General features: G+C 64.2%; 47 protein-coding genes and 1 pseudogene (1 of these 48 running past the window's edge). 36 read left to right on the top strand and 12 right to left on the bottom strand.

Features of this window, described 5'->3' with window-relative positions:
* The 4 genes from aliB to ACFW0H_RS25060 form a co-directional block, all read right to left on the bottom strand.
* Nucleotides 1-248, bottom strand: the 5' portion of a protein-coding gene (aliB, locus tag ACFW0H_RS25075) for a cyclohexanecarboxyl-CoA dehydrogenase (protein ID WP_422916555.1). It extends 892 nt beyond the left edge of the window; only the first 248 of its 1,140 coding nucleotides appear in the window; the start codon lies at nt 246-248; its stop codon lies beyond the left edge, outside the window.
* A gap of 72 nt (nt 249-320) precedes the next feature.
* Nucleotides 321-1,103, bottom strand: coding sequence for a 2-ketocyclohexanecarboxyl-CoA hydrolase (gene badI, locus ACFW0H_RS25070; protein ID WP_271408663.1), 783 nt, complete (start codon nt 1,101-1,103; stop codon nt 321-323).
* Between the two features lie 27 nt (nt 1,104-1,130).
* Entirely contained in the window at nt 1,131-1,898 is a 768-nt protein-coding gene (locus ACFW0H_RS25065) for an SDR family NAD(P)-dependent oxidoreductase (RefSeq protein ID WP_422916554.1), read from the bottom strand.
* A 34-nt stretch (nt 1,899-1,932) separates the two neighbouring features.
* Entirely contained in the window at nt 1,933-3,600 is a 1,668-nt protein-coding gene (locus tag ACFW0H_RS25060) for an AMP-binding protein (RefSeq protein WP_422916553.1), read from the bottom strand.
* A gap of 187 nt (nt 3,601-3,787) precedes the next feature.
* Between ACFW0H_RS25060 and ACFW0H_RS25055 the strand changes: the two genes are divergently transcribed.
* The 23 genes and pseudogenes from ACFW0H_RS25055 (at nt 3,788) to ACFW0H_RS24945 (ending at nt 32,657) form a co-directional block, all read left to right on the top strand.
* Entirely contained in the window at nt 3,788-4,564 is a 777-nt protein-coding gene (locus tag ACFW0H_RS25055; RefSeq protein ID WP_422916552.1) for an enoyl-CoA hydratase, read from the top strand.
* Between the two features lie 61 nt (nt 4,565-4,625).
* Nucleotides 4,626-5,474 (top strand): annotated as a pseudogene (locus ACFW0H_RS25050) (enoyl-CoA hydratase/isomerase family protein); the annotation flags it as partial.
* A 61-nt stretch (nt 5,475-5,535) separates the two neighbouring features.
* Nucleotides 5,536-6,732, top strand: a complete 1,197-nt coding sequence (locus tag ACFW0H_RS25045; RefSeq protein ID WP_422916551.1) for an acyl-CoA dehydrogenase family protein — start codon at nt 5,536-5,538, stop codon at nt 6,730-6,732.
* Between the two features lie 10 nt (nt 6,733-6,742).
* A complete protein-coding gene (locus ACFW0H_RS25040; protein WP_422916550.1) occupies nt 6,743-7,885 on the top strand; it encodes an acyl-CoA dehydrogenase family protein in 1,143 nt (380 codons plus the stop codon).
* Nucleotides 7,886-7,917: 32 nt separating this feature from the next.
* Nucleotides 7,918-8,667 (top strand): electron transfer flavoprotein subunit beta/FixA family protein, encoded by a 750-nt coding sequence (locus ACFW0H_RS25035; RefSeq protein WP_422916549.1) that lies wholly within the window; start codon nt 7,918-7,920, stop codon nt 8,665-8,667.
* Nucleotide 8,668: 1 nt separating this feature from the next.
* Entirely contained in the window at nt 8,669-9,598 is a 930-nt protein-coding gene (locus ACFW0H_RS25030; protein ID WP_422916548.1) for an electron transfer flavoprotein subunit alpha/FixB family protein, read from the top strand.
* 10 nt (nt 9,599-9,608) lie between these two features.
* Nucleotides 9,609-11,129: a 3-hydroxyacyl-CoA dehydrogenase gene (locus ACFW0H_RS25025; protein WP_422916547.1), complete on the top strand. Its 1,521-nt coding sequence runs from the start codon at nt 9,609-9,611 to the stop codon at nt 11,127-11,129.
* Entirely contained in the window at nt 11,126-12,328 is a 1,203-nt protein-coding gene (locus tag ACFW0H_RS25020) for a 3-oxoadipyl-CoA thiolase (protein ID WP_422916546.1), read from the top strand. The genes ACFW0H_RS25025 and ACFW0H_RS25020 overlap by 4 nt, the downstream gene beginning before the upstream one ends.
* Before the next feature lie 42 nt (nt 12,329-12,370).
* Nucleotides 12,371-13,552 carry an acyl-CoA dehydrogenase gene (locus ACFW0H_RS25015; RefSeq protein WP_422916545.1) on the top strand — a complete coding sequence of 394 codons (1,182 nt, stop codon included), beginning with the start codon at nt 12,371-12,373 and terminating at the stop codon, nt 13,550-13,552.
* A gap of 441 nt (nt 13,553-13,993) precedes the next feature.
* Complete coding sequence (locus ACFW0H_RS25010; RefSeq protein ID WP_422916544.1) at nt 13,994-15,271, top strand: cystathionine gamma-synthase family protein; 1,278 nt, start codon at nt 13,994-13,996, stop codon at nt 15,269-15,271.
* Nucleotides 15,272-15,417: 146 nt separating this feature from the next.
* Nucleotides 15,418-16,854, top strand: coding sequence for an amino acid permease (locus tag ACFW0H_RS25005; RefSeq protein ID WP_422916543.1), 1,437 nt, complete (start codon nt 15,418-15,420; stop codon nt 16,852-16,854).
* A 63-nt stretch (nt 16,855-16,917) separates the two neighbouring features.
* Nucleotides 16,918-17,808 carry a LysR substrate-binding domain-containing protein gene (locus ACFW0H_RS25000; protein WP_422916595.1) on the top strand — a complete coding sequence of 297 codons (891 nt, stop codon included), beginning with the start codon at nt 16,918-16,920 and terminating at the stop codon, nt 17,806-17,808.
* Between the two features lie 15 nt (nt 17,809-17,823).
* Nucleotides 17,824-19,197 (top strand): threonine synthase, encoded by a 1,374-nt coding sequence (thrC, locus tag ACFW0H_RS24995; protein WP_422916542.1) that lies wholly within the window; start codon nt 17,824-17,826, stop codon nt 19,195-19,197.
* A gap of 13 nt (nt 19,198-19,210) precedes the next feature.
* Complete coding sequence (locus tag ACFW0H_RS24990) at nt 19,211-19,648, top strand: Lrp/AsnC family transcriptional regulator (protein WP_422916541.1); 438 nt, start codon at nt 19,211-19,213, stop codon at nt 19,646-19,648.
* A gap of 807 nt (nt 19,649-20,455) precedes the next feature.
* Nucleotides 20,456-21,499, top strand: a complete 1,044-nt coding sequence (locus tag ACFW0H_RS24985) for a homoserine dehydrogenase (protein WP_422916540.1) — start codon at nt 20,456-20,458, stop codon at nt 21,497-21,499.
* Between the two features lie 16 nt (nt 21,500-21,515).
* A complete protein-coding gene (locus ACFW0H_RS24980; RefSeq protein ID WP_422916539.1) occupies nt 21,516-22,934 on the top strand; it encodes an aldehyde dehydrogenase family protein in 1,419 nt (472 codons plus the stop codon).
* A 102-nt stretch (nt 22,935-23,036) separates the two neighbouring features.
* Nucleotides 23,037-23,390 carry a RidA family protein gene (locus ACFW0H_RS24975; protein WP_422916538.1) on the top strand — a complete coding sequence of 118 codons (354 nt, stop codon included), beginning with the start codon at nt 23,037-23,039 and terminating at the stop codon, nt 23,388-23,390.
* A gap of 320 nt (nt 23,391-23,710) precedes the next feature.
* Nucleotides 23,711-24,616: a helix-turn-helix domain-containing protein gene (locus ACFW0H_RS24970; RefSeq protein WP_422916537.1), complete on the top strand. Its 906-nt coding sequence runs from the start codon at nt 23,711-23,713 to the stop codon at nt 24,614-24,616.
* A gap of 549 nt (nt 24,617-25,165) precedes the next feature.
* On the top strand, nt 25,166-26,473 hold the full coding sequence (gene hisD, locus ACFW0H_RS24965; protein ID WP_422916536.1) for a histidinol dehydrogenase: 1,308 nt from the start codon (nt 25,166-25,168) through the stop codon (nt 26,471-26,473).
* Nucleotides 26,474-26,542: 69 nt separating this feature from the next.
* Nucleotides 26,543-28,330, top strand: a complete 1,788-nt coding sequence (locus ACFW0H_RS24960) for a thiamine pyrophosphate-binding protein (RefSeq protein WP_422916535.1) — start codon at nt 26,543-26,545, stop codon at nt 28,328-28,330.
* A gap of 462 nt (nt 28,331-28,792) precedes the next feature.
* Nucleotides 28,793-29,980: a Gfo/Idh/MocA family protein gene (locus ACFW0H_RS24955; RefSeq protein ID WP_422916534.1), complete on the top strand. Its 1,188-nt coding sequence runs from the start codon at nt 28,793-28,795 to the stop codon at nt 29,978-29,980.
* A gap of 125 nt (nt 29,981-30,105) precedes the next feature.
* A complete protein-coding gene (locus ACFW0H_RS24950) occupies nt 30,106-30,990 on the top strand; it encodes a sugar phosphate isomerase/epimerase family protein (protein ID WP_422916533.1) in 885 nt (294 codons plus the stop codon).
* Nucleotides 30,991-31,022: 32 nt separating this feature from the next.
* Complete coding sequence (locus ACFW0H_RS24945) at nt 31,023-32,657, top strand: GMC family oxidoreductase (RefSeq protein WP_422916532.1); 1,635 nt, start codon at nt 31,023-31,025, stop codon at nt 32,655-32,657.
* 77 nt (nt 32,658-32,734) lie between these two features.
* Here the strand turns inward: ACFW0H_RS24945 and ACFW0H_RS24940 are convergent, their stop codons facing one another.
* Nucleotides 32,735-33,751, bottom strand: coding sequence for a glycoside hydrolase family 3 N-terminal domain-containing protein (locus ACFW0H_RS24940; RefSeq protein WP_422916531.1), 1,017 nt, complete (start codon nt 33,749-33,751; stop codon nt 32,735-32,737).
* 359 nt (nt 33,752-34,110) lie between these two features.
* Between ACFW0H_RS24940 and ACFW0H_RS24935 the strand changes: the two genes are divergently transcribed.
* Nucleotides 34,111-35,184: a LacI family DNA-binding transcriptional regulator gene (locus ACFW0H_RS24935; protein WP_422916594.1), complete on the top strand. Its 1,074-nt coding sequence runs from the start codon at nt 34,111-34,113 to the stop codon at nt 35,182-35,184.
* A gap of 8 nt (nt 35,185-35,192) precedes the next feature.
* Here ACFW0H_RS24935 and ACFW0H_RS24930 read toward each other — a convergent pair whose 3' ends face one another.
* The 4 genes from ACFW0H_RS24930 to ACFW0H_RS24915 all read right to left on the bottom strand — a co-directional run bounded on the left by ACFW0H_RS24930 (nt 35,193) and on the right by ACFW0H_RS24915 (nt 40,693).
* Nucleotides 35,193-36,467, bottom strand: a complete 1,275-nt coding sequence (locus ACFW0H_RS24930; protein WP_422916530.1) for an MFS transporter — start codon at nt 36,465-36,467, stop codon at nt 35,193-35,195.
* A gap of 78 nt (nt 36,468-36,545) precedes the next feature.
* Nucleotides 36,546-38,156 (bottom strand): GMC oxidoreductase, encoded by a 1,611-nt coding sequence (locus ACFW0H_RS24925; RefSeq protein ID WP_422916529.1) that lies wholly within the window; start codon nt 38,154-38,156, stop codon nt 36,546-36,548.
* A gap of 17 nt (nt 38,157-38,173) precedes the next feature.
* Entirely contained in the window at nt 38,174-39,961 is a 1,788-nt protein-coding gene (locus tag ACFW0H_RS24920; RefSeq protein ID WP_422916528.1) for a thiamine pyrophosphate-binding protein, read from the bottom strand.
* A gap of 66 nt (nt 39,962-40,027) precedes the next feature.
* Complete coding sequence (locus ACFW0H_RS24915; RefSeq protein ID WP_422916527.1) at nt 40,028-40,693, bottom strand: ThuA domain-containing protein; 666 nt, start codon at nt 40,691-40,693, stop codon at nt 40,028-40,030.
* Between the two features lie 1,120 nt (nt 40,694-41,813).
* On the opposite strand from ACFW0H_RS24915, the gene ACFW0H_RS24910 reads away from it, so the two are divergent.
* The 8 genes from ACFW0H_RS24910 (at nt 41,814) to ACFW0H_RS24875 (ending at nt 48,887) form a co-directional block, all read left to right on the top strand.
* Nucleotides 41,814-43,118 (top strand): ABC transporter substrate-binding protein, encoded by a 1,305-nt coding sequence (locus ACFW0H_RS24910; protein ID WP_422916526.1) that lies wholly within the window; start codon nt 41,814-41,816, stop codon nt 43,116-43,118.
* Nucleotides 43,119-43,162: 44 nt separating this feature from the next.
* Entirely contained in the window at nt 43,163-44,095 is a 933-nt protein-coding gene (locus ACFW0H_RS24905; RefSeq protein WP_422916593.1) for a carbohydrate ABC transporter permease, read from the top strand.
* Nucleotides 44,085-44,960 carry a carbohydrate ABC transporter permease gene (locus ACFW0H_RS24900; protein WP_422916525.1) on the top strand — a complete coding sequence of 292 codons (876 nt, stop codon included), beginning with the start codon at nt 44,085-44,087 and terminating at the stop codon, nt 44,958-44,960. The genes ACFW0H_RS24905 and ACFW0H_RS24900 overlap by 11 nt, the downstream gene beginning before the upstream one ends.
* A 6-nt stretch (nt 44,961-44,966) precedes the next feature.
* On the top strand, nt 44,967-46,067 hold the full coding sequence (locus ACFW0H_RS24895; protein ID WP_422916524.1) for an ABC transporter ATP-binding protein: 1,101 nt from the start codon (nt 44,967-44,969) through the stop codon (nt 46,065-46,067).
* Nucleotides 46,068-46,259: 192 nt separating this feature from the next.
* Complete coding sequence (locus ACFW0H_RS24890; protein WP_422916523.1) at nt 46,260-47,345, top strand: LacI family DNA-binding transcriptional regulator; 1,086 nt, start codon at nt 46,260-46,262, stop codon at nt 47,343-47,345.
* Between the two features lie 230 nt (nt 47,346-47,575).
* Nucleotides 47,576-47,770 carry a DUF4160 domain-containing protein gene (locus tag ACFW0H_RS24885; RefSeq protein WP_422916592.1) on the top strand — a complete coding sequence of 65 codons (195 nt, stop codon included), beginning with the start codon at nt 47,576-47,578 and terminating at the stop codon, nt 47,768-47,770.
* A 3-nt stretch (nt 47,771-47,773) separates the two neighbouring features.
* Nucleotides 47,774-48,259, top strand: coding sequence for a DUF2442 domain-containing protein (locus ACFW0H_RS24880; protein ID WP_422916522.1), 486 nt, complete (start codon nt 47,774-47,776; stop codon nt 48,257-48,259).
* A gap of 121 nt (nt 48,260-48,380) precedes the next feature.
* Nucleotides 48,381-48,887, top strand: a complete 507-nt coding sequence (locus ACFW0H_RS24875; protein ID WP_422916521.1) for a GNAT family N-acetyltransferase — start codon at nt 48,381-48,383, stop codon at nt 48,885-48,887.
* Nucleotides 48,888-48,942: 55 nt separating this feature from the next.
* Here the strand turns inward: ACFW0H_RS24875 and ACFW0H_RS24870 are convergent, their stop codons facing one another.
* Nucleotides 48,943-49,788, bottom strand: a complete 846-nt coding sequence (locus ACFW0H_RS24870) for a D-amino-acid transaminase (RefSeq protein ID WP_422916520.1) — start codon at nt 49,786-49,788, stop codon at nt 48,943-48,945.
* Nucleotides 49,789-49,824: 36 nt separating this feature from the next.
* Nucleotides 49,825-50,298 carry an Lrp/AsnC family transcriptional regulator gene (locus ACFW0H_RS24865; protein ID WP_422916519.1) on the bottom strand — a complete coding sequence of 158 codons (474 nt, stop codon included), beginning with the start codon at nt 50,296-50,298 and terminating at the stop codon, nt 49,825-49,827.
* Between the two features lie 175 nt (nt 50,299-50,473).
* Here ACFW0H_RS24865 and ACFW0H_RS24860 point away from each other — a divergent pair, with 175 nt between their 5' ends.
* From ACFW0H_RS24860 to ACFW0H_RS24845, 4 genes are all read left to right on the top strand, one after another.
* Nucleotides 50,474-51,730: a Zn-dependent hydrolase gene (locus ACFW0H_RS24860; RefSeq protein ID WP_422916518.1), complete on the top strand. Its 1,257-nt coding sequence runs from the start codon at nt 50,474-50,476 to the stop codon at nt 51,728-51,730.
* Nucleotides 51,731-51,806: 76 nt separating this feature from the next.
* Nucleotides 51,807-53,033 (top strand): diaminopropionate ammonia-lyase, encoded by a 1,227-nt coding sequence (locus ACFW0H_RS24855; protein WP_422916517.1) that lies wholly within the window; start codon nt 51,807-51,809, stop codon nt 53,031-53,033.
* A 95-nt stretch (nt 53,034-53,128) separates the two neighbouring features.
* Nucleotides 53,129-54,775 (top strand): APC family permease, encoded by a 1,647-nt coding sequence (locus tag ACFW0H_RS24850; RefSeq protein WP_422916516.1) that lies wholly within the window; start codon nt 53,129-53,131, stop codon nt 54,773-54,775.
* A gap of 10 nt (nt 54,776-54,785) precedes the next feature.
* Nucleotides 54,786-55,952, top strand: coding sequence for a M20 aminoacylase family protein (locus ACFW0H_RS24845; protein WP_422916515.1), 1,167 nt, complete (start codon nt 54,786-54,788; stop codon nt 55,950-55,952).
* A 583-nt stretch (nt 55,953-56,535) separates the two neighbouring features.
* Here ACFW0H_RS24845 and ACFW0H_RS24840 read toward each other — a convergent pair.
* Nucleotides 56,536-57,671, bottom strand: a 1,136-nt coding sequence (locus tag ACFW0H_RS24840) for a CoA-acylating methylmalonate-semialdehyde dehydrogenase (protein WP_422916514.1), incomplete at its 5' end; no start/stop codon positions are given.

The raw sequence follows: 57,671 nt of genomic DNA, 5'->3' as shown, positions 1-57,671 counted from the left end.
ACATTGAAGTCGCCCCGGGAAATCTCTTCGATGATCAGGCCGGCGGTGACGCAGTCCAGGCCGCTGCCGCCATACTCTTCCGGCAGCTCGCCGCCCAGCAGGCCCATCTGGCCCATCTGTTCGATGACCGACCTCTCGATCTCGCCAGCCTGGTCGCGCTTCTTGTAGCCGGGCGCCAGGACCTCGGCACTGAAGCGGGCGACGCTTTCACGGATGGCGTTCTGGTGTTCGTTGAATGCGAAATTCATGTCTCTCTCCGGGCCGGTTCGGCGCGAGGCAGCGGGTGTTCCGCCCGGAGTGAATCCGGGCGGGACGGCGGGTCAGCGGTAGAATTTGCGGAAGTCGGGCTTGCGCTTTTCCTTGAATGCGGCCACGCCTTCCTTGGATTCCTCGGTGTCGTAGTACAGGGACAGCGCCTGCATCCCCAGGCCGCCGATGCCGGCGATGTTCTCGCTGTCGGCGTTGAACGAGCGCTTGGCGATGGACAGGGCGGTGGGGCTCTTCTCGAGGATTTCGTCGCACCACTTCTGCACTTCCGCATCCAGCTCCTCGTGGGGCACCACGGCGTTCACCAGGCCCCACTCCAGCGCCTGCTGGGCGCTGTACTTGCGGCACAGGTACCAGATCTCGCGGGCGCGCTTCTCGCCGACCACCCGCGACAGGTAGGCGGTGCCGAAGCCCGGGTCCACCGAACCGACTTTCGGCCCGACCTGGCCGAACACCGCCTTGTCGGAGGCGATGGACAGGTCGCAGACCACGTGCAGCACATGGCCGCCGCCGATGGCGAAGCCGTTGACCCGGGCGATCACCGGCTTGGGCACTTCGCGGATCAGGCCCTGCAGCTCTTCCACCGGCAGGCCGATCAGGCCGCGGCCGTCGTACTGGCCTTCATGGGCGCCCTGGTCGCCGCCGGTGCAGAAGGCCTTGTCGCCCGCGCCGGTGAAGACGATGACGCCGATGGCCTTGTTCCAGCCGGCACGGTTGAAGGCGTCGATCAGCTCCATGCAGGTCTGGCCGCGGAAGGCGTTGTAGCGCTCCGGGCGGTTGATGGTGATGGTGGCGACGCCGTCTTTCTCTTCGTACAGGATGTCTTCGTAGTTCATGTGCTCTCTCCTGGATTCCTGGGCCGATCAGCCGGCCATGGTCAGTCCGCCGGACACGCTGATGACCTGTCCGGTGATGAAGTTGGCATCGTCGCTGGCCAGCAGGGCGATGATCCCGGGGTAGTCCTCCGGCTGGCCGAGGCGGCGCATCGGCACGGCGTTCTTGAAGGCTTCCAGCAGTTTCTCGGGGTTGTTCGAGGTGGCCGCGACGCTCTTCAGCAGCGCGGTGTCGGTCGGCCCCGGGCAGACCACGTTGAAGTTGACGCCCTTGGTCGCCAGCTCGCGGGCCAGGGTCTTCGACAGGCCGATCAGGCCGGCCTTGCAGGCGGCGTACACGGCCTCGCCGGAGGAGCCCACACGGGCGGCGTCGGAGGCGACGTTGATGACCTTGCCGCCACCGGCTTCGAGCATCTTCGGCAGCACCACGTGGTGCATGTTCAGGGCGCCGGTGAGGTTGATGGCGATCAGCTGTTCCCAGTGTTGCGGCTCGGTCTTGAGGAAGGGCAGGAAGCGGTCGAAGCCGGCGTTGTTGACCAGCACGGTGGGCGTGCCGAATTCCTCCTCGATGGCGGCCACGGTGTTCACGATGGCGGCGTAGTCGGTGATGTCGGCAGCGTAGGCGCGGGCCTTGCCGCCCGCCTCAAGGACCAGGTCGGCGGTGGCCTGTGCCGCGGCGGCGTCACGGTCCAGCACGGCGACCTTGCAGCCTTCCTCGGCGAAGCGCAGGCACACGGCGCGGCCGATGCCGCCGCCACCGCCGGTCACGATCACGGTTTTTCCAGTCAGGCCTTTCATGGGGCAGTCCTCTCGATGGTTCGGGATGGTGGTGTCAGGAACGCTTGGCCGGTTCCAGGCGGATGGCCTGGGCCTGCTCGCGCAGCTTGAATTTCTGGATCTTTCCCGAAGGCGTGCGGGGCAGTGCCGGAAGCACTTCGAGGTATTCGGGCAGGTAGTTGCGGGTCAGGCGCTGCTCCAGCAGGAAGCCGGTGACTTCCTCCAGCGACAGGCCGGCCTCGGGGTCGTGCAGGGTCACGTAGGCGCAGAGGCGCTCGCCCAGGCGCGGGTCGGGGCAGCCCACCAGGGCCACGGCGGAGATCGCCGGGTGCTTGTAGAGCAGGTTCTCGATCTCCACCACCGGGATGTTCTCGCCACCGCGGATGACCACATCCTTGGTGCGCCCGGTGATGCGGATGTAACCCTGCTCGTCCATGCGCGCCAGGTCGCCGGTGGCGAACCAGCCGTCGCGGTCCACGCCATACAGCTCGGGGCGCTTGAGGTAGCCGACGAAGAGGCTGGCGCCGCGGACCATCAGGTGGCCTTCCTGGCCGGTGGGTAGCAGGTTGCCCTGGTCGTCCTGCACCGCCACCTCCATGAAGGGCAGGGCGCGGCCGTCGGTCTGGATGGAGCGCTCGGCCGGATCGTCCAGGCAGGTCATGGTCACGGCGCCGTTCTCGGTCATGCCCCAGGCAGAGACGATGCGCGCGCCCACCGAATGGCCGGCCTTCTCCACCAGGGCGCCCGGGATGGGGGCGCCGGCGGCCACGAATACCTTGAGCGAGGCGAGCGCATCGCGGTGCTGCGGCGCCACTTCCACCAGGTCGGCCAGGAAGGGCGTCGAGGCCATGGTGAAGGTAGGGCGTTCGGCCTCGGCGACCCTGGCGGCGAAGTGCGGGTCCCAGCTGTCCTGCAGCACGGCGGAGCCTTGCAGGTAGATGGGCATCATGAGGCCGTAGAGAAAGCCGGTCTGGTGGGCCATGGGCGAGGCCATGAAGACGATATCGCCGGCGCCCAGACGCAGCCGTTCTGCATAGGGGCGGACGTTGCTGAACAGGGTGTTGGAGGTATGCAGCACGCCCTTGGGCTCGCCGGTGGTGCCCGAGGTGTAGAGCAGCTGCACCACGTCGTCACCCGCCGGGCGGCGTTCGGCGAACAGCGTGCGGGTATCCAGGCGCTCTTCCCAGGGCTGCTCCAGCAGCACCCGGGCGAAGTCGCTGGCGTCGTCGCCGCTGTCGATCACCAGCACATGGCGCAGGGCCGGCAGCTCGCCGCGCAGGCCGTCGATCATCGCGGCGTAGTCGAAGCCCCGGAAGCGCTGGGGAATCACCAGCACGCGGCTTTCGGCGTGGCCGAGCATGAAACGCAGCTCGCGCTCGCGGAAGATCGGCATCAGCGGGTTGAGCACGGCGCCGATGCGTACGCAGGCCAGGTGCAGGGCACTCATCTGCCAGCAGTTGGGCAGCTGGCAGGACACCACATTGCCTTTCTCCACCCCCAGGGCGGCCAGGCCGGCAGCCATCCGGGTCACTACCCGGTCCAGCTCGCCGTAACTCAGCGCGTGGCGTTGGCCATCGCTGACACGGTAGGCCACCAGGGCCGTCTTGTCGGCGGCGCTGGCAATGGCCTGGTCCAGATAATCTGTAATGATCATGTCATTCCAGGCGCCGGATTCCAGCATTGATAGGCGCCGCTCAGGCGGCATGTCGGTGCGCATTGTCATGGGTCGTACCCTTCATCGCTATTGTTATTCGTGGTTTCACACAGGTCGTGTTGCGATGGGGCCGACAATACGCGCCCTAAAATTATTATGTCAACATGTTGTCTTTATTTTTGTCGGTGGATAGACTCGGTCCCAGATCGGCCCACCCGGGCCCTGCCTGGATACGGAATCACGCGGAGGACGCGCCATGAGCTACAGCACCATCCTGGTCGAGCGGCATGAGTCGGTAGGGCTCATCACCCTCCATCGCCCGCAGGTGCTCAATGCCCTGAGCGGGCAATTGATGACGGAGCTGGGTGAGGCGCTGCGCGCCTTCGAGGGCGACCGGGGCATCCGCGCCATGGTCATCACCGGCAGCGACAAGGCGTTTGCCGCCGGCGCGGATATCGCCGAGCTGCGGGACAAGGCCTTCGCCGACGTCTACCTGGAGGATTTCGTGACCGCCAACTGGGAAGAGGTGACGCGCTGCCGCAAGCCGGTGATCGCGGCGGTGCGGGGCCTGGCGCTGGGCGGCGGCTGCGAGCTGGCGATGATGTGCGACCTGATCATCGCCGCCGATGACGCGCGTTTCGGCCAGCCGGAAGTCAAGGTCGGCACCCTGCCGGGGGCCGGCGGAACCCAGCGCCTGACCCGCGCCATCGGCAAGGCCAAGGCCATGGACCTGTGCCTGACCGGGCGCCTGATGGACGCGCAGGAGGCCGAGCGCTGCGGGCTGGTCAGCCGCGTGGTGCCGGCCGCGCAGGTCCTGGACGAGGCCCTGCAGGTGGCGGCGCAGATCGCCGGCCTGTCGGAGGTGGCGGTCAAGCTGAACAAGGAGGCGGTGGACCGCGCCTTCGAAACCACCCTCGCCGAAGGGGTGCATTTCGAGCGGCGCCTGCTCCACGCGAGCTTCGGCAGCGAGGACCGCAGGGAGGGCATGACCGCCTTCCTGGAAAAGCGCCGGCCGGTCTGGCGCCACCGCTGATTCACCCAATCGATCCGCACTACAACAACAAGGCAGGCCGCGAGCCTGCAGGAGCGGTCAGATGTCATCTTTCGTAAGCCTGGCGCGGGAGGGCAGCGTCGCTGTCATCCGCGTCGACAACCCGCCGGTGAATGCGCTGTCCCAGCCGGTACGGGCGGGCCTTCTGCACGCCTTCGCCGAGGCCGGGCAGGACCGTGCCGTTGAATTGATCCTGCTGGTCTGCGCCGGCCGGACCTTCATCGCCGGCGCCGATATCCGCGAGTTCGGCCAGCCGCCCCAGGCGCCGCTGCTGCCCGATGTCACCCTGGCGATCGAGAACTGCGCCAAGCCGAGCCTGGCGGTACTGCATGGCTCGGCTTTGGGTGGCGGTCTGGAAGTGGCCATGGCCTGCCATTACCGCATCGCCCGCCGCGACGCCCGCGTCGGCCTGCCGGAAGTGAAGCTTGGGCTCTTGCCCGGCGCCGGCGGCACCCAGCGCCTGCCGCGCCTGGCGGGCGTCGAGCTGGCGCTGGAGATGATCGTCGGCGGCGAACCCATCACGGCTGATGCGGCATTGCGGCACGGCATCGTCGACGAGCTCTTCGACGGCGATCCGCTGGAGGCTGGGCTGGTATACGCCGCCGAGCTGCTGGCGCGCGGCGCCGGCCCACGGCGCACCGGCCAGGCCGCCGTGCCTGCTTTAGCAGGGGGCGATCATGCCGCCCTGCTGGCGGCCCGGCGCGCCGCAGTCCGCGCCCGGCAACCCGAGGCGTTTTCCCCGCCACGCTGCATCGACGCCATCGAAGCGGCCATCAACCTGCCGTTGGAACAGGGCCTGCGCCGCGAGCGCGAACTGTTCCTCCAGTGCCTGGAATCGCCACAGCGCGCGGAGCTGGTGGCCCGCTTCTTCGCCGAGCGCGAGGCGGCGCGGGCGGCGCGTCAGGCCACCGACCAGTCGAAGACCCATTGAGGCATCCATCGAGGGTATCCCCATGAATATCGAGTTCACCCCTGCCGAACTGGCATTCCGCGACGAGGTGCGCGACTTCCTCGCCCGCGAACTGCCCGCCGATATCGCCGCCAAGGTCCGGCTGGGCAAGCACCTTTCCAAGGACGACCACCAGCGCTGGCAGCGCATCCTCTTCCGCCGTGGCTGGTACGCTGCGAACTGGCCGGTGGAGCACGGCGGCACCGGCTGGAGCCTGGTGCAGCGTCATATCTTCGAAGAGGAATGCGCCGCCTTCGGCGCGCCGCGACTGGTCTCCTTCGGGGTGAACATGGTGGCGCCGGTGATCATGAAGTTCGGCACCGCCGAGCAGCAGGCGCATTACCTGCCGCGCATCCTCTCCGGCGAGGACTGGTGGTGCCAGGGCTACTCCGAGCCCGGCGCCGGTTCCGACCTGGCCAGCCTGAAGACCCGTGCCGTGCGCGAGGGCGACCACTATGTGGTCAACGGCCAGAAAACCTGGACCACCCTCGGCCAGCACGCCAACCGCATCTTCTGCCTGGTGCGCACCGACCCGGAGGCGCAGCAGCAGCGGGGCATTTCCTTCCTGCTGATGGACATGGACAGCCCCGGCATCAGCGTGCGGCCGATCATCACCCTCGAAGGCGATCACGAAGTCAACGAGGTGTTCTTCGACAACGTGCGGGTGCCCGTGGAGAACCTGGTGGGCAAGGAGAACGAGGGCTGGACCTGCGCCAAGTTCCTGCTCACCCACGAGCGCACCGGCCAGGCCGGCATCGCCCATTCCAAGGCGGCCCTGGCCCAGCTCAAGCGGGTGGCCTCGATTGAGAAACGTGGCGGCCGGCCCATGATCGAGGACCCGCTGCTGCGGGTGCAGATCGCCGAAGTGGAAATGCAGCTGATGGCCATCGAGATGAGCACGCTGCGCATCCTGGCGTCGGTCCAGGGCGGCGGGGTGCCGGGCGCGGAAAGCTCGATCCTGAAGATCAAGGGCTCGGAGATCCGCCAGGCCATCAGTCACCTGCAGCGCAAGGTGCTGGGGGTGCATGCGCTGCCGTTCCTGGAAGAGGAGCTGGCGCAGGCCGAGGTCAGCGAACCGCTGTACGCCGACTACAGCGCCGGCCCCGCCAGCCAGTACTTCAACCTGCGCAAGCTGTCCATCTACGGCGGCTCCAACGAAATCCAGAAGAACATCATCGCCAAGATGATCCTCGAACTCTAAGGAGGCCCCCATGGACTTCACTCTCAACGAAGAGCAGCAGATGCTGCAGGACACGGTGGCCCGCCTGGCCCGCGACAGCTACGGCTTCGATCAGCGCGAGGGTTTCTATCGCAGCGAAGCGGGCTTCAGCCGCGAATTCTGGCAACAACTCGGCGAGCTGGGCATCTGCGCGGTGCCCCTGGCGGAGGAACATGGCGGCCTGGGCGGCGGCGGGGTGGACACCTATCTGGTGATGACGGAGCTGGGGCGCAACCTCTGCCTGGAGCCTTACCTCCACTCCCAGGTCCATGGCGCCGGCCTGCTGCAGCAATTGGGCAGCGACGCCCAGCGTGCCGAACTGCTGCCGCGCGTGGCAGCGGGCGAGCTGCAATTGGCGGTGGCCCTGGAGGAAAGCCAGAGCCATTACCAGTTGCACGATGTGCAGACCCGGGCCGAGCCCTGTGTCGGTGGCTGGCGTTTGACCGGCACAAAATGCGTGGTGGTCGGCGGGGATAGCGCCGGCCTGGTCCTGGTGTCGGCACGTACTTCGGGCGCAGTGCTGGACGAGTCGGGCATCAGCCTGTTCCTGGTCGACCCGGCTGCCTCCGGCGTGAAGCGCCGCAGCTACCCCTGCATCGATGGTCCGCGTGCCTGTGAGCTGCGCCTGGACGGCGTGGTGGTCAGCGAGGACCGCCTGCTCGGTGCCCTCGGCAAGGCCCTGCCGGCGCTGCGCTACCAGCAGGGGCGAGCCATCGCCGCCCAGTGCGCCGAAGCTCTCGGCAGCATGCAGGAATCCTTCCGCCTGACCCTGGATTACCTCAAGACCCGCAAGCAGTTCGGTGCGCCCATCGGCAAGTTCCAGGTGCTGCAGCACCGCATGGCCGACATGCGCGGCGAGCTGGAAATGGCTGCCTCCATGGCCATCCTCGCCGCCTGCGTGGCGGACGACCCGGACAGCGAAGAGCGCAGCCGGCGCCTGGCGGCCGCCAAATTCATCGTCACCCGTGCCGCCCGTTTCATCGCCGAACAGGCCATACAGCTGCACGGCGGCATCGGCATGACCTGGGAGTACAGCCTGTCCCACCACGCCAAGCGCCTGGTGATGCTGAGCCACCAGTTGGGTGACGACGATCACCACCTGCGGGCCTACGCCGAATTGCTGCGTTGCGCCTGAACCCCTACTTCGACCTGACACAGGAAAACAAGATGAAGGTACTGGTCCCGGTAAAACGCGTGGTCGATTACAACGTCAAGGTTCGCGTCAAGGCGGACCACTCCGGCGTCGACCTCGCTAATGTGAAGATGGCCCTGAACCCCTTCTGCGAAATTGCCGTGGAAGAGGCGGTACGGCTGAAGGAGCAAGGGATCGCCACGGAAATCGTCGTGATTTCGGTAGGTCCGAACGCCGCCCAGGAGCAGCTGCGCACGGCCCTGGCCCTGGGCGCCGATCGCGCGATCCTGGTGGAAAGCAACGACGAACTGAATTCCCTGGCCGTGGCCAAGCTGCTCAAGGCCGTGGTCGACCAGGAACAGCCGCAGCTGGTGATCCTCGGCAAGCAAGCCATCGACAGCGACAACAACCAGACTGGCCAGATGCTGGGCGCCCTCACTGGCTATGCCCAGGGCACCTTCGCCTCCAAGGTCGAGGTGGCGGGGGACCAGGTCAAGGTCACCCGCGAGATCGATGGCGGTCTGCAGACCGTTGTGCTGAACCTGCCGGCGATCGTCACCACCGACCTGCGCCTGAACGAGCCGCGCTACGCGTCGCTGCCGAACATCATGAAAGCCAAGAAGAAGCCGCTGGACGTGGTGACCCCGGACGCCCTGGGCGTTGCCACCGCATCCACCGTATCGATCCTGAAAGTCGAAGCACCGGCCGCCCGCCAGGCGGGGATCAAGGTCAAGTCGGTGGCGGAACTGGTCGAGAAACTGAAAAACGAAGCGAAGGTGATCTGAGATGGCTGTCCTGGTAATCGCTGAACACAACAACGCGTCCCTGGCGTCGGCCACCCTCAATACCGTCACCGCCGCGCAGCAGATCGGTGGCGAGATCGCCATCCTCGTCGCGGGGCAGGGCGTCGGTGCCGTTGCCGAGTCTGCCGCCCAGATCGCCGGCGTGGCCAAGGTGCTGGTCGCCGACCATGCCGCCTACGCCCACCAGTTGCCGGAAAACATCGCGCCGCTGGTGGCCTCCCTCGCCGCTGGTTACAGCCATGTGCTGGCGCCGGCCACTACCAATGGCAAGAACTACCTGCCGCGCGTAGCGGCTCTGCTGGACGTCGACCAGCTCTCCGAGATCATCGCCGTCGAGAGCGCCGACACCTTCAAGCGGCCGATCTACGCCGGCAACGCCATCGCCACCGTGCAGTCCAGCGCGGCCGTGAAGGTGATCACCGTGCGTACCACCGGTTTCGACGCCGCTGCCGCCGAAGGTGGCTCCGCCGCCATAGAGGCCGTGGCCACTGTCTCTGACGCCGGCACCTCCGCCTTCGTCGGCGAAGAATTGGCCAAGTCCGACCGTCCGGAACTGACCGCAGCCAGGATCGTCATCTCCGGCGGTCGTGGCCTGCAGAACGGCGACAACTTCAAGCTGCTCTATGCCGTCGCGGACAAGCTCGGCGCTGCGGTCGGCGCGTCCCGTGCCGCGGTCGACGCCGGCTTCGTGCCGAACGACATGCAGGTCGGTCAGACCGGCAAGATCGTCGCCCCGCAGCTGTACCTCGCCGTGGGCATCTCCGGGGCCATCCAGCACCTGGCCGGCATGAAGGACTCCAAGGTCATCGTCGCGATCAACAAGGACGAAGAAGCGCCGATCTTCCAGGTGGCCGACTACGGCCTGGTGGCGGACCTGTTCGAGGCTGTGCCGGAACTGGAAAACGCCCTGTAAGGAGGCACCCATGAATACGTTCAAGCGAATCGGCGTGATCGGCAGTGGCGCCATGGGGCGCGGCATCGCCCAGCTGTTCGCCGGCGCCGGGGTGGAAGTGCTGCTGCATGACAGCCGCACCGAGGCCATCGACCAGGCCCTGGCCTACAACCGCGACCTGCTGGAGCGCGCCGTGGCCAAGGGTCGGTTGGACGCCGATGCGCTGGCCCCCACATTGGCCCGCATGCAGCCGGCCTACAGCCTGGAGGCGCTGGCGGGATGCGACCTGTTGATCGAGGCCATTGTCGAGAACCTGGAAGCCAAGCAGGCGCTGTTCCAAAAGCTGGAACAGCTGGTGGGGGCGGATGCGGTGCTGGCGAGCAACACCTCGTCCCTGTCCATCAGCCTGATCGCCAGTGCCTGCCAGCGCCCCCAGCGGGTCGCCGGCTTCCACTTCTTCAACCCGGTGCCCCTGATGAAGGTCGTCGAGGTGGTGCGCGGCGAGCTGACCGACCCGGAGGTGATCGAGCGCCTGGCCGCCTTGGCCGAAGGGGCCGGGCATTTCGCCGCCGTCACCCCGGATTCGCCCGGCTTCCTGGTCAACCACGCGGGCCGTGCGTATGGGCCGGAGGCCCTGCGTATCCTTGCCGAAGGTATCGCCACGCCCGCCCAGATCGACCGCATCCTCAAGGACAGCCTGGGCTTTCCCATGGGGCCCTTCGAGCTGTTCGACCTGACGGGGCTGGACGTTTCCCATGCCGTGATGGAGTCGATCCACGGCCAGTTCTACCAGGAGCCGCGCTATACCCCGTCGGCCCTGGTGCCGGCGCGCCTGGCCAGCGGCCTGCTGGGGCGCAAGAGCGGCCGCGGCTTCTACCGATATGTAGAGGGCAAAGCGGTGCCGGACGAGCCGGTGGCGCCGGCTCCCGTGCTGATCGACCGGCCATTCTGGCTCGACTCCCGCGACGCGGCGGTGCGCGATCAGGTGGCAGCCGTGCTGGCCGTCGCCGGGGCAGAGCTGGAGCAGGGCAGCCAACCCGGTCCGCAAGCGATCTGCCTGGTCACGCCCCTGGGCGAAGACGCCAGTAGCCTCATCGCCCGCACCCAGCTGCCGGCGCAGCGCACCCTGGCGCTGGAGACCTTCGCCGGCTTCGACAAGCGCCGCGTGCTGATGCCTCAGCCGGCGCTGGACCCGAATCTGCTGGCCCAGGCGCGGCAGGCGCTGGGCGCCGACGGCGTGCCGGTGGAGGTGATCAACGATTCGCCCGGCTTCATCGCCCAGCGGGTGCTGGCCGGGATCGTCAACCTGGGCTGCGAGATCGCCCAGCGGCGCATCGCCGCGCCCGCCGTGCTGGATCGCGCGGTGCGACTGGCGCTGGGTTACCCCCTCGGGCCACTGGGTTTCGGCGATCACTACGGAGCGGAGAAGATCGCACGGATTATTCGCGCGCTGCATGAGCTCTACCAGGAGCCGCGCTACCGCATCAGCCCCTGGCTGCGCCGTCGCGTGCAGCTCGGCCTGCCGCTGACCGCAGCGGAGGAGGGCGCATGACTGCCTACATCTATGACGGCCTGCGCTCGCCCTTCGGTCGACATGCCGGCGCCCTGGCCGGCGTGCGTCCGGATGACCTGCTGGCTACGCTGGTGCGGGCCCTGGTGGCGCGTAATCCCTTTGCCGCCGAGGCGTACGAGGACCTGATCGCCGGCTGCGCCAGCCAGGCCGGCGAAGACGGCCGCAACCTGGCCCGCCATGCCGCGTTGCTCGCCGGCCTTCCCGTGGCGGTCGGCGGCCTCACCGTCAACCGCCTGTGCGGCTCGGGCCTGGCGGCGGTGCTGGATGCGGCACGCGCGGTCAGGGGTGGCGAGGGCGAGTTGTTCATTGCCGGTGGCGCGGAAAGCATGAGTCGCGCACCCTTTGTCGTGGCCAAGGCGGAAAGCGCGTACTCCCGCGACTTCCGGGTGTTCGACAGCAGCATCGGCGCGCGCTTCCCCAATCCCCGGGTGGAGTCCGAGTTCGGCGCCGATTCGATGCCCGAAACAGCCGACAACGTCGCCCGTGAACTGGCGATCAGCCGCGCAGAGGCGGATGCCTTTGCTGCGCGTAGCCAGGCCTTGTACCGCGAGGCGGAGCAGGCCGGTTTCTTCACCGGGGAACTGCTGCCCATCGAGGTGCCGCAAGGGCGCAAGCAACCGCCGTTGTCAGTGGCGTGTGATGAGCATCCGCGCCCGGAAACCACGGCTGACAGTTTGTCCCGGCTCAAGCCGCTGTTCGCCGATGGCGTGGTCACTGCCGGCAATGCGTCGGGCATCAACGATGGCGCCGCCGCACTGCTGATCGGCTCCCGGGCCATCGGCGAACGCCACGGCCTCAAACCACGCGCCCGCATCCTCGCCGCAGCGGTGGCGGGCGTCGAGCCACGGCTCATGGGCCTGGGGCCGGTGCCGGCCAGCGCCAAGGCATTGCAGCGCGCCGGCTTGCGCCTGGCCGACATGGACCTGATCGAGATCAACGAGGCCTTCGCCGCCCAGGTGCTGGGCTGCGCCCGGCAACTCGGCATCGCCTTCGATGATCCACGCCTGAATCCCAATGGCGGTGCCATCGCCATCGGCCACCCGCTCGGCGCATCCGGCGCCCGCCTGGTGCTCACCGCTGTCCGCCAGCTTGAACGCAGCGGCGGTCGTTACGCCCTGGTCAGCCTGTGCATCGGCCTGGGGCAGGGCATCGCTTGCGTCATCGAGCGCCTCGACTGAACCGAACGCCCCACAACAATCATGAATTCGGAGAACTTCCCCATGGCCAACAAGGCAAGCTTCAACTGGATCGACCCGCTGCTGCTGGACCAGCAGCTCACCGAAGAAGAGCGCATGGTGCAGGGCAGCGCCCAGCAGTTCGCCGCCGACAAGCTCGCTCCGCGCGTGCTGGAGGCCTTCCGCCATGAGCAGACCGACCCGGCGATCTTCCGCGAGATGGGCGAAGTGGGCCTGCTCGGCGCCACCATCCCCGCCGAATACGGCGGCAGCGGCCTCAACTATGTGTGCTACGGCCTGATCGCCCGCGAAGTGGAGCGCGTCGACTCCGGCTACCGCTCGATGATGAGCGTGCAGTCGTCGCTGGTGATGGTGCCGATCAACGAGTTCGGCAACGAGGCCACCAAACAGAAGTACCTGCCCAAGCTGGCCAGCGGCGAATACATCGGTTGCTTCGGCCTGACCGAACCGAACCACGGCTCCGACCCGGGCTCGATGATCACCCGCGCGAAGAAGGTCGACGGCGGCTACCGCCTGTCCGGCGCCAAGATGTGGATCACCAACAGCCCGATCGCCGATGTGTTCGTGGTCTGGGCCAAGGACGATGCCGGCGAGATCCGCGGCTTCATCCTCGAGAAGGGCTGGCAGGGCCTGTCGGCGCCGACCATCCACGGCAAGGTCGGCCTGCGCGCCTCGATCACCGGCGAGATCGTGATGGACAACGTGTTCGTCCCGGAAGAGAACGCCTTCCCCGACGTGCGCGGCCTGCGCGGCCCGTTCACCTGCCTGAACTCCGCCCGCTACGGCATCTCCTGGGGCGCCCTGGGCGCCGCCGAGGCCTGTTGGCACACCGCGCGCCAGTATGTGCTGGACCGTAACCAGTTCGGCCGTCCGCTGGCCGCCAACCAACTGATCCAGAAGAAGCTGGCCGACATGCAGACCGAGATCACCCTGGCCCTGCAAGGCTGCCTGCGCCTGGGCCGGATGAAGGACGAAGGCACCGCGGCGGTGGAAATCACCTCGATCATGAAGCGCAACTCCTGCGGCAAGGCGCTGGACATCGCCCGCCTGGCCCGCGACATGCTGGGCGGCAACGGCATCTCCGACGAATTCGGCGTGGCCCGCCACCTGGTCAACCTGGAAGTGGTGAACACCTACGAGGGCACCCACGACGTCCACGCGCTGATCCTCGGCCGCGCGCAGACCGGCATCCAGGCGTTCTTTTGAGCGTGAGCGGGGCGGCATTTGCCGCCCTATTTTTTGGCAAAAGCCCCATGGTTCGGCCGCCAGGGAAATTTCCTGTGCTTGTTGGGGAGGGCGCGACACAAGCCAGGGTTGAAGTGTGCCGCTACCTTGTAGGGGCGATTTCAATCGCCAAGCAGGCCGCAGGTCTGCCCTGATGGCTTGCATGGGGCGGCTCCGCCGCCCTTGGCGAATGAATTCGCCCCCACAAAGAGCGCGATCAGGCGCGCCGCCGTTCAATCCTCCTGCGCTTTCCTGATCCGATAATCGCCCGCAGACGCCATTGGAGCCACGTGACCTCAGCCATTAAAAAAAACGGCCCTTAGGCCCGGATAACATCGTTTTTCAGTGCGTTTTCCATTCCCTATATTTCCCGGCAACCAATTCTGATTGGCGAAGTTGTCTCACCGTCTTCGGGAAATTCATATGAACAAGAAAGTGGAAACTGCTCACGACGAGTGTGCCGGCATTGGTACTCAGGTTGTCTGGGCAGGCGAGCAAATTCAGCATCCCTATAACGCCACGCAAACACCAATTGTCGTAAGTGCCGCATATGGCTATCAGGACATCGATGTCTGGTATGACGTTGCCCTGGGCAAGAATCCGGGCTTCATCTACAGCCGCATGAGCAATCCGACGGTCGCTGTCCTCGAAGCCAAGCTGTGCGAGCTGGAACAGTCGGAGTCGGCGGTCGCCTTCAGCAGTGGCATGGCCGCGATCAGCGGGGTGCTGCAGACTTTCCTCTGCAGCGGCAAGCGTGTGGTGTCCACTCGCGATAGCTACGGTGGCACCAACAAGATCTTCGAGGAATTTTTGCCGCGCATGGGCGTGGAGGTCACTCTTTGCGACACCCTGGATACCGAGGCCATCGAACGCGAGATCGCCAAGGGCTGCGACCTGCTGTACCTCGAAACCCCCACCAATCCGACCCTTAAAGTGCTCGATATCCGCCGTCTGGCGGCGGCGGCCAAGCGCGTCGGTGCCCTGGTGGTGGCGGACAACACCTTCGCCACGCCGCTTAACCAGAATCCCCTGGCACTAGGTGTCGACGTGGTGGTGCACAGCGCGACCAAGTTCCTCTCCGGCCACGGTGACGTGCTCGGTGGCGTGGTGTGCGGCGCGGAAAGCCTGATGGCCCAGGTGCGTCATTACCGCGAGATCAATGGTGCGGCGCTGGACCCGTTCTCCGCCTACCTGATCATCCGTGGCATCAAGACCCTGGCCCTGCGCCTGCGCCAACAGCAGCAGAGCGCCCAGGCACTGGCCGATTACCTGCTCACCGAACCGCTGGTGGAGGCAGTGAACTACCCCGGACTGCCCAGCCATCCCGCTCATGCCGTCGCGCGCTCGCAGATGCGCGGTTTCGGCGCCATCGTCAGCTTCGTCCTGGCCGGCGGCATGGACACCGTGAAGCGTCTTTTACCGCGTCTGCGCTATGCCCACCGCGCCGGCAACCTCGGGGCGGTGGAAACCATCTACGGCCCGGCGCGCACCACGAGCCACGTCGAAAACACCCTGGAAGAGCGCCTGGCGCTGGGCATCTCCGAAGGCTTGGTGCGGATCTCCGTGGGGATCGAGGAAACAGCCGATCTGCTTGCCGATCTCCAGCAGGCGTTCGCATTTGTTCGCCGTGAACTCGCTGAAGAACCTACTTCGAACTTCGCCCCTGTCCTGACCGAACGTCACACCGAGGTGGAAATTTGACGTTCGCCCCCTGACGACTGGCCGGAGAGCCAGTGAGTTAATCATGAAAAGGAACAATAACAATACCCGATGGCAACTTGATCAGTTCTGCCTTGAAGTTGGTTGCAGAAACTTCTTTGCCCGCAAACTTTCATGAGAGTCCATATATGTCCACGCAAACAACAGACAAGAATATTTCGGGGCCTGGTTTCAAACAGGATATGCAGACGCGCCACATTGTGATGCTGGCGCTGGGAGGGGTGATCGGTACCGGCCTGTTCCTGACTTCAGGCTATACCGTCAACCAGGCCGGTCCGCTGGGAGCGGTCATCGCCTACATCATCGGCGCCGTCATGGTGTACATGGTGATGATGTGCCTTGGGGAACTGGCCGTGCAGATGCCGGAAACCGGCTCCTTCAGCAGCTACGCCTCCCGCTACCTGGGTCCCGGCACCGGTTATACGGTGGCCTGGCTCTACTGGCTGACCTGGGCGGTGGCCATCGGATCGGAATTCACCGCCGCTGGCATCCTCATGGTGCGCTGGTTCCCTGATACACCCGTATGGATCTGGAGCGCGTTGTTCGCCATCACGGTATTCGTCAGTAACGTAGTGTCGGTCCGGCTATTCGCCGAAACCGAGTTCTGGCTGTCGCTGGTGAAGGTGGTGGCTGTGATTGCCTTCCTGGTGGTAGGCACCGGCGCCATCATCGGCGTGTTCGACGTGCAGCAGGCTCACAGCATCGGCCTCGGCAACTTCACCCGTGAGGGATTGTTCCCGACCGGCTTCTGGTCGATCGCCATGACCCTGCTGGCGGTGTCGTTTGCCTTCTCCGGCACCGAGCTGATCGGTATCGCAGCCGGGGAAACCCGTGACCCGCAACGCAACGTGCCCAAGGCAATCCGTACCACCGTGCTGCGCTTGGCGCTGTTCTTCGTCGGCACCATCTTCGTCCTCGCGACGTTGCTGCCACGCGAGCAGGCCGGCCTGGTGGAGAGCCCCTTCGTCACAGTGTTCGAGTTCATCGGCATTCCCTACGCCGCCGACATCATGAACTTCGTGATCATCAGTGCGCTGCTCTCGGCTGCCAACTCGGGCCTGTATGCGGCCTCGCGCATGCTCTGGACCCTCAGCGACCAGGGCCACATGCCCAAGCGCTTCGGTGAGCTGAGCCGCATGGGTACACCGTTCAACGCAATCGTGGTGAGCATGGCCGGCAGCATCGCCTCGCTGCTCAGCAGCGTCTTCGCTGCGGACACCGTCTACCTCGCACTGGTGTCGATCTCGGGCCTGGCCGTGGTGGTGGTGTGGATGAGTATCGCGGCGAGCCAGATCGCCTTCCGCCGCCACTACGTGGCCAACGGCGGAAAGGTGGAAGACCTGAAGTTCCGCGTACGGGGTTATCCCTGGGTACCGCTGGGCGCGCTGGCGAGCTGCACACTGGCCTGCATCGGGATTGCCTTTGATCCGGCCCAGCGAGTTGCGCTCTACTTCGGGGTGCCGTTCATTGCCTGGTGCTATTTCGTGTTCTGGATCACGCGCAAGGGTCGTGAGCGGCGCCTGGCTTCCCACGCCGCGCCCGTCCGCACGCCCGAGACGGCCTGAGCGAAGCCGCTCCCCTGCCTGCTCCGCCAGGATCGTCCGAATATGAGCCATGAGGTACCGCGCATGAACCAGAAAGCCTTGCCCCCGTTGAACTGGTTGCGAGCCTTCGAGGTATCGGCGCGGTACCTCAATTTCACCCACGCGGCGGAGGAGTTGCACTTGACCCAGGGGGCGGTAAGCCAGCAGATCCGCCAGCTGGAGAGCCACCTCGGGGTTGCGCTGTTCAAGCGTCTTCCGCGTGGACTGGGCCTGACCGAGGAGGGGCAGTCCTACCTGCCAGTGGTACAGGACGCCATCACCCGTCTGGCGGTGGGCACCAGCGAGATCTTCGGCCAGCACAAGCGGCGACCGATCAAAGTGCGTGGCAGCCTATCGTTCCTCCACTTCTGGCTGGCGCCGAAGCTGGCTGACTTCCGCCGTGCCCACCCGCACCTCGACATTCGCTACATCAGTAACCTCTGGGTCAAGGAACTCGACGGCGAGGACGACCTGGAGATCCGCTGGGGCCACGGCCACTGGCCCGGGCTGGTGTCGCAGCGGCTGTCCTGGGACACGCTGTTTCCGGTCTGTTCGCCGCAGCTGATGGCCGATTCGCCGCTACACGAACCTCGCGACGTCGCCCGTCACCCACTGCTGCACGTGCTCGGCTACGAAGAGGGCTGGGGCTACTGGCTGAAGCGGGTGGGCGCCGACGACGTCGATTTCTCCACCGGCCTGCAGTTCGACACCCTGGTCTCTACCCTGCGCCTGGCCGAATTGGGGCAGGGCATCGCCCTGGCGCGTTCGTCCATGGTCGAAGACCTGCTGCGCGAAGGCCGCCTCGTGGAGCCTTTCGATCGGCGTATCGAGGCCAGCGAGTCCTTCTACCTGGTCCACGGTACGGGGACAAAACTGCATCCAGATGCCTTGGCCTTCGCCACCTGGCTGGTGGCCCAGGCCCATCGCAACAAGTAAGTGTCGGGAGAGAATATGCATTACGTGAGTACACGCAGTGCCGCGCTGCGGGCAGATTTCCGCAGTGTGGTGCTGTCCGGGCTCGCCGCCGACGGCGGGCTCTTCGTGCCGGCCAGCCTGCCGGTGTTCGGTGCCCAGGAAATCGCCAACTGGTCGTGGCTGCCGTTCGAGGAACTGGCCTGGCGGGTGATCAGTCCCTTCGTCGGTCAGGCCATTCCGGAGGATGACCTCAAGGCATTGCTCAAGGACAGCTATCGCCCCTTCAACCATCGCGCCATCGCGCCACTGCGCCAGATCGACCGCAACGAGTGGGTGCTGGAGCTGTTCCACGGTCCGACCCGCTCCTCCAAGGATTTCGCTGCCCAGTTGCACGCGCGTCTGGCGGCTTACTTTCTCGATGGCGAAGGCGGGCAGGCACTCGTCGTGGGGGCTACCAACGGCGATACCGGCTTGGCGGCCGTTTCGGCCTTCGCCACCTGCGCGAATTGCCGGGTGGTCACGCTGTATCCGCAGGTCGGCGTGCCGCGTGAGCGCCTGCTTGCGCTCCAGGCCGCCGACCCGGATCGGGTGCTGGCCTGCGCCGTGGCCGGCAGCTTCGACGACTGCCAGACCCTGGTCTCGCGGCTGTTCCGCCGATGGCCACTGGAGCAGGTGGTACCCATCGGCTTCAACTCCACCAACTGGGTCGGTGTGCTGGCGCAGCTCGTCTTCTACTTCCACGCCGCCCTGCAGCTCGGCGGCGGCCAGCGCCCGATCGGCTTCAGCATCCCGGCGGCGAGCTTCGCCGAGGTCTATGCCGGCTACATCGCACAGAAGATGGGGTTGCCGATCAACCAGATCATCATTGCCACCAACCGCAACGACGCGCTGCACCAGTTCATCCACAAGAACCGCTACTCCACCCGCGAGGCCAATCGCACCCTGTCACCGGCCATGGACTTCTCCATCTTCTCCAACCTGGAACGCTTCGTCTGGGAGCTTTACGACCACGACGACCAGGCGGTGAAGACGTTGATGGAGCACTTCGAAAACAGCGGCGAGCTCAGCATCGCCAACCACCAGTGGCTGCAGGCGCGCCTGCTGATCGACTCCTATGCGGTGGGCGATGAGCAGACGGTGGCGGAGATCACCGCGCTGTTTCGCGACACCGGCATCGCCATCGATCCGCACACCGCCACCGGCGTGCTCGCGGCACGCCTGTACCGGCGCAGCATGGTGACGCCGATGGTGACCCTGGGGCAGATCGCCCCGGAGAAGTCGGCCGGGCTGCTGGCCGGGCTGGGCGCCTGGAGCGCGCCGCTGCCGCAGGTGCCGCCGCCTGTAGAGCATCCGCGACAGCTGGCGCGTGGAGACCTCGCCGGCCTGTGCCAGATGCTCAGTGAATGGTAGGGGGAGGGCGGCGATGAAACGCATCCTCGATCCGCTGGACGAACGCATCCTGGCCGAACTCACCGCCAACGCGCGTATCGCCCACGCGGAACTCGGCGACAAGGTCAACCTGTCGCGCAACGCCGTTCGCCAGCGCATCGAGCGGCTGGAACGCGACGGCGCCATCCAGGGCTACACACTGAAGACCGGCGACGGTCGTCGTCCAGGGTCGCTGATCAGCGCGGTGATCTTCGTCTACCGCTACGACCGCATGCGCGGCGAGGAGGTGCTGCAAGCGCTGCGTAGCATTCCGGAAATCGTCCAGTGCGAAGTCATGAGTGGTGAGTTCGATCTCATGCTGCGGGTCGATGCGGCGACGCCTGAACGCGTGCATCTGGTGTGGAAGGAGATTTCCGCCATGCCCGGTGTTTCCAACACGGTCACTTCCTTTGTCCTCTCCTCTGTGATCTGAGTTCGGGGGCATGCTCCCACCGCGCCGCCCGGACCTGGTCCGGGCGGCTTTTTTATGGTTCTTCGCGGATTACCGGGGACACAGCGGATTGGCAATTGGGTGTGAGAGGGTTGCTTGTTGTCCGGGAGTTCAGCTCATTGCAGAGTGGGCTTCAGGTCTCTGTTTCGCCCTCCCGGGCGAGTCCCTTTTCCAGTCGTTGAAAAGGAACCAAAAAACTTGCCCCGGCATCCGGCCCCGGCTTCGCCGGGGTCCCCTCGCTCCATCCTTGCGCCGGGGGCCCGGCGTGAGGGGCCATCCCTGGCCCCACACGCCTCTCGCGGCATCCATGCCGCTCGTCCCCCTCTGCAACGATTCCGCTCGGCCTCCTGACGGGGCGGAGTCGCTGCCCCACCGCTTTTACTCGGTTTCAGTCCCGTATTGGCTTCAGGACTCTTTGTGCCTCGTAGGCGCGAGTCACCCCTCTCCCTCTGGGGTGAGGAGGCACGCTTTCGGAAGCACCGCTTCCGGTGCCGATGAACGACTGAGCGCGAAGCGGTCAGGCCGGGGCGCAGGGCGGGGGATGGGGGTGAGGGAAGTTTCAAGCGGCATGGAGCCAGGCAATCACTCAAACTTACCAATCCAGTGTGAACACGCTCTCCCCCGGTAATCCGTGAAGAACCTTTTTTATGCCCGCAAGAAGGTGACCGCAGGGTAGGGCGGCGCTGGTCAAAATGACCAATAAATACAGCGGATTGCCATATTCAACTGCCAGTGCCCGGCCCCTAGGCTGGAACCCATCAAGCAACTGCCTGTATGGGAGGCAACCCGATGTCCGAATACAAGATTGCCCTGGTTGGCTTCGGCGGCGTGAACCGCGGCCTGGCCCAACTGATCGCCGAGCGCAATGCGGCCTGGCAGGCCGAACTGGGCTTCAGCCTGAAGATCGTCGGCGTGACCGACCTGTTCCTGGGCTCCATCATGAACCGCGACGGCCTGGACGCTGCGCAATTGGTCGCCCTGCCGGCCGCCAAGGGGGCATTCGCAGAACTGCCGGGCGGCACTGCCGAAGCGTTCAACGAGACCATCATCAAGCAGTCCGGCGCCGACATCATTGCCGAGGCCACCTTCACCAACCCGGTGGACGGCGAGCCGGCGGCCACGTTCTGCCGCTGGGCACTGGAGAGTGGCAAGCATGTGGTCACCACCAACAAGGGGCCGATCGCGTTGCACGGCACCGAACTCAAGGCCCTGGCCGAGCGCAATGGCGTAGCCTTCGAGTACGAAGGCTCGGTGATGAGCGGCACCCCGGTCATCCGCATGGCGCGCCAGACCCTGCCGGGCGCGGTGATCACCGGCTTCGAAGGCATCCTCAATGGCACTTCGAACTACGTGCTGACCCGCATGGAGGAAGGCCTGAGCTTCGCCGATGCGGTGCGCCAGGCACAGGAACTGGGCTACGCCGAGGCCGACCCGACCGCTGACGTCGAAGGTTTCGATGTACGCCTGAAGGTGGTGATCCTCGCCAACGAACTGCTCGACGCCCGCCTGCAGGTGAGCGACGTGCGTTGCAGCGGCATCAGCGGCCTGAGCGCCGCCGACCTCGAACAGGCTCGCCAGGCCGGCGCCCGCTGGAAGCTGATCGGCTCCGCCCAGCGTCAGGCCGACGGCTCCGTATGCGCCAGCGTCGAGGCCCGCCGCCTTGACAACGGCCACCCGCTGGCCGGCATCAGCGGCGCCACCAACGCGGTGTCTTTCAACACCGAATTGCTCGGGGCGGTGACGGTCTCCGGCCCGGGTGCCGGGCGAATCGAAACCGCCTTCGCGCTGCTGTCCGACATCGTCGCCATCCACACCGCGCATGCGCAGCGCTGAGCCTGGGAGAACACTGATGACCACATCCCGTCTGGCCCTCGCCAAGGCCGTGCAAAGCGCTCTGATCGATGTGTTCAATCCCTTCGACGGTAGCCGGGTGGGCAGCGTGCCCTGCCTCGGCGTCGCCGATGTCCCCGGTCTGCTGGGGCAGGCCCGGGAGGGCGTGCAGGCCAGTGCAGCGCTGCCGCGCCATCGCCGAGCGCGCATCCTCGAAGACACCGCGCGCCTGGTCGAGCGGGACGCCGTCGCCTTTGCCGGCCTGATCGTAGCCGAGGCGGGCAAAACCCTGCGCCAGGCGGAGAAGGAGGTGAAACGCTGCATCAACACCCTCAAGCTGTCGGCCGAAGAGGCCAAGCGCAATGCCGGTGAGGTGGTGCCGTTCGAATCCTACGAGGGCTCCGAATCCCGCCAGGGCTGGTTCACCCGCGAGCCGTTGGGGCTGATTGTGGCCATCACCCCCTACAACGACCCGCTCAACCTGGTGGCGCACAAGCTCGGCCCGGCCATCGCCGGCGGCAACGCGGTGTTGCTCAAGCCCTCGGAGTTGGCGCCCCTATCGGCGTGCAAGCTGGTGGACTGCCTGCGCGAGGCTGGCCTACCGGAATCCGTCGTGACTATCGCCACCGGCGGAGCGGAGCTGGGCAAGGCGCTCACTGCTGCCCGTGAGGCGCGGATGATTTCCTTCACCGGCGGCTTCGTCACCGGCGAGAGCATCGCCCGCAACGCCGGCCTGAAGAAACTGGCGATGGACCTGGGCGGTAACGCGCCGGTGCTGGTACTCGAGGATTGCGAGCTGGAGGCTACGGTTGAATCCTGCGTGTCCGGCGCCTTCTGGGCAGCGGGGCAGAACTGCATCGGCACGCAGCGCATTCTCGTGCAGGCGTCGATCTACGAAGCCTTCCGTGAGCGCTTCGTGGCGTTGAGCCAGGCGCTGGTGGTGGGCGACCCGAGCCGCCGCGAGACTGACGTGGGCCCGATGATCACCGAACAGGCCGCACGCAACGCCGAGCAGGTGGTGGCGGAGGCCCTGGAGGAGGGCGCAAGCCTGCTCTGCGGCCACCGTCGCCGGGGCGCCCTGTATGCGCCGACCGTGCTGGAACGGGTGAACCATGACAGCCGCCTGTGGCGCCACGAGGTGTTCGCGCCGGTGGTGGTGCTGGAGCCGTTCGACAGCCTGGACGAGGCCGTGGCCCTGGCCAACGAGCCCGAATACAGCTTGCACGCGGGTATTTTCACCTCGGACCTCAAGCGTGCGCTGGGCGCCGCGAAGCGCATCGAGGCTGGCGGGGTGATGATCAACGACTCCTCCGACTACCGCTTCGACGCCATGCCCTTCGGCGGCTTCAAGTACGGCAGCCTGGGCCGCGAAGGCGTGCGCTTTGCCTACGAGGACATGACGCAACCCAAGGTGGTGTGCATCAACGATTTGAGCTGAACCGTCGGGCGACGTCCGTTCACGGTCGTCCTTTGCATCGGGCGGGTCTGCTCGCCGCGCCGTCCGGTGCGCTTTTTTAGTCTGCAAGGAGATGAGTAAGCAATGATCGCGCGCTTTGACGAGGGGCAGCGCATGTCCCTGGCCGTGGCCTACGGTCCCTTTTTCGAAACTGCCGGGATCGTTGCCGATGATCCTGCGCTGGATGTCGTCGGGCAGGCACGCCAGGCGCTGGCAACGATCGAATCGCTGATGGCTCGCGCAGGATTCACGCGCAACGATCTGACCCGGGTACAGATCTGGATTGCAGACTATGCGTTCTTCGAGCAGGTCAACACGGTGTACGACGCCTGGGTCGACGGTTTCGGCAAGCCGGTACGCGCTTGCGTCGAAAGTGGCCTGGGTGGGTACCTGATCGAGATTCAGGTATTTGCCTTTCGCTCGTCCATCCTGTCCTGAGGTGCTCAGACTGGCGTCCAGATCGTACTGGTGTTGCGCCGGGTACCGGCTTCGATTGCACACGCAGAAGAGAGATACATCTACGCCACGGGGCGCAATGTCGACCCACTTCGTTCGAGGCAGCGTGAGATGGGGCCAGATTGACCCCATGTATTAGTTTCCTCCCAGCTTTGCGCCGGTGCCCGCCTCCAGTTATAGCGATCCGATTGAGATATCCCTACTTCCAGGCGGACGACACATGTGTCCCGCACGAATCAGTGAGCTGTGCTGCTCCACTGGCAACGATTGATTTCTCAATCTGACGCAATAGACTGAAATGAATGGCGCAGCTGACGCAGCTTCTTTGGTGTGCCGAAGCGCTGCTGCCGCGTAGTCGACGATATCCCTGCTGCAAGCTAAGGCAACCAGACGACATGGATAAGGATCCGTTCCTTCCTGAGAACCTCAGAACACTGTGTGAGCGGGCCGGCACAGTCTCCGAGATGTGCCGCAAGATCGGCATCAACCGCCAGCAGTTCAACAAGTACCTGGCCGGGACGCATGCTCCCTCGCAGAGTAATCTGCGGGCGATCGCCAGCTTCTTCGGGCTGAGCGAAGATGTGCTGTTCTCCAATCCGAACGACTTCCGCTCGATGATGGAGGGTGGCCACTTCCATCTGTTCCGAAGCGTCATCCAGTCGCCGAAGATGCTCATGTTCATCAATGAAATGATGAGGGCAGGGGAGTCCCGGCACAGCGATATCACCGGCATCTACGAGCGCTATCACTACTCTTCGATCTATCCCGGCCAGATCGTGCGCTCGATCTTCTGCATCTACGAACGTGACGGCATGCTGATGCACTATTACGTGGAGCGCTTCCCGAGCATGGACGGTACCGGGAAGATGGATTACCTCTTCAAGTACCACGGCCTGAGCTTCCTGATTGCCGGGCGGATTTTCTCCGTCGACTTCGAAACCATCCAGAAGAACGAGATGACCTTCAGCAATCTGGCCGCCGTCAGTCGGAGCTCCAGGAAGTACATCTTCGGTGTCACCAGCGGGATCGCGGCGACCATGATGCGGCAGCCGGTTGCTGCGAAGGTGGCCATGAACTTCGTGGGAAAGGGGCTCATTCGCAAGGCGAATATCCGCAGGGCCACTGTGCTCCCGCCGAACGATCCGTCCATCCCCAAGGAGGTCATCATCTACCTGAACTCCGGCAACACCTCCATAGATTCCGCCTGAGCCGTCTCTCGGCGCACCAGGTAACGCCTTCGCATTGAGGCATCGCTGCCAAGTGATGTCTCCACCTCTCCTTCCCTGAAATTTTCTCCTCATCAGTCGCGGTGTGATGTCGGCTGTGCAACAGCAGGCCATGCCAGAGGGGATTTCGAGACGTTGTGCCGCACATTTTTCGATCTAGTGCGTCATTGTGCGTCAAGTCCTGCTCGCTTGAGAAATTGAGGGGGGCATGGGGTCGCCGTATGTTGTGGCTCACAGGGCGAGCTGAAGCTGCCCTGACAAATGACGCACGAACGGCACTGCCCTCGACCAATGGTGGCCTGCATGACGCTCCCGACTGATGTTGCATCCCGCTGCTCCGGCAGTGAGTTTCTGCCTCGGTTGAGGTGGGCTTCAGCTTGGCGTCGCCTCCGGGGTTGGTTGACCGGGATGGCGCACTAAAGGGGCCTTCCAACCCCCCAATATTTCCCCGTAATCCGCAGATAAGCCGCACCTGAAGCACTCCTTGTTCAGGTGTGAGGGCTTCCTGCTCCCTACAAGAAAGGTGATGTGATGGCTGAGTGGATCAAGAAGGCGAAACCGACGGAGCAGCAGGCTGCTGACAACGACAAACTCAAGGCGGATGTATCGCGCATCCTGCTGGATATCGAAAAGCGTGGCGACGCTGCGGTCCGTGAGCTGTCGGTGAAGTTCGACGGCTGGGACCGTAGCGACTATCGACTGAGCCAGGTCGAGATCGATCAGTGCATGTCTCAGCTGACTGACCGTGAGCGCGACGACATCCTGTTCGCCCAGGCCCAGGTGCGTCGCTTCGCTGATGCCCAGCGCAAGTCCATGCTTGATGTCGAGATCGAAAGCATTCCGGGCGTCGTTCTTGGCCACAAGCACATCCCTGTCAATGCCGCCGGCTGCTATGTCCCGGGTGGCAAGTACCCGCTGCTAGCTTCGGCACACATGTCCATCGTTACGGCCAAGTCCGCTGGCGTGCGCAACATTGTGACCGCAGCGCCGCCGTTCCAGGGCAAACCGGCGCCGTACATCGTGGCCGCCCAGCACCTTGCTGGCGCTGATGCCATCTACTGCCTGGGCGGAATCCAGGCTGTCGGCGCCATGGCGCTGGGCACGGCCACCATCGATCCGGTCGACATCATCGTTGGACCGGGCAACGCCTACGTTGCAGAAGCCAAGCGTCAGCTGTTCGGCCGCGTGGGTATCGACCTGTTCGCGGGTCCCACCGAGACGCTGCTGATCGCCGATGACAGCGTTGACGGCGAACTCTGCGCCACCGACCTGCTGGGCCAGGCCGAACACGGCAAGGACTCGCCGGCAGTCATGCTGACCACCTCCCGCGAACTGGCGGAAGACACCCTGAAGGAAATCGCTCGACTGCTCGAACTTTTGCCGACCGCTGCCATTGCCGGTGAGGCCTGGGAGAACTTCGGCGAGATCATCCTCTGTGAGTCGTTTGAAGAGATGGTCAAGTTCTCCGACGAGTACGCATCGGAGCACGTGCAGATCATGACGCGCGACGACGATTTCTTCGTGAAGAACCTGAGCAACTACGGCGCCCTGTTCGTCGGTCCGCGCACCAACGTCTCCTACGGCGACAAGGTGATCGGTACCAACCACACCCTGCCCACCAACAAGGCGGCGCGCTACACCGGCGGTCTCTGGGTCGGCAAGTACATCAAGACCTGCACCTACCAGCGCGTACTGACCGACGAGGCCTCCGCCCTGATCGGCGAGTACTGCTCGCGTCTGTGCCTGATGGAGGGCTTCGTCGGCCATGCCGAGCAAGCCAACCTGCGCGTACGCCGCTACGGCAAGAAGGACGTGCCGTTCGGTGAGCCTGCCCTCTGACGCCAGCGATTCGGACCTTTCGGAGCGGCTGCTGTTGCTCCGAAGCCTGATAACGATAGGAATTCACACATGAAGAAATTGACTGGCAGCCAAGTGGTTGCCCAAACGCTGAAGAACTACGGCGTCGAATACGTCGCCGGCATCCCCGGCCACGGCATCTGGACCCTCACCGATGCCTTCCTCGAGGAAGAGTCGCAGATCAAGTTCATCCAGGTGTTCCACGAGCAGAGCGCCGTGCACCTGGCCGACGGCTACTACCGCGTCTCCGGCAAGCCGATGGCGGCGGTGACCTCCATCGGTGCCGGCGCGAGCAACACCGTGATCGGCATGGCCACCGCCTTCACCGACTCCACCAGCCTGATGCTGATCACCGGTGGCCCGCCCACCCACATGCGTGGCCACGGCCTGCTGCAGGAGCTGGAGCGCTACACCGACAACGACTTCCCGAAGATCGCCGAAGCCGTGTCCAAGCGCCACTGGGTCGCCACCCGCGTGGAGGAAATGCCCTTCATCATGCACCGTGCCTGGAGCTCGATGATGACCGGCCGCCCCGGCCCGGTGCACATCGAGATCCCGATGGACGTCCAGGCCGAGGCGGCCGAGGTGAACCTGCACGCGATCGAAGAGCGGGTGCCGGTGGGCAAGGTGTTCCCCGACCCGGCGGCGGTCGCCAAGGCGGCCGAGGTGCTGCGTGAAGCCCGGCGGCCGGTGATGGTCATCGGCGGTGGCGTGATCACCGGCGAAGCCTGGAACGAAGTCCTGGCCCTGGCCGAGCTGTGGCAGATCCCGGTGGTGACCACCTGGAACGGCAAGAGCGGCTTCCCCGAGGACCATAAACTGTTCGCCGGCAGCGTCGGCCAGACCGGCACCCTGTGCGGCAACGCCATGGCCTCCAGCGCCGACGTGATCCTCGCCGTGGGTTGCCGTTTCACCGACTGGTCGTCCTCCAGCTACGCCAAGGGCGTCACCTTCTCGATCCCGCCGGGCAAGCTGATCCACATCGACATCGACCCGCACGAGATCGGCAAGAACTACCCGGTGACCGTCGGCATCGTCTCCGACGCCAAGTACGCCCTGGGCCACCTGGTCGACGCTCTCAAAGGCGAGACCGTCGACCGCACCGAATACCTGCAGGACCTGGCCGCGCGTCAGGCCGAGTGGGAGGAGAAGCTGGCCACCCGCCGCGACTCCGACCGCTTCCCGTTCACCTCGCAGCGGCCGCTCGGCGCCCTGCGCAAGGTGTTCCCGCGCGACACCATCGTGGTGGTCGGCTCGGGCAACACCCAGGGCGCGGTGAAGCAGACCTTCCCGGTCTACCAGCCGCGGACCCACCTGACCTCCGGCGGTTTCTCGTCGATGGGCTGGGCGGTGCCGGCGGCGATCGGCGCCAAGCTGGCCGCGCCGAACCAGCCGGTGGTGTGCATCCTCGGGGACGGCGACTTCCTGATGACCAACCAGGAGATCGCCATCTGCAAGACCAACGGCATTCCGGTGGTGTTCATCATCCAGAACAACGCCGGCTACATGTCGATCCGCGGTGGCCAGCGCAAGCAGACCAGCCGCCACATTGGCACCGAGTTCAACACCCCGGATGGCGAGCCCTACTCGCCGGACTACAAGGCGCTGGGCGAATCCTTCGGCCTGCGCTCCTGGCGCGTGGAACGGCCGGAGGACCTGGAGCCGATCCTGCAGCAGGCGCTGGAGTGCAACGAGCCGGTGCTGATCGAAGTGCCCACCGACCGCGATGCCGCCGGGCCCTGGGTGCCGGGCTGGTGGGACTTCCCCATCCCCGAGTACATCACCGACGAACGCCAGGACGAGTACTGGCAGCTGCGCAACTCGGAGCAGCATCTCTGATTCGGCCATAGCGGCCTGCAGTGTGCTGGCGGATAGGGGCCTCCCTATACGGCGGGGCAAGGTTCTCGATCTGCCGTACCGTGGATCACTTCGGTGATCCACGGTTTTTGCTTTTTTGCACATGCAACAGGTATTGCCAGATCCACATGACGCCCGGTGGTGCATCTGGATTAGGAAAATGCGCCGCTTTGCCGCTGAGGTGTCCCCGGCCGTTCGCACTTTCACGGACCGTATACGACTTCAATTGTCCGCCTCGGAGGGATGGTGCGTCATCGGCGTCCCATAGTACGGCGCAGCGATGCCGCCTTGCTCCTTTGTCGTGCGTCACCCTGCGTCATGTCGAATCCGTATGCGAAATTGAGGAGGCCTTTTCAGACGCCGGATACTGGCCCCACGGAGCACAACCTGTTCGCCCGCGATCACGGTTCATCCGCCATTCCACCCGTGTTCGGAGAAGCAGAAGTGTCCAGGCTGACGAGCGATATTCCCGGCAAACAGCGCCTGCGCGTCGGCATGGTGGGCGGCGGTCAGGGTGCCTACTTCGCTAGCTTCCATCGTGCGGCAATGCGCCTGTCCAACCGTTTCGAGATCGTCGCCGGCGTGTTTTCCTCATCGCCGGCGAAGTCCCGAGAAGCGGGGCTCGCACTGGGTGTAGACGCCGATCGCATCTATCCCTCCGTGGCCGCCATGGCGGCCGCGGAGCCGGGGCGCGCCGACCGGATCGACGCGGCGGTCATCGTCACGCCCAATCACCTGCACTACGAAGCCTGCCGGTCGTTCCTCGAGGCCGGGATTCCGGTCATCTGCGACAAGCCCCTGGTCCACCGGGTGGAAGAGGCCGAGGCGCTGCTGTGCATCGCCGAGCGACGCAATACCTTCCTGGCGCTGACATACACCTACCTGGGCTACCCCATGGTCCGCGATGCCCGCAGCCGCATCCTTGCGGGCGAGTTGGGCGAGATCCGCTTCCTCTACGTCGAATACCTGCTGGAGTGGCTGGCGCCCGGTGTTGCGGACCTCAGCGACAGCCTGGCCTGGCGCGGTGATCCGGCCAAGGCCGGGCCCACAGGCGTCGTCGGCGATATCGGCACCCATGCCTTCAACCTGCTGGAGTTCCTCAGCGGCCAGCGCTGCACCCAGCTCAGTGCCAAGCTCAGCACCCGTGTGCCGGGATGGCGGCTGGATGACAACTGCGTCGCGCAGCTGGAGTTCGATGGAGGCGCAGAAGGTCTGCTGTGGGCCAGCTTCGCCGCACCGGGGCATCGCAATGGGCTGCGCTTCAAGGTGGTCGGCAGTCAGGCTTCGCTGGAGTGGAGCCAGGAATCGCCGGAAACCCTGCGCTTCGCCCCAACCGACGGCGCTGAGCGGATCTACCGCCGTGGCCAGCGTGACAACGCAGCAAACACGCTCGAAATCACCAGCCTGCCAGCAGGCTGCAGCGAGGGCTATCTGGAAGCCCTGGCGGTGCTCTACGCGGATTTCGCCGACGCGCTCAGCGCGGGCAGCGAGTGGCGCAGCACGACAGCAGCTCCGCTCCCGGATATTCACGAGGGCCTGCGGGGCGTCGAGCTTTCGCGCGTCTGCCTGCAATCCAGCCAGACGCGATCCTGGGTGGCCTTTCCTCGCCCACGACCACGACCCGAAGACTGATACCCGAGCCTCATTGCGGGTAAGGGCGAGCCGCACGACTGATATGGCAGACACACACGCACCCATTGGTCCCGCGCGGCCAAGCGAAAACCTGACCGAACACAACCATAACAAGAGGAACCGCGATGACATTTTCCGGACATACCCTGGCACTGCATTCGACCGTCTCCCGCCACGGCACCCTGGCCGCTGACGTCGAGATTGCCCGGGCCGTCGGCTTCGACGCGCTCGAGGCGTCAAGCGTCAAGCTGGCCAGCTACCTCGATGCGGGCTTCACCCAGCAGGAGCTGAAGGCGCTGCTCGGCGATCTGCAAATCCCCGGCGTCGGCTACCTGGCCAATATCGAGCGGCAAGGCGCCGAAAGCCAGGCACTGTTCCAGGAGGCTGAGGCACTGTTTTCCCTGGCCAATGCGGCAGGTGCCAAAGGCGTGCAGGTCCTGACCGGTCCGATCAATGTTCAGGCGGTGATCGACTTCAACCGTCAGGGGCGCTCAGCGCTCTACAGCGGCCTGCAAGGGCTTGGCGAAGAGGAGCAACTGGCCCTGACCGCGAGGAACATCACGCGCCTGGCTGACCTGGCCCGAACCTTCGACCTCACCCTGTATCTGGAAGCCCTGTCCTGGACCCCGCTGCGCGGAATCGCTCGGCAGGTTGAACTACTCGATCGCGCCGAGCGCGACAACGTCAGGATGGTGATCGACTTCTGGCACTGCCACACCTCCGGCGATACCCCGGACGACATTGCGAAAATGGACAAGCGCCACATCTACGGCGTCCACGTCTGCGATTCCCTGCCATTCGAAGGCGGCATTCCGGACGAAGCGGTATTGCGGGATGTGCCCACCGGCCAGGGTGTGCTCGATCTGCAGGTCTGGGCCGACGCCGTCAAGGCGACCGGTTACCAGGGTTGGTGGAGCTGCGAGCTGTTCTGTCGCAAGCAACAGCAGCAAGACAGTTACACCGTGGCGCGTGAGCTGAAAGCTTTGCTTGAGCATCTGGTGAGCCACTGAGCTCCCTTTGGCAATGAGGTTGAAAGAAGTCCATGGTTGATTACATCGTCATCGGGGGCGGCTCGACGGGCTGCACCATCGCGTCGAGGCTCAGCGAAGATCCGTCCGCTACGGTCGTCCTGTTCGAGGAAGGTCCGCGGGACCGCAACCCCTATATCCACATTCCCGGTGCTTACTACAAGACCGCCCAGGGCCCGCTGCTCAAGCGCTATGCCTGGGAGCCGACCTCAGAGCAGGCGCGCAGCGACGCACCGACCATGGTGCAAGCCAGCGTGCTGGGAGGTGGCAGTTCGGTCAACGCGATGATCTATATCCGCGGTGTGCCGCAGGACTACGACGGCTGGGCCGAGCTGGGCGCGACGGGCTGGTCGTACCGTGACGTATTGCCGTACTTCAAGAAGGCCGAAGACAACGAGCGATTCTGCAACGCGGTGCATGGAACGGGCGGTCCGCTGGGGGTTTCCGACGCGCGATACGTGCACCCGCTGACCAAGGTCTGGCTGAAGGCCTGCCAGCAATATGGCTTGCCTTACAACCCGGACTTCAACAGCGGCGATCCGGCTGGTTGTGGCCTTTACCAGATCACCGCAAAGAATGGTTTTCGCAGCAGCGCGGCGACGGCCTACCTGGCGCCGGCCCGAGGCCGCAAGAATCTCACGGTGAAGACGGGGTGCCGGGTGGAGCGCATCCTGATGCAGGAAAACCGGGCCAAGGGTGTCGAGTACATCGAGAATGGCCAGCGGCAGCAGATCTTCGCCGAGAAAGAAATCATCCTCTCGGCCGGCGCCATCAACTCGCCACGCCTGCTGATGCTCTCGGGCATCGGGCCGGCCGCCCACCTGCAGAAGCATGGCATCGAGGTCGTCCGTGACCTGCCGGGTGTCGGCCAGAACCTGCAGGATCACATCGAGATCTCGCTGATCTACGAGCTGACCGGGCCGCACAGCTACGACAAGTACAAGAAGCCCTTCTGGAAGGCGGTCGCCGGCTTACAGTATGCCTTGTTCCGCCAGGGCCCGGCGGCATCCAACCTGATCGAGGGCGGTGCCTTCTGGTGGGGTGACAAGGCGCAGGCAACTCCGGACATCCAGTACTTCATGGTGGTCGGTGCAGGAATCGAAGAGGGTGTCGATTCGGTACCGGGGGGCAACGGATGCACGTTGAACCTGGGGCAGATTCGCCCGCGTTCGAGAGGTTTCGTGGAGCTCAATGGAGCCGATCCGAAGCAGCCGCCCCGAATCGTGCCGAACTACTTCTCCGATCCCTATGACCTGGACGCCTTGGTGGATGGCTGCATGGTCGGCGAGGAGATCATGGCGCAACCGGCGTTCAAGCCGTTCATCGCACGTCGTCACGTGCCGGAGGGAACGGTCAGGACCCGCGACCAGATGCGCAAGTTCTGCCATCAGGAAGCCCATGCCGCCCTGCATCCCTCTGGCACCTGCCGTATGGGGCAGGGTGGCGATTCGGTAGTCGGGCCGGACCTGCGGGTGCATGGCATCGAGGGTCTGCGTGTCGCGGATGCCTCCATCATGCCGACGCTGGTGTCCGGGAACCCGAACGCCGTCTGCATCATGATCGGTGAGAAGGCGGCCGACATGATCCGCAATGGCGCATCCGCGCCGCTGACGCACGCTGTTGCGCGCCAGCCTGACCTCACCGCCTAAGGGTTCCCGCCTGATTGCGCCGCACCGCTGTTTACCCAGCGGTGCGGCGTTCTTCTCTTTCTGAAGCTCGACAAGTATCAGTTGTCGATCCCGAATGCGTCGGCCAGTGCGCGGACTCGAGCCGCCGCTTCGGCCAGGCGATCTTCGGTGATTTCACCTTTCCTGACTGCGTCGACCAGGGCCGCCGCCACGGCATCGAGACCGGACTCACTGGACAGCAGGAGGAGGTCGGCGCCTGCCGCAATCGAGGCTACGGCCACCTGTTGGATCGTGCGGCCTCGCAGGATGCCGGGCGCATCCAGGTCATCGGAAATGATCAGGCCGTCGAAGCCCAATTGCTCGCGGAGCAGGGTGATTGTCGCCCGCGACGTACTCGAGGGCTCCCGGGCGTCGATGGCGGGCACCAGTGCCGGGCCGACCATGACGGCCTTGACGCCCCGCGCAATGACGTCGCGGAACTGATCCAGACTGAGCTGAAGCTCCTGGGCTGAGCCGCAGACAATCGCCTCGTGCACGGCCGGGTCCAGCGCCGTCACGGGGTGACCGGGGAAGTGCTTGGCAGCAGCTGCGACGCCGGCGGCCTGAACCCCATCGACGAACGCGCAGGAAACGCGGCGCACTACTTCCGGTATCTGTCCCAGGGTCCGGTTCGACAGCCAGGGGTTCTCGCCGGTCACGACATCGACGATGGGGGCAAGGAACAGATTGATGCCCAGCTGGCGAGCCACTGTGGCCACCTCGGATGAGCGGGTGGCGATGGCCGAGGCGGACCAGTCCTGGGCTTCAATTGCAGAGGGCAGGGGCGGGACCAGATCGTGCAGCCGCTGAATGCCGCCCAGTTCTTGGTCGATGGCGACGAGCAGATTCCCTCGGGCATGCTGGCGGGCCAGGCGGGTGACCTTGCGGAAATCCGCTGCGGCCTCACGCGCCCTGCGCTCGGCGCACATGGCGCGGGCGAGATACTCCGCGCGGCTTTCACCCAGCAGGATCGAGACGCCGCCCTTTTCAAGGAAACTCAGCACGGTTCGGTCGAGCTCCAGCGTTGCGAATGCGGGCAGCAGGACGGCATGGGCGTTCTCAAGTAATTGGCTCAAGGTGTTTTTCCTTCGACAGGGATTAAGGTTCACCGAGATGGGCATGTGCGAGTCCCGCGTGCTCGGTGTCGTGCGGTACAACTTGGGGACTGAGGTAAGATCGCCGGCCCGGCTGTGGGGCGATGCGAGGGCTGCCGGGTAGCGCGGTGCGCTGGGTTGATCAGGGTATCGACCGTGATGAGAGTGTCGCGCGGCGTGGCTTTTCCGGGATCGGGGATCCTGTGCCCGATCGCCTCGTGATAGGTTATCCAGCCAGACAGGGCGGAATCGCGATGCGAGTTGAGTGCATCTGTGGTGCAATTCCGTCGAAAAGGAACTGAATTCCACGAAAGTGGTTGACGAGATCGGCAATGGTTTCGATGAAGGATGTGGCACTGGCCGCCGGCGTTTCCCAGCCGGCGGTTTCCTATGCCTACAACAAGCCCAACAAGCTCTCCGTCGCGCAGCGCGAGCACATCCTCGCGGTCGCTGAGAAGCTGGGGTACCCAGGGCCGAACATCATGGGGCGCAGCCTGCGCTCGGGTAAGGTCGGCGCCATCGGGCTGATGGTGATGGACAAGCTGTCCTACGCCTTCGCCGATCCCTCGATGATCGCCCTGATGCGGGGCATTGGCGAGATCGGCGAGTTGTCCAATGTGGCGCTGACGTTGTTCCCGCTGAACAACCGGCGCATCCAGAGCGATGACGGCAAGTCCGGCCATGCGAGCTTGGCCGTGCGCGGCTTGGTGGACGGCCTGATCATCCCGACCATGCCGGACGACCACCCGATGGTGAAGGCGGTGATCCAGCAGAAGATTCCTTTCGTTGTGGTCGATTCGCCCATGATCGAGGGCGCCCACTATGTGGGGATTGACGACCGTGGCGCGGCGCGGCAGCAGATGCGCCATCTGCTGGACCTTGGCCATCGCCGCATCGGTATCGTCATTGACCGTCTCAACCCTGATAACCATCGGGGTGAGGTGGACCTGAAGCGTTTCCGCTCGTCGACCGAAATGATTGTGCGCGAACGGCTCACCGGTTACATCGAGGAGGCGGCCGAAGCGGGTCTCGCGTTCGAGGACCTTCATATCGTCGAGGCCGGTGGATTCGATTCGACGGTCGGGCAGGCCGCCGCGGCGAGTCTGCTGAACAAGTATCCGTTGACGGCCATCGTCGCCTGTTCGGATGTCATGGCCCTCGCCAGCATGAACGCGGCGCAGGCACTGCAGATGCGGGTACCTGAGGACATTTCGATCATCGGATTCGACGACATTTCCGAAGCCGGGGCAGTGGGGCTTACGACCATCCGTCAGCCCCTGGTGGAGAAGGGGGTGTATGCGGCGCGCTTCCTGGTGGACCTGCTGAACTCACCACCGGCCGAGTCGGAACCGCCGAAGCGCAAGATGTTCCAGACCCAACTGGTGGTGCGGACCTCGACCCGGAAGCTCGACTGAAGCCTGATTCAGCGATGGGGCTGGTGAGCCGCGTTCGGCTCGGCAGCCTCGGCCGAGGGCGTGTCGTGGAAACGCATCAGCAGGGGGCCGAACAGGGCCAGCGGCGTCAGCAGAACCAGTGGGGCGTAAAGCAGATAACTGAGGCCGAAGTAGTTGACCACGGCCGCAATAGCCGCCGGCCCGAGCAGCATGCCGGAGTAGCCGATGCCGTTGACGATGCCGATGTTACGGCCAGCGTTGGCAGGGTCCTTGCGGCCGGCGCTGGAGAGCATCAGCGGAGCGATGCACGCCAGCCCCAGGCCGAACAGGCCGAAGCCGATGAGGCCGCTCATGGCGGTACCGCCGATCATGGTCAACAGCAGGCCGGCGACGGCCAGTACCGCGCTGCCGAACACCACCTGCGGGGCGCCCAGGCGTTCGGCGATGCGATCACCGATCAGGCGGCCGAAACACTCCGCTCCAACGAACACCGATACGGCCATGCCGGCCAGCGAGGTGCTGGTACCCAATTCGCGACGCGCATACTCCTGCCCCCAGTCCGCGACAGCACCTTCGCCGACCATGCTGCCCAGTAGCAGGATGCCGAAACCGATCATCAGCAGGACCATCTGCCAGGGGTTACCGGCGGTGACGCTGGCACCAGCGCTGGATTGCGGATCCACGGCGTTGGGCAGCTCGGGCACGTCATGCTTGTCCAGCATGAAATGGCCGACGAGGCAGCCGATCACCAGCATGGCGCCTCCCAGCGCGGTGAAAGGCACAGCCGCGCTTTGGGTGTAGTGCGCGGCGAACAGGCTGCCCACCATGCCCACCAGGAACCCGCCCAGAGAATAAAAGGCATGGAAGGCCGCCAGGATCGGTCGACGGTAGAAGCGCTCGACCTGGATACCATGTGTGTTGAGCGCCGTGTCGATGGCGCCACGGAAGAGCCCCAGGATCACTCCGAACGCCAGCGCAAACCAGAATCCGGTGACGAAGCCCAGCGGGATGATCGACAGCGGGTAGATGACCGCCGTGGCGTAGATCACCCGTTTGGCGCCGAGCACGTCGATGAAGCGGCCTACCAGGAAGGATCCAGCCGCTGCACCGACGCCGATTCCGAGCGCGATCATGCCGAAGTGCCCGTCACCGAGGCTACCGGAAAGCCCCAACTGCTCTCGGAACGCGCTGACGCCGGTCGACCAGATGTACATCATTGCGCCCACCATCATGAAACCGGCGAAGGTCGCGATGCGCGCCCTGCGGATGCGGGGGGTGACCAGGGTGTTGTCTCTCTTGTTCATGTTCTTTCAACAATATCCGTAGTGCATCTGGGCGGTATCCGGGCGCAAGCGCACCCCTCGGCCCGCCAAGATGGGCGGTCAGGTAGTGGGGCCGGTGAAGGAGGCAGCGACTCGCAGGGCATTGGCTGCAATGGTCAGCGCGGGGTTGACGGCAGCGGAGGAGGGGAAGGAAGAGCTGTCCACTACCCAGAGATTCTCAAGGTCGTGCATCTTGCAGTTCCTGTCCAGTACGCTCCGACTACTGTCATTGCCCATCACTGCGGTGCCGCATTGGTGGGAGTTGGTGCCAATTCCCATGCGCTCCGTGAGTACCAGTGGGTAGCCGGCGTAACGCATCAGCGCAGAGGTTTTCTCCACCAGGCGCTCGTGGGCCTTAAGGTTGTTCGGCTTCCAGAAAACCTTGATGGCCTTTTGTTCCGCGTCGTACTCCACGCGGTTCTCCGGTGTCGGCAGGTCCTCGGAAGTGAGGTAGAGGTCGACGCTGTGATTGGTGAGGTAGCGCGACACCATCTTGGGCACCCAGGGGCGCATTCCCGAGATCATGGGTTCGCGGATCTTGCCGAGCATCTGCACGTTCCCGAGCGGGAATACGCTGTCCTTGGAGGCGTGGTACCAGTCGTTCAATGCCAGGGTTTTCTGGAACATCACCTTGTTTTCCCGGCGCGGGTCCACTGCCACCAGGAAGGTGCTGTTGTGCACCATGTAATTTCTACCGACCAGCCCCGAGCTATTGCCGAGCCCCGTGGGATGCTGCGCATTGGCGGATTTCAGCAGCAAGGTGGCGCTGTTCACCGCGCCGCAGGCCAGGGCAAATCGCTGGGCTCGGATTCGGATTGTTTCCCCATCGCGGACGCCTTCCGCCTCGGTGACTCGGAGTCCATCCTCGGAGGTATGCAGGCGTTCAATCTTGGTGCGAGTCAGCAGACGAACGTCGGTGCCTTGAAGGGCAGGGCGCAGCGCCGAAATCTCGGCGTCGCCTTTTGCGTCTACCAGGCATGGGTAGCCGTCGCAGGTAGAGCACAGCACACAGGCACGGTCGGGGCCGTAGTCCACCGCCGCTGGCATGGCAAAGGGATGGAGGCCGGCCTTGCGCATGCTCTGCGCAAGGTCTTTCAGGGCAGGGTCATGTTCCAATGCCGGTGAGGGGTAAGGCTTGGATCGCCAGGGGTCGGTTGGATCCTGACCGGCGGCACCGTGCACCTTGTACAAGGCTTCGGCCTCGCAGTAATACGGCTCCATTTCCGCATAACTGATGGGCCATGCGGGGGAAATGCCCTCGGCATGGCGGATCTCGCCAAAGTCTTCCTCGCGGAAGCGCGGCAGCATGGCGCCGTAGAACTTGGTATTGCCGCCGACGTAGTAGAAGACACCCGGCGAGAAGGGCTGGTTGTGGTCATCCAGCCATTTCTCGGCATTGCGGTAGCGTCCCTCACCAAATACGGCCTCGGCGCTCCAGTTCTGGATCTCGCGAGGCAGAAAATCGCCGCGCTCAACCACGACTACTGACAGCCCCTGGTTACGCAAGGCATGGGCGAAGGTCGAGCCGCCCATGCCGGAGCCAATGACCAGGACATCACAGGTCACCAGGCCGTTTTCATCAGGCTCGACCAGCGACAGGGAGCGCCGGCTGACCGGCGCCTCCTGTTGTGGTTCCTGCGCTGAGTGAGTCGAAAAAAGCATATCGCTCATCGGGGCTTACTCGTTCATTACAAGTGTTGTTCAGAGTTGCGCAGCTGCCAGTACTCGTCCTGGCGTTCGTCGGTGATGTACTCGGGGATGGGGAAGTCCCACCAGCCCGGCACCCAGGGCCCGGCGGCATCGCGGTCGGTGGGCACTTCGATCAGCACCGGCTCGTTGCACTCCAGGGCCTGCTGCAGGATCGGCTCCAGGTCCTCCGGCCGTTCCACGCGCCAGGAGCGCAGACCGAAGGATTCGCCCAGCGCCTTGTAGTCCGGCGAATAGGGTTCGCCATCCGGGGTGTTGAACTCGGTGCCGATGTGGCGGCTGGTCTGCTTGCGCTGGCCGCCGCGGATCGACATGTAGCCAGCGTTGTTCTGGATGATGAACACCACCGGAATCCCGTTGGTCTTGCAGATGGCGATCTCCTGGTTGGTCATCAGGAAGTCGCCGTCACCGAGGATGCACACCACCGGCTGGTTCGGCGCGGCCAGCTTGGCGCCGATCGCCGCCGGTACCGCCCAACCCATCGACGAGAAGCCGCCGGAGGTCAGGTGGGTCCGCGGCTGGTAGACCGGGAAGGTCTGCTTCACCGCACCCTGGGTGTTGCCCGAGCCGACCACCACGATGGTGTCGCGCGGGAACACCTTGCGCAGGGCACCGAGCGGGCGCTGCGAGGTGAACGGGAAGCGGTCGGAGTCACGGCGGGTGGCCAGCTTCTCTTCCCACTCGGCCTGACGTGCGGCCAGGTCCTGCAGGTATTCGGTGCGGTCGACGGTCTCGCCGTTGAGGGCGTCGACCAGATGGCCCAGGGCGTACTTGGCATCGGAGACGATGCCCACGGTCACCGGGTAGTTCTTGCCGATCTCGTGCGGGTCGATGTCGATGTGGATCAGCTTGCCCGGCGGGATCGAGAAGGTGACGCCCTTGGCGTAGCTGGAGGACGACCAGTCGGTGAAGCGGCAGCCCACGGCGAGGATCACGTCGGCACTGGAGGCCATCGCGTTGCCGCACAGGGTGCCGGTCTGGCCGACGCTGCCGGCGAACAGGGCATGGTCCTCGGGGAAGCCGCTCTTGCCGTTCCAGGTGGTCACCACCGGAATCTGCCACAGCTCGGCCAGGGCCAGCACTTCGTTCCAGGCTTCGCCGGTGATCACGCCACCGCCGATGACCATCACCGGACGCCGGGCTTCACGCAGCACCTCGGCGGCCTTGGCGACCGCCGCCGGATCCGGGAACACCTTGCCCACCGGTACCCGCTCTTCGATCGCGTGCAGGTTCACCTCGGCCGCTTCGGCCTGGACGTCCATCGGGATCTCGATATGCACCGGGCCGGGGCGGCCGGTCATCATCGAGCTCCAGGCACGGTGCATGATGAAGGGCATTTCCTCCACGCGGGTGGCGACCCAGTGGCGCTTGGACACGGCTTCGGCGATCTTCGGGAAGTCGTTGTCGGTGTAGCGCTCCAGCTCCTGCAGCAGACCGTGGCCACGCATGTGGGTGGGCGGGCCACCGGTGATCAGCATCAGGCTGGTGGAATCGGTGAAGGCGGTGGCCATGCCGATCACGGTGTTGCTCGCGCCGGCGCCGATGGAGGTCACGGCGGCCATCGGCTTGCCGGAGACGCGGTAGTAACCGTCGGCCAGGTGCACGGCGCTCTGCTCGTGGAACACCTGGATGAACTTGATCTGCGACTCTTCCTCGAGGAAGGCGTCGGTGAGGGTCCAGATGCCGTGGCCAGGAATACCGGCGACGTATTCGACGCCGTAGTTCTTCAGCGTTTGGGCAACCACTTGGCTGCCAGTCAACTTGGGCATGGTTGTGCTCCTTGGATTACTGGTGAAAGCGGCGTGGGAATTGGCCGCTAACCGGGTGGTCAAGGGTTACGATTTCTTGCGCGCGGCCCAGGCCAGGCCTTGCTTGGTCAAGCGCCGGATGTTCGGATCGGCCAGATTGCTCGTGTCGTGACCGATGGAGTGATAGAAGACGCGGCCTTCACCCCAGTTGCGCACCCAGGCGACCGGGCTGCGATTCCCCTTGAGCCAGGGCATCGGGTTGCCATCGAAGGTGGTTTCGGCGAGCACATGAATGTTCGGGTCGACCTGCATGTAGTACTGCTCGGAACGCACCTCGAAGTCCTCAACGCCTTGGGCGACTTCATGTTCACGGTCGATGAAATTCACCATGTAGGGGTGCGGATAGCCTTCGCCGGCCGGGTGTTCCAGGAAGGAGCCACCGAGGACGAAGTGGTACTTCAGGCTGGCGCGGAAGGCCGCACCGGCACCGTGCCAACCCACCAGGCCCGTGCCGCTCTCGATAGCCTCCAGCAGGCGGTTTTCCTGGGCAGCGGTCAGCGTCTCGGTGGTCACTGCGTTATTCCAGCCGATCACGATCAGGTCATAGCCGGTCAGGTCGCGGTCCAGGGTGAAGATGTCGGTGGACTCCTCAACCTGGAAGTCGAGTTCCTGGAACAGTTCGCGCGCCCAGGCTGCGATTTCGTAGGGGAAATGGCCGGGCCAGCCGCCATACAGGTAAAGGACACGAGTCACGGTTTATTACCTCCGATTGTTGTTACTGCTTGTCGTAGGCCTGAGGCCGAAGTCTTTGTTGGGCTGCTGCCTGCTTTTTGCGAGCAACACTTCCCGGCACCGGGAACAATCCAGTTGCTTGTGTCGAAGTGCATGGCAGCGGTCAGGCGTCCTTCAGGACGCATGGTTGGTTCTTCCTGCGGTCGGACAGCCCTTATTCGGCGCCTATGGCAGCGCCAGACACTTGCCGCTGGGCCGAGGTCGCCGGTTTATGGCTGGCGGAAGCCTTCAACGACCTGGCGATGTCACTGGGGGTGGGCAGGAAAACGAAAAAGTGACCGAGGATGAGCTCGTGTCGTGGCGCGCCGTCTTGCTTCAGCGCGCGGTGATGCGGGGAGTGGCCGCTCTGACACTGTAGGACCTGAGCCATGGTGTTCACCTCGATCTTGTTGTTGGCGTGGTGTCACGGTGATTGGGTTATACGTATAACCTTAATTTCACATTATCACTGCAAGCGACGCTGTCAATACCTTCTGTCAGCTGCCTGCTAAGGAGTCATCAACCGGTCAAAATCAGGGTAAACAAGCCGGTCTACCAGGACATCCATGGCGCGGCATGTCGCTTTTTGAAATGCCTATCGTCAGCGGTGCTCAAGCCTTTGTCAGTCCAGTAGCCCTATTTACAGGGGATGACTTCAAGAACTCCGATTGATTCCTGACTGAGTGGTCATGGGGTGGCATTTCTGAAAGCGACAATTTTTAGGAAAGTGGATTGACAAGCGGAAAGAGGGTGGTAGCTTCGAAAATAAGTTATACGAATAACTCAAATAACAAGACACGGCCGAGGTGACCGACCATGAGAACGAATCCCGCATCAGTAAAGGACTCGCTTGTCGTCGAATCGCCCTCTCTGCTGAGGGGGCTTGATCCCGAGTCTGTGCTTTCCCCTGTCGCCAGAGCGCATTCGCCTGGCGCTCCGTTCCGGCTCCGGCCGAGGCTGTAGCCACTCCGCATTCCAACCAATCAACGCGCCGGCCCGCCGGCCGAATCGACGCTCGGCATGACGTCTTTCTTGTCATGGCGAGTCCGTGCCTGGTCGTTTCATCGCTTCAACCAAAACCAACAAGATAGGAGCAACGAAGGTGAAAACTTTCAAACCAGCAAAGTCCCGAAGCCTCAATGCATTGCGCAAGAACAGCGTCTCGGTGGCTATCGCCGCCGCAGCGTCGTTGGCCATCGGGATGGGGAGTGCGGCAGCGGCCGAGCAGCGCCTTGAGGTTCTGCACTCCTGGGTGTCTGACAGTGAGGTCAAGGCGGTCAATGTGATCAAGGAGCGGCTCTCCACCCAGCAAGTGACCTGGGTGGATTCCGCTGTGGGCGGCATGAGCGGCAGCAATGCCCAGCAGGCCCTGCGTGCCAGGGTTACGGCAGGTGATCCGCCTGGTGCGATGCAGTTCCTCGGCCACGAGGCCATGATCTGGGCCGACCAGGGCGTTCTCAGCAACCTCAATCAGGACGCCAGCGCCAATCATTGGGATCAGGTGGTTCCGGACGCGGTGAAGCCTTTCCTGAAGCATGGCAATGACTGGGTTGCGGTTCCGGTGAACATGCATCGCCAGAACTGGCTCTGGGCCAACGCCAAGGCGTTCGAGAAGGCTGGCGTGACCCCGCCGCGTTCCTGGGACGAACTGTTCGCCGCAGGTGACAAACTGCGGGCCGCTGGTTACATCCCGCTGGCGATCAGCGATGAGCCCTGGCAGATCGGTATTGTCTTCGACGCCATCCTGATCGACCTGTACGGCGCCGACTTTTACAAGAAGACCGCCATCGACCTGGACGAAAAGGCGCTCTCCAGCCCGGAAATGGTCAAGGTGTTCGATACGCTGCGCAAAGTCCGTGGTCTGGCGGACGCGAACTTCCCTGGCCGCGACTGGGCTGTTGCCACCGGCATGGTGATCAACGGCAAGGCCGCCATGCAGTTCATGGGCGACTGGGCGAAAGGCGAGTTCCTGGCCAAGGGGCTCAAGCCCGGCGCTGATTTCCTCTGCCTGGAAACCCCCGGCAAGGAAGTGTCCTTCCAGTTCGTGATGGACACCTTCGGCATGTTCAAGGTGGACAACACCGGTACCCAGAAGGCCCAAGTGGCCCTGGCCGACACCACCATGGACAAGGCCACGCAGCACGACTTCAGCCTGATCAAAGGCTCGATCCCTGCGCGTACCGATGTCGATATCTCGGACTACGACAGCTGCGGCATCAAGTCCGCAGAAGACCGCGCCACTGCAGAGAAAAACGGCAGTCTGGTGGGCGCTCTGACACATGGATTCGCCAGCCAGTCCGAGTTTGCCAGTGTTTTCCAGGACGTGGTCAGCCAGTTCTTCGTGACTGACATGAGTTCGCAGGATGCGGTCGATCTGCTTGTCCAGAGCATCAATAACGCGCGGTGAATGTCATGCAAGATACTCCTCTCAAGTCGCCGCGAGTTTCGGTCATGTCGACGGCCGGCCAGCTCCGTATCGACTCCGCTCCCGTACCGCCAACCAGCGCCAGGCGCTGGCTGGCCCAGCAACTCCCGAAACTGGTACTGGCGCCGAGCTCACTGCTGATCCTTGTCGCGGTCTACGCCTTCATCGCCTGGACGGCCTGGATTTCGGTGACCTCATCCAAGGTCGTGCCGATCTACGACTTCGTTGGCCTGGAGCAGTACATCCGGCTCTGGTCGACGGAGCGCTGGCACACGGCGGTAGGCAACCTGTTCATCTTCAGCAGCCTGTTCCTCGTGGGCGCCATCGCCATCGGCCTGCTGCTGGCGATCCTGCTGGACCAGCGGGTTCGGGCGGAAGGCGCGCTGCGTGCCATCTACCTGTACCCCATGGCGCTGTCGTTCATCGTGACCGGCACCGCCTGGAAGTGGATCCTCAACCCTGGGCTCGGCATCCAGAAGGTGATCAATGATCTGGGCTGGGATAATTTCGTTTTCAACTGGATCGTCGATCCGCACTACGCCATCTACACGGTGGTGATCGCCGGCATCTGGCAATCGTCCGGCTTCGCCATGGCGGTGTTCCTCGCAGGCCTGCGAGGCATTGATAACTCCATCATCAAGGCGGCCCAGATCGAGGGGGCGACACTGCCGCAGATCTATCGGCGAATCATCGTCCCGATGCTGCGACCCGCGTTCCTCAGCGTGGTGGTGCTACTCAGCCATATCGCGATCAAGAGCTTCGACCTTGTGTTGGCGTTGACCAACGCCGGCCCCGGGGGCTCGACCGAGTTGCCCTCGACCTTCATGTTCGCGGCGAGCTTCCGACGTAACCAGCTCGGCGTAGGCGCGGCCAGCGCCATGATGATGCTGATGACCGTCGCCGCGATCATCGTTCCCTACCTGTATTCGGAGCTGCGAGGTCGCCGCGATGAACACTGATACTCGTGCGCTCACTGGATTCGTTACTGGCAGGTTGTTCATCTACCTGGCCCTCGGCCTGGTTGCGTTGGTCTACCTGATGCCGCTCTGGGTAATGGTGGTGACCTCGGTGAAGGACCTCGACGAAATCTACCAGGGATCGTTCATCGGTCTGCCGGGGCAGATCACCTTCGCGGCCTGGGAGAAGGCCTGGTCCAGCGCCTGCATCGGAACTGAATGCGTGGGTTTGCGTGGCTATTTCATCAATTCGATGTTGATGGTGGTGCCGGCCGTAATGCTCTCCACGCTGATCGGCGCGCTCAACGGCTACACCTTGACCAAGTGGACCTTCAAAGGCGCCAACGTGCTGTTCGGCCTGCTGCTGTTCGGGTGCTTCCTGCCGTTCCAGGCGGTGCTGCTGCCGATTGCACAAACGCTGGGTTTCCTGGGCCTGGCAGGCTCCATCAAGGGTCTGATCCTGGTGCATACCGTGTACGGCATCAGTTTCACCACGCTGTTCTTCCGCAACTACTTCATCGGTCTGCCGAACGACCTGACTCGGGCGGCCCTGGTGGATGGTGCGGGATTCTTCCGGATCTTCTGGAGCATCATGCTGCCGGCGTCGATCCCGATCATCGTGGTGTCCTGCATCTGGCAGTTCACTCAGATCTGGAACGACTTCCTCTTCGGGGTCTCCTTCACCTCCGGCTCCAACACGCCCATCACCGTTGCGCTGAACAACATCGTCAACGTCACCGCAGGGCGCAAGCAATACAACGTCGATATGGCGGCGGCCATGATCGCGGGCATTCCAACTCTGGTCGTTTACGTCCTGGCAGGCCGCTATTTCGTGCGTGGCCTGACCGCTGGCGCAGTCAAGGGGTAATGAACAATGGCAACTCTTCAGATTGATGGCGTGAGCAAGAGCTACGGCGATATCAAGATCCTCAAGCGCGTCGACATCGAGATTGATCCGGGCGATTTCCTCGTCCTGCTGGGGCCATCTGGCTGCGGGAAATCCACGCTGCTGAACCTGATCGCCGGCCTGGACGAGATTACTGATGGCGAAATCCGCATTGCTGGCGAGCGGGTCAACGAGCTGTCGCCGAAGGATCGGGACATCGCCATGGTGTTCCAGTCCTATGCGTTGTACCCGACCATGAGCGTGCGCGAGAACATCGAGTTCGGCATGAGGATCCGCAAGGTACCGGACGCCGAGCGCACGGAAGCGGTGAAACGCGTCGCTGCCCTGTTGCAGATCGAACCGCTGCTGGATCGCAAGCCCTCGCAGCTCTCTGGTGGCCAGCGCCAACGTGTAGCCATGGGCCGGGCACTGGTGCGTAATCCCAAGCTGTTCCTCTTCGACGAGCCGCTGTCCAACCTCGATGCCAAGCTCCGAGTCGATATGCGCACCGAGATCAAGAAGCTGCACCAGCGTCTGGGCACCACCATCGTCTATGTCACCCACGACCAGATCGAAGCCATGACCATGGCCACCAAGGTGGCGGTGATGAAAGACGGTTATGTGCAGCAACTGGCGGATCCCGAGACCATCTATGACACCCCGGCTTCGGTGTACGTGGCGAAGTTCGTCGGCTCTCCGGCGATGAATATCATCCCAGCCACCTTCCGACTGACTGATCAGGGTACAGAGGTACGTCTGAGTCGACCGGACGGCAGTGTGATCAGTCTCCGAGATGTCGCCATCTCAACCGAGGCGGCGCGCCAGTATTCCGGGCGCGACGTTCTGGTTGGCATACGCCCGGAAACCTTCCACACCGCACCGGCGGCAGAGGAGGGCGCCTTCGAGGTGGACGTGGATGTGATCGAGCCCACAGGGCCCGACACTCTGGCGTTCTTTACCCTCGGAGGAACGGAGGTGATCGCGCGTCTGGAGCCGCGGAGCGTCCAGTCCGGACGCAGTGCCCGCCTCAACGTCAACATGGCCAAGGTCGTGCTGTTCGACCGCGAAACCGAGAAACGCATCCAGTGATAGCCATACCCGGGAGGGGAATTACCCTCCCGGGCCGGCTGCCTTGGGGAAGAGGAGGGGGCTGCCGTTCCGATTATCGAATTAAGGCACTCAGGTTGAAGAAAGCTGTGTCGGCGTTATGCCTGGGTGCCTTTTTTGACAACCAATATGCCATGGGCCTGAAGGCCAACACATTTGGCAGAGGTGATCTTGATGGTCTCGATGAAGGACGTTGCGCGAGAAGCGGGGGTGTCCCAGCCAGCGGTTTCCTACGCCTACAGTGGCTCGACCAAGGTGTCTGCAGCCCAGCGCGAGCACATCTTCGCCGTAGCGGAGCGCCTTGGGTATCCGGGGCCGGATCTACGGGCCAGAGGCCTTCGCTCAGGACGTATCGGGGCTATCGGCCTGGTGGTCATGGATCAGCTTTCATACGCATGTGATGACCCGTGGGCGACGGCACTGCTGCGGGGTATCAGTAGCGTCAACGAACTGTCCAACGTCGCTCTCACGCTGTTTCCGATGAATAGCCGCCGGCTGGAGGAAGAGGGTCACGGAGGCGACGTGCATTTGGCTGTGCGAGGGCTGGTGGACGGTCTGATCATTTCGACGCTGCCCGATGATCATCCGACCGTGCAGTATGTGATTAAACGCAAGGTGCCCTTTGTAGTGGTCGACTCTCCTCGCATCGAAGGCGTTCATTACGTTGGTATTGATGACCGCAGTGCCGCCCGCGAACAGATGCGTCACCTGTTGGAGCTGGGACATCGCAAGATCGGTGTATTGCTTGAACGCCTCAAGCCCGATGGGTACCGCGGCATGGTTGATCAGCGGCGCTTCAATCGCTCCACCGAGTTGATCGTTCGCGAACGTCTCACCGGCTACCTGGAGGAGGCTGCGGAAGTCGGTCTTGGTTTCGATGACCTACAGATCATCGAGGCTGGGGGGTTTGACCCTCTGGTTGGGTATTCCGCAGCGACGACATTGCTGCGCAAGCAGGAAGCGACGGCAGTCGTGGCTTGCTCGGATGTCATGGCGCTTGCCTGCATGGCGGCAGCACGTGACCTCGATATGGATGTACCCAACGACGTCTCCATCATCGGGTTCGACGATATTCCCGAAGCCACGAGCAAGGGATTGACGACCATCCGGCAACCGTTGCTGGAAAAAGGTGAATGCGCCGCTCGCTTCCTCACCGAGATTCTGCAAACACCTCCTGCCCCCGATGAGCCACCCAAGATCAAGATCTACCCGACTCGGCTGGTTGTCCGCATTTCGACTGCCAGACCTCCAAGATCCTAAGAGGCCGCAGTCTTTCCACCGCCTTCGCCCAAATTGAGTCAGTTGCTATCAAGCCAGAAATGAGCAGGCATCCTGGCACGTAGGATCGGGTCGGCCTCGGCTTGGTGCTCGTCAGCTGACAAGCCCGGGTGTGTCGGCATTGGTGCCACCAACAGCTCGGTTCGAGCCTGTTCAGAGGCGCCCGTTGTAAGAATGGCAGTACTCGACAGGAACACTGTTCCTAGGGAAGAATTTTCCCGGACGACCACGCGCCGCCGCACTTCCATGTGCAAACGCCCGACGGCGAGTCGCTGGTGGAGCTCAATGGGCTCAAGGTTCTCGGCAAAGGTGCCGAGCCCAAGGCCCTGAAGGCCGCCCTGGCTTGGGCGGCTGACCACACGGCTGATTTGCAGCGCGTGTGGGATGAGCAAAACCGGAGGTACTGACCCATGACCAGCAAAGCCAAGATCAACAGCGTGGAGCCCATTGCCGGCAAGCATGCCTTGCTGGTGGTGTTCGCCAACGGTAAGCGCTACCGCGTTGACCTGCGCGAGCACATCCGCAGCTTCACAGTCCTCAAGCCACTGGAAGACCTGGCGCTGTTCAGCACCGCCCAGGTTGGTGAGTGGGGCTTCGATGTGACCTGGGGCGATGACCTGGAACTGGCGGCTACCACCCTGCACCGGCTGGCGCTGGAGCAGGCTGGTGAGGTGATGCCCGCTCAGGCGTTCAAGCGCTGGATGGCCGCCAACAAGCTGTCGTTGACCACTGCCGCCGTCGAGTTGGGCTTTACCCGCCGCACCATCACTGCCTACAGCAGTGGCACGGCGCTGATTCCCAAGCATGTGGCCTTGGCCTGCAAGGGCTGGGAGTTCGAGCACAAGGGCAAGAAGGCGGATAAAGCTGAGGGTAAAAAGGCGCGGCGTATCGCTTGATGTTCGGCTGCTCGTGGTCGCCTCGGCGTTGATTGCGGAAACTCTCCGAAGCGATTCTGAAGGCAGTGCGCAAGTATCTGCGGTCGCAGTTCGCGCCCGCGTCGAGCGAGTGAAAATTACCGTGAACCTATCCATCCGCAACGAACAAGCTGGCGACATCGAAGCCATCGCACGGCTCACCGCCGCAGCCTTCGAAAGCGAGGAGCATTCGAGCCACACCGAGCAGTTCATCGTCAATGCACTGCGCCGTAGTGGCCACCTGACGATCTCGCTGGTAGCGCTGGAGGGCGACGCCCTTGTTGGCCATGTCGCCATTTCTCCGGTCACCCTCTCGTCCGGTGTGTCGGGCTGGTATGGCCTGGGGCCGATTTCCGTTCGGCCGGATCGGCAAGGGCAGGGCATTGGCTCGATGTTGATGAATGCCGCGCTCAGCGAGTTACGGCGCCTGGGTGGACGCGGGTGCGTTCTGCTGGGGGACCCCGGCTATTACGGACGCTTCGGCTTCCTGGCGCATCCCGGCCTGGAATTGCCCGGCGTTCCGCCGGAATACTTCCAGGCGCTTTGCTTCGGTGACGAGCTACCCGTTGGCGTTGTGAGTTATCACGCGTCATTCGACGCAACGGAGTAAGCCGCTCCCAAGGGGCCTGCAAAGCATAGGCTGCAGAACCTTCGCCTGCGCCCTCTCAGCCGACAACTCGCTTGATATAGGCGTCCCTGAGCATTCGTGTGAAGGTGCCGGGCTTGCCCGACCCGATGGGCTGGCCGTCGATGGAAATCACCGGGTAGACCAGTGTGGTCGATGAGGTCACGAAGGCTTCGGCCGCCTGTTTCGCCTCTTCGAGGGAAAAGGCCCGCTCTTCGATGCGGTACCCGCACTCCTGGATGACCGGCAGCATGCTGGACCGGGTAATCCCGGGAAGGAGCGCCGGGGACAACTCCCGTGTCACGATCGAACCCTGGGCGGTCAGGATGAACGCGTTGTTCGAGCTGCCTTCCGTCACCAGTCCGTCGCGGACCAGCCAGGCGTCATCCGCGCCCAGTTGCCTGGCCGCCTCCTTTGCCATGCAGGCGTAGAGCAGCTGGGTGGTCTTGATGTCACTGCGTTGCCAGCGCAGGTCCGGCAGGCTGATGACCGAAAGCCCGCGCTTGGCGATCGGGCTATCCAGAATGGCCTTCTCCTGCGTGTAGATGACCCAGGTACAGGGCGTCGACTCATCCGGATAGGTGAAGGTGCGGTCCTGCACGCCACGGCTGACCTGGACGTAGACCAGGCCTTCGGTCAAGGCGTTGAGCTTGACCAGCCGCGCGTGGATCGCGGCCAGCTCGGCTTCATCGAAGCTGGCGACCATGCCCAGTTCCAGGAGCGAACGCCGCAGCCGTGCCATATGGGCGGCGAAATCGATCAGGCGCCCGCCGATCACCGCGGTGACTTCATATACCGCGTCGCCGAACATGAATCCACGATCGAAGACGGAGACCTTGGCTTCGTGTTCGGGAAGGTAAACGCCATTGAGGTAGACAGTGCGCATGGTTGGCTGGGCCTTTGCTGGTGAGGGCCGGTATCGCTAGTGGCTCGCGGCGTTCGCCGGGACCTTGAGACCTACCTTCACGTTGCTCATCGACACGAGCGTCTTGAACCGCTTGACGTTGTTGCTCTCGAAAAACAGTTCCCTCGTGAGCTCGGTGTACTGCTCCATGTTCTTCACCAGCATGACCAGTACGAAGTCGCATTCACCGGCCACGTAGTAGCACTGCTGTACCTGGGGGCATGCCAGGAAGCTGCGCTTCATGGCGTCCAGCAGGTCCAGGCGCTCGCTTTCCACCTCCACCTCGGTGATGACCGTGAGCGCGTAGCCCAGGCGCGAGGGGTCCACGACAGAGACTGTCTTTCGTATGACCCCATCGGCAGTCATCTTCTTCAGGCGGCGATTGACGGCGGCGGACGACAGGTTCACCTGGGCGCCCAGGTCTTGCTGGGAGGTGGTGGCGTCCTGCTGGACGGCCTCCAGCAGTGCATGGTCGAACTGATCGAGGCTCATTTCGGAATGCTCTGAATGGGATATCGGCGATTGGCCTGTAAATGAAATAAAAGTTCATCAAGTGGCCAAAAATCAAGAAATAAGTGCGAGGTTGCAGGAATAACATTTACCCGTCTACCAGAAACCCAGCGACCCATGGGCTGCACCGCCCTCGTGTCCCGCACCGGAGAGTCCGATGAGCAAGTGTCCCGAGCTTCGCCTGAATGGCCCGATTCTGCTCCAGCAGATCCGCACCCTGGGTGAGATAGGTGCCGACCCGGTCAATGGTGGCCGTACCCGTATCGCCCTGACCGATGCGGAGAAGGCGGGCCGCGACCAGCTCGTGGCCTGGATGAAGGCGCTTGACCTGGACGTCCAGGTCGATCGCATCGGCAACATCTTCGGCACCCTTCGCTCCGCCACCGACGAAGGACACCAGGCTCCCCTGATGATGGGCTCCCACATCGATACCGTGACCAACGCCGGCGCCCTGGATGGCTGCTACGGGGTGTTGGCGGGGCTAGCCGTGGCCCGTGCGTTCCGCGAGGCGGACGTGCTGCCGTCGCGCTCCATCACCATCGGTGCCTTCACCAATGAAGAGGGCGTCCGTTACCAGCCGGACATGATGGGCTCGCTGGTCCATGCCGGCGGCATGACGGCCGACGACGCCCTGGCAACCATGGGCACCGACGGCACCCGCCTGGGCGACGAACTGCAACGCATCGGCTATGCCGGCGACCTCGAGCCGGGTTCCATCGTGCCCCATGAATATCTCGAGCTGCATATCGAGCAAGGCCCGATCCTGGAGGCCGAGGGCACCCTGATCGGCGTGGTCGAGAACCTGCAGGGCATCTCCTGGCAGCAGGTCGTCGTGCAGGGCAATGCCAACCATGCGGGCACCACCCCGACCCGTTTGCGTCACGATGCCGGCTATGTGGCCAGCGCCGTGGTGGCCGAGCTGCGCCAGATCGCCAGGGACTCGGGTGGCACCACCCTGGCGACCGTCGGCTGCATGAGCTTCGAGCCCAATGTGATCAACGTGATTCCACGCAAGGCCAGCTTCACGGTGGACCTGCGCGACCCTGACGAAGAACTGCTGGTGGCCGCCGAACGGCGCCTGGAAAAGTTCCTGGCCCTGATCGCGGAGGAGGAGGGCGTGCGGATCAGCAGCGAACGCCTGGTGCGTTTCCAGCCGGTGATCTTCGATGCCGGTCTGGCCGATGAAATCGAAGCCTGTGCCAGTCGCTTCGGCTTCAGCCACAAACGCATGACCTCCGGCGCGGGTCACGACGCCCAGATGATCGCGCGAATCGCGCCGTCCGCAATGATCTTCGTGCCCAGCCGGGGCGGCATCAGCCACAACCCTCGCGAACACACGGATGACGATCAGTTGCTCAAGGGCGCCGAGGTGCTGCTCGACGTCGTCGTCCGGCGCCTCAACGCCAGCCACTGATCCACTGACCCTTTCCAAGGCTCGCCGGCGTTCCTGGCGGGCATGCCCCCGGCTTTGCCTGATAAAGGAGCTGCCAATGTTGATCGCCAACCGCAACGCCAAGCGTGAAACTTACCCCGATGAGCTGAAGAGCGTCATGAGCATCCAGAAGGCCGATGAGAGTCGTGCCTGGCTTTCCCAATGGCCGCGTCTTAACAGCGCCGGTACGCCGCTTTACTCCTTGCCCGACCTGGCCGCGGAACTGGGGGTGGCGGACATCCTGGTCAAGGATGAATCGGAGCGTTCGGTGCTGGGCAGTTTCAAGGCGCTGGGTGCCCCCATCGCCCTGGTGCGCCTGATCCTCCGCCGGTTCCCGGAGCAGCGCTTCGAGGCGCGCGGCCTGCTGGCGGGTGAGTACAGCGCGGCGCTGGCCGATTTCACCGTGATCAGCGCGACCGACGGCAACCATGGCCGCGCCCTGGCGGCGGCTGCCCAGAGCGTCGGCTGCCGCTGCGTCATCGTGCTGCATGCCAACGTCAGCGTCGAGCGTGAAGAGGCCATTGCGGCCTACGGCGCCGAGATCGTGCGGATCAGTGGCAATTACGACGAGTCGGTCGAGGAAGCGGCTGCACTCGCCGAAAAGAACGATTGGCTGGTGGTTTCCGACACCTCCTATGACGGCTACGAGGAGATCCCGCGCGATGTGATGCAGGGTTACGGCAGCATCGCTGCCGAGATCATCGAGGCGCTGGCCCAGCGTCAGGGCCGCGGCCCGGCGTTCACCCACGTGTTCCTGCAAGGCGGCGTTGGCGGACTGGCGGCGGGCATCGCCAGCTATCTCTGGGAGCTGTACGGCCAGCAGCGCCCGACCTTGATAGTGGTCGAGCCGGAACAGGCCGATTGCCTGTACCAGAGCGCCATTGCCGGCAAGGCGGCCAAGGCGACCGGCTCGGTGGATTCGCTGATGGCGGGCCTCGCCTGTGGTGAAACCTCGCCGCTGGCCTGGAAGTTCCTGCAACCTGGCGTCGACTTCTTCATGACCATCGAGGATGACGAGGCGGTCAATGCCATGCGCCGCCTGGCTGCCGGCAGCCAGCGCGATATCCCGCTGGTGGCGGGCGAGTCGGCGGTGGCCGGGCTCGCCGGGCTGGTGCGGATCGTCGCATCAGGCAGCCTCGCGTCCGATGTCGGCATCGATGGGCAGTCCCGCGTCCTGCTGATCAGCACCGAAGGCGCAACCGCTCCGGGCGTCTACGCCGAGCTGGTTGGCGAAACCGCCGACTCCGTCCTGTCCCGCCAGAAGGCCTGGTCGCCCAAGGCCTGACTTCCACCCTCCCTGCAATCCCTTGCCCCACGGAGAAGAGACCGCGGTCTCTTCTCCGCGGACAACTCCGCACAAAAAAAACAAAGGAGTGCGAAATGCAAACCACCAAACGCAACATCGGGTCATGGTCGCTGATGCTCACCGGCCTCGGCTCCATCATCGGTTCCGGCTGGCTGTTCGGCGCCTGGCACGCTTCGGCCATCGCGGGCCCGGCGGCGATCCTGGCCTGGATCATTGGCGCCGTCGTGGTGCTGGCGATTGCCCTGACCTATGCCGAGATGGGGGCGATGTTCCCCGAGTCCGGTGGCATGGTCCGCTATGCCCGCTACTCACACGGTTCGCTGGTAGGTTTCATGGCCGCCTGGGCGAACTGGATATCCATCGTCTCCGTGATCCCGATCGAGGCGATCGCTTCGATCCAGTACATGGCGTCCTGGTCCTATCCCTGGGCCCAGGCACTGGTCGAGAACGGTGAGCTGACAACCCCCGGTCTCTGGGCGAGCGCGGCCCTGGTGCTGGTCTACTTCGCCTTGAACTACTGGGGGGTGAAGCTGTTCGTGAAGACCAACTCGGCCATCACCCTCTTCAAGCTGATCGTGCCGGCCCTGACAGGGGTCGCCCTGATCTACGCGGGCTTCAATCCGGAGAACTTCGGCGACGGTTCGGTCAAAAGCTTCGCGCCCTATGGCTGGTCGGCGGTGTTCACGGCCGTGGCCGCGAGCGGCATCGTCTTCAGCTTCAACGGCTTCCAGAGCCCGGTGAGCCTGGCGGGCGAGGCCCGCAATCCAAGCCGCAGCATTCCGCTCGCGTTGATCGGCTCCGTGCTGATCGCGCTGGTCATCTACGTGCTGCTGCAGGTCGCCTTCATCGGTGCCGTCAGCCCGGACAGCGTCGCGGCGGGTTGGCACAGCCTGAACTTCACCTCGCCGCTGGCCCAGCTCGCCCTGGCCCTGAACCTCAACTGGCTGGCAATGCTGCTCTACCTCGATGCCTTCATCAGCCCTTCGGGGACCGGCTCGATCTACACCGCGACCACGGCCCGGATGATCTACGCCATGGAGCGCAACAACACCATGCCGAAGATCTTCGGAACGCTGCATCCCCTCTATGGCGTGCCCCGTGCGGCCATGTGGTTCAACCTCGCGGTGTCCTTCGTGTTCCTGTTCTTCTTCCGTGGCTGGGGCACGCTGGCGGCGGTGATCTCGGTAGCGGTGATCATCTCCTTCCTGACCGGCCCCATCAGCCTCATGGCCCTGCGCCGGAGCGCCCCTGAAGTGCCTCGTCCGCTGAAGTTGAGCGGGATGAGCCTGGTGGCGCCGTTCGCCTTCGTCTGTGCATCGCTGGTCCTGTACTGGGCGCGCTGGCCGCTCACCGGCCAGGTCATCCTGCTGGTCGTGGGCGCCTTGCCGATCTTCTTCTACTTCCAGGCCAAGGCTGGCTGGCAAGGTTTCAGTCGGGACCTGCGTGCCGCTGCCTGGCTGATCGGCTACCTGCCGGTGATGGCCGCGGTTTCGTACCTGGGTAGCAAGGAGTTCGGTGGCATCGGTCTGTTGCCGGAAGGATGGGACATGCTGGTCGTGGCGCTGCTGGCCCTGGCCTTCTACCACCTCGGTGTGCGCAGTGGTTACAGAACCCAATACCTCGACGAAGGCGTCGCCTGGCGCATGACCGCCGAGGAGGACGCGAGGGCATCCGATCATTGCGCAGGGGCGACCGAACGCCCTGCCGTCACCCAGCAATAGGAGCAAGCAAATGGTTGTTGATCAGGAATTCCAGCAGAGACTCACCACATGGCGGCATGCCTTTCACCGGCTGCCCGAGACCGGCTTCGAGGAATTCAACACGGCGGAAAAGGTTGCCAGGGTCCTCCAGGGCTTTGGCCTCGAGGTACATCGCGACATCGGCGGGACCGGGCTCGTGGCCAGCCTGACGGTCGGCGAGGGGAGGGGCATCATCGGCCTGCGGGCCGACATGGATGCCCTGAACATCGCCGAGCAGGCGCCGGGCCGGCAACACGCCTCGCAGATCGCAGGAAAGATGCATGCCTGCGGGCACGATGGCCACATGGCGATGGTGCTCGGCGCTGCCGAGTTGCTCTGCACCCGCCGCGACTTCAACGGCACCGTGCGCTTCATCTTCCAGCCAGCGGAGGAGCATGGTCGCGGCGCCAAGGCGATGATGGCCGACGGCCTGTTCGAGCGCTTCCCCGTCGATGCCATCTACGGGGCGCACAACATGCCGGGCATGCCCGCCGGCCATATCGCCACGCGGGTGGGGGGGATCATGGCGAGCGAGGACAACTTCGTCATTCGCATCCAGGGCAAGGGCACCCACGCCGCCAGGCCGCACATGGGCATCGACCCGATGGTGATCGGTGCGCAGATCGTCCTGGCGCTCCAGACCATCGTCTCGCGGAACCTGGACCCCAGCCTGCCCGCAGTGATCTCCTGCACCGAGTTCATCACCGACGGCATCCGCAACGCGATCCCCACCCACGTCACTATCAAGGGGGATACGCGGAGCTACAGCCCAGAGGTGCAGCAACTACTGGAAACCCGCATGCGCGAGATCTGCATGGGCGTCTGCGCCATGCATGGCGCGACCTGCGAATTCGAGTACACCCATGAGTTCGCACCCACCGTGAACTGGGCCGACAACACCGCCTTCGCCGTGGCGGCGGCGCGCAATGTGGTGGGTGAGCAGGCGGTGGATGGCGAGGTATCGCCGATGATGATTTCCGAGGACTTCGGCGCCTTCATGCAGAAGGTGCCCGGCAACTTCGTGTTCATCGGCAATGGCGCGCCGGGCGAGGCGGGGGCGACGCCGCTGCACAATGCGTGCTACGACTTCAACGACGCCATCCTGGGTATCGGCGCCCGCTACTTCGCGGAGGTGATCCGCATCAGTTTGCCTCGATAGTTGGTTCTCTACGGGGGCTCTGTCCAGGCGATGCTGTTCATTTGAACTCGTTGCCTGGATAGAGCGAAGGAGCTGTTCAGCTCGTAGGATGGGTGGAGCGGAGCGATACCCATGCGGACAGGGCTGATGGGTATCGCAAGCTCCACCCATCCGTAGCGCTGTTTCGCCCCCCCGTTAGTGAAAGTCCACGTATAGCCCCCTCGAAGGGGCGATGCCAACCCGGACTCCGTAGGTTGGTGCCGAGCGCAGCGAGGCCCAACAACCCGCAAGTCGCTGGGCTTCGCAGGCTCAGCACCAGCCTACGAAAAGCATTCGGTCCGGCTACTTTGGCCACCTATGTCTTACACCTTTCAGCCCAAGTTCAAATAGAAAAGGCCGCCAGTGTGCGGCGGCCAGGTCTCCAGCTTGTGGCTTTCGACCAAGTAACCTCTGTCAGGGACCCCCGGGTCTCGTGCTGGGGAGCTCGAGTCACGGAGGAGCCGCAGATCGCGGAGGCGATCTGCGGGTGCGAGTGGTGTCGGCACCAAGCAGCCCGACACAAGTTGAGTAACGACACCTCTCGTACGCGTCTGCCGTCCAGGCCTCAACCGTTGCTGGGGAAGGCGAACTGGGCGGCTTCGTGACTGGCGCGCTTGGGCCAGCGCTGGGTGATGGCCTTCTTGCGGGTATAGAAGCGCACGCCATCCGGGCCGTAGGCGTGCAAGTCGCCGAACAGCGAGCGCTTCCAGCCGCCGAAGCTGTGGTAGCTGACCGGCACCGGCAGCGGCACGTTGACGCCGACCATGCCCACTTCGATCTCGTCGCAGAACAGGCGCGCGGCTTCGCCGTCGCGGGTGAAGATGCAGGTGCCGTTGCCGTACTCGTGGTCGTTGATCAGCTGCATGGCCTCTTCCAGGCTGCCGACGCGGACGATGCAGAGTACCGGACCGAAGATTTCTTCCTGGTAGATGCGCATGTCGGCGGTGACGTGGTCGAACAGGGTGCCGCCGACGAAGTAGCCGTCCTCATGGCCGGCGACGCGGTAGCCGCGGCCGTCCACCACCAGCGTGGCACCGGCGGCCACGCCATCGTCGATGTAGCCGACCACCTTGTCGCGGGCGGCGGCGGTGACCAGCGGGCCCATGTCCAGGCCGCAATGGGTGCCGGCACCGATCTTCAGGCCCTTGATCTGCGGGACGAGCTTGTCCACCAGGGCGTCGGCGATCGGGTCGCCCACGCAGACGGCGACGGAAATCGCCATGCAGCGCTCGCCGCAGGAGCCGTAGGCCGCACCCATCAGCGCGCTGACGGCGTTGTCGAGGTCGGCGTCGGGCATCAGCACGGCGTGGTTCTTGGCGCCGCCCAGGGCCTGCACGCGCTTACCGCGCTTGGCGCCTTCGGTGTAGATGTACTCGGCGATCGGGGTCGAGCCGACGAAGCTGATGGCTTTGACGTCCGGCGCTTCGATCAGCGCATCCACCGCTTCCTTGTCGCCGTGCACCACGTTCAGCACGCCCTTGGGCAGGCCGGCCTGATGCAGCAGTTCGGCGATCAGCAGGGTGGAGCTGGGATCACGCTCGGACGGCTTCAAGATGAAGGTGTTGCCGCAGGCGATGGCCAGCGGGTACATCCACAGCGGCACCATGGCCGGGAAGTTGAACGGAGTGATGCCGGCGACCACGCCCAGCGGCTGGAAGTCGCTCCAGGCGTCGATGTTCGGGCCGACGTTGCGGGTGTATT

It is taken from the genome of Metapseudomonas cellulosilytica, from assembly GCF_049334135.1.
Classification (GTDB): Bacteria; Pseudomonadota; Gammaproteobacteria; order Pseudomonadales; family Pseudomonadaceae; genus Metapseudomonas.
Note: the sequence above shows the minus strand (reverse complement) of the source record. Positions and strands in the feature narration are given on the sequence as shown.

What these genes read in the sequence shown, in the direction of transcription:
- ACFW0H_RS24895 (WP_422916524.1), top strand. Translation starts at nt 44,967, where the DNA reads ATGGCAACTCTTCAGATTGATGGCGTGAGCAAGAGCTACGGCGATATC.
- badI (WP_271408663.1), bottom strand. Translation starts at nt 1,103, where the DNA reads ATGAACTACGAAGACATCCTGTACGAAGAGAAAGACGGCGTCGCCACC.
- ACFW0H_RS24970 (WP_422916537.1), top strand. Translation starts at nt 23,711, where the DNA reads ATGGCGCAGCTGACGCAGCTTCTTTGGTGTGCCGAAGCGCTGCTGCCG.
- ACFW0H_RS24890 (WP_422916523.1), top strand. Translation starts at nt 46,260, where the DNA reads ATGGTCTCGATGAAGGACGTTGCGCGAGAAGCGGGGGTGTCCCAGCCA.
- ACFW0H_RS25030 (WP_422916548.1), top strand. Translation starts at nt 8,669, where the DNA reads ATGGCTGTCCTGGTAATCGCTGAACACAACAACGCGTCCCTGGCGTCG.
- ACFW0H_RS24880 (WP_422916522.1), top strand. Translation starts at nt 47,774, where the DNA reads ATGACCAGCAAAGCCAAGATCAACAGCGTGGAGCCCATTGCCGGCAAG.
- ACFW0H_RS25045 (WP_422916551.1), top strand. Translation starts at nt 5,536, where the DNA reads ATGAATATCGAGTTCACCCCTGCCGAACTGGCATTCCGCGACGAGGTG.
- ACFW0H_RS24900 (WP_422916525.1), top strand. Translation starts at nt 44,085, where the DNA reads ATGAACACTGATACTCGTGCGCTCACTGGATTCGTTACTGGCAGGTTG.
- ACFW0H_RS24865 (WP_422916519.1), bottom strand. Translation starts at nt 50,298, where the DNA reads ATGAGCCTCGATCAGTTCGACCATGCACTGCTGGAGGCCGTCCAGCAG.
- ACFW0H_RS24925 (WP_422916529.1), bottom strand. Translation starts at nt 38,156, where the DNA reads ATGAGCGATATGCTTTTTTCGACTCACTCAGCGCAGGAACCACAACAG.
- ACFW0H_RS24930 (WP_422916530.1), bottom strand. Translation starts at nt 36,467, where the DNA reads ATGAACAAGAGAGACAACACCCTGGTCACCCCCCGCATCCGCAGGGCG.
- ACFW0H_RS24960 (WP_422916535.1), top strand. Translation starts at nt 26,543, where the DNA reads ATGAAGAAATTGACTGGCAGCCAAGTGGTTGCCCAAACGCTGAAGAAC.
- ACFW0H_RS24850 (WP_422916516.1), top strand. Translation starts at nt 53,129, where the DNA reads ATGCAAACCACCAAACGCAACATCGGGTCATGGTCGCTGATGCTCACC.
- ACFW0H_RS25055 (WP_422916552.1), top strand. Translation starts at nt 3,788, where the DNA reads ATGAGCTACAGCACCATCCTGGTCGAGCGGCATGAGTCGGTAGGGCTC.
- ACFW0H_RS24860 (WP_422916518.1), top strand. Translation starts at nt 50,474, where the DNA reads ATGAGCAAGTGTCCCGAGCTTCGCCTGAATGGCCCGATTCTGCTCCAG.
- ACFW0H_RS24945 (WP_422916532.1), top strand. Translation starts at nt 31,023, where the DNA reads ATGGTTGATTACATCGTCATCGGGGGCGGCTCGACGGGCTGCACCATC.
- ACFW0H_RS24855 (WP_422916517.1), top strand. Translation starts at nt 51,807, where the DNA reads ATGTTGATCGCCAACCGCAACGCCAAGCGTGAAACTTACCCCGATGAG.
- ACFW0H_RS25025 (WP_422916547.1), top strand. Translation starts at nt 9,609, where the DNA reads ATGAATACGTTCAAGCGAATCGGCGTGATCGGCAGTGGCGCCATGGGG.
- ACFW0H_RS24870 (WP_422916520.1), bottom strand. Translation starts at nt 49,788, where the DNA reads ATGCGCACTGTCTACCTCAATGGCGTTTACCTTCCCGAACACGAAGCC.
- ACFW0H_RS25065 (WP_422916554.1), bottom strand. Translation starts at nt 1,898, where the DNA reads ATGAAAGGCCTGACTGGAAAAACCGTGATCGTGACCGGCGGTGGCGGC.
- ACFW0H_RS25015 (WP_422916545.1), top strand. Translation starts at nt 12,371, where the DNA reads ATGGCCAACAAGGCAAGCTTCAACTGGATCGACCCGCTGCTGCTGGAC.
- hisD (WP_422916536.1), top strand. Translation starts at nt 25,166, where the DNA reads ATGGCTGAGTGGATCAAGAAGGCGAAACCGACGGAGCAGCAGGCTGCT.
- ACFW0H_RS25060 (WP_422916553.1), bottom strand. Translation starts at nt 3,600, where the DNA reads ATGACAATGCGCACCGACATGCCGCCTGAGCGGCGCCTATCAATGCTG.
- ACFW0H_RS24935 (WP_422916594.1), top strand. Translation starts at nt 34,111, where the DNA reads ATGAAGGATGTGGCACTGGCCGCCGGCGTTTCCCAGCCGGCGGTTTCC.
- ACFW0H_RS25035 (WP_422916549.1), top strand. Translation starts at nt 7,918, where the DNA reads ATGAAGGTACTGGTCCCGGTAAAACGCGTGGTCGATTACAACGTCAAG.
- ACFW0H_RS25040 (WP_422916550.1), top strand. Translation starts at nt 6,743, where the DNA reads ATGGACTTCACTCTCAACGAAGAGCAGCAGATGCTGCAGGACACGGTG.
- ACFW0H_RS24980 (WP_422916539.1), top strand. Translation starts at nt 21,516, where the DNA reads ATGACCACATCCCGTCTGGCCCTCGCCAAGGCCGTGCAAAGCGCTCTG.
- ACFW0H_RS24845 (WP_422916515.1), top strand. Translation starts at nt 54,786, where the DNA reads ATGGTTGTTGATCAGGAATTCCAGCAGAGACTCACCACATGGCGGCAT.
- ACFW0H_RS24985 (WP_422916540.1), top strand. Translation starts at nt 20,456, where the DNA reads ATGTCCGAATACAAGATTGCCCTGGTTGGCTTCGGCGGCGTGAACCGC.
- ACFW0H_RS24975 (WP_422916538.1), top strand. Translation starts at nt 23,037, where the DNA reads ATGATCGCGCGCTTTGACGAGGGGCAGCGCATGTCCCTGGCCGTGGCC.
- ACFW0H_RS24905 (WP_422916593.1), top strand. Translation starts at nt 43,163, where the DNA reads ATGTCGACGGCCGGCCAGCTCCGTATCGACTCCGCTCCCGTACCGCCA.
- ACFW0H_RS25010 (WP_422916544.1), top strand. Translation starts at nt 13,994, where the DNA reads ATGAACAAGAAAGTGGAAACTGCTCACGACGAGTGTGCCGGCATTGGT.
- ACFW0H_RS25000 (WP_422916595.1), top strand. Translation starts at nt 16,918, where the DNA reads ATGAACCAGAAAGCCTTGCCCCCGTTGAACTGGTTGCGAGCCTTCGAG.
- ACFW0H_RS25020 (WP_422916546.1), top strand. Translation starts at nt 11,126, where the DNA reads ATGACTGCCTACATCTATGACGGCCTGCGCTCGCCCTTCGGTCGACAT.
- thrC (WP_422916542.1), top strand. Translation starts at nt 17,824, where the DNA reads ATGCATTACGTGAGTACACGCAGTGCCGCGCTGCGGGCAGATTTCCGC.
- ACFW0H_RS24950 (WP_422916533.1), top strand. Translation starts at nt 30,106, where the DNA reads ATGACATTTTCCGGACATACCCTGGCACTGCATTCGACCGTCTCCCGC.
- ACFW0H_RS24920 (WP_422916528.1), bottom strand. Translation starts at nt 39,961, where the DNA reads ATGCCCAAGTTGACTGGCAGCCAAGTGGTTGCCCAAACGCTGAAGAAC.
- ACFW0H_RS24990 (WP_422916541.1), top strand. Translation starts at nt 19,211, where the DNA reads ATGAAACGCATCCTCGATCCGCTGGACGAACGCATCCTGGCCGAACTC.
- ACFW0H_RS25005 (WP_422916543.1), top strand. Translation starts at nt 15,418, where the DNA reads ATGTCCACGCAAACAACAGACAAGAATATTTCGGGGCCTGGTTTCAAA.